The 57,671-nt window shown below is 51.3% G+C and carries 52 protein-coding genes, 1 tRNA gene, 2 rRNA genes and 1 riboswitch (1 of these 56 running past the window's edge); of the genes, 33 read left to right on the top strand and 22 right to left on the bottom strand.

The genetic code is table 11. The annotated features are described in order from the left end of the window. The 3 genes in view from L4D79_RS25665 to L4D79_RS25655 are tightly spaced (each overlapping or abutting the next) and all read right to left on the bottom strand, a layout consistent with a single transcriptional unit that may run on beyond the window. A protein-coding gene (locus L4D79_RS25665; protein WP_428655812.1) for an efflux RND transporter permease subunit crosses the window boundary here: on the bottom strand, window positions 1-715 show its start. It extends 2,396 nt beyond the left edge of the window; the window shows 715 of its 3,111 coding nt (coding positions 1-715); its start codon is at window positions 713-715; the stop codon falls past the left edge of the window. Continuing rightward, the gene (locus L4D79_RS25660) at window positions 712-2,058 is read right to left on the bottom strand and encodes an efflux RND transporter periplasmic adaptor subunit (RefSeq protein ID WP_428655810.1); all 1,347 of its coding nucleotides are present in this window, start codon (window positions 2,056-2,058) and stop codon (window positions 712-714) included. The genes L4D79_RS25665 and L4D79_RS25660 overlap by 4 nt, the downstream gene beginning before the upstream one ends. Next, entirely contained in the window at window positions 2,052-2,699 is a 648-nt protein-coding gene (locus tag L4D79_RS25655) for a TetR/AcrR family transcriptional regulator (RefSeq protein WP_428655808.1), read from the bottom strand. Before L4D79_RS25655 ends, L4D79_RS25660 begins: the two co-directional genes overlap by 7 nt. A 593-nt stretch (window positions 2,700-3,292) precedes the next feature. Here L4D79_RS25655 and leuA point away from each other — a divergent pair. The 8 genes from leuA to thiQ all read left to right on the top strand — a co-directional run bounded on the left by leuA (window position 3,293) and on the right by thiQ (window position 12,602). After that, on the top strand, window positions 3,293-4,843 hold the full coding sequence (gene leuA / locus L4D79_RS25650) for a 2-isopropylmalate synthase (RefSeq protein WP_428655806.1): 1,551 nt from the start codon (window positions 3,293-3,295) through the stop codon (window positions 4,841-4,843). 2 nt (window positions 4,844-4,845) lie between these two features. Further along, complete coding sequence (gene leuB / locus L4D79_RS25645) at window positions 4,846-5,934, top strand: 3-isopropylmalate dehydrogenase (protein WP_428655804.1); 1,089 nt, start codon at window positions 4,846-4,848, stop codon at window positions 5,932-5,934. Window positions 5,935-5,957: 23 nt separating this feature from the next. Beyond that, a complete protein-coding gene (leuC, locus tag L4D79_RS25640; protein WP_428655802.1) occupies window positions 5,958-7,391 on the top strand; it encodes a 3-isopropylmalate dehydratase large subunit in 1,434 nt (477 codons plus the stop codon). A 16-nt stretch (window positions 7,392-7,407) separates the two neighbouring features. Further along, window positions 7,408-8,010 carry a 3-isopropylmalate dehydratase small subunit gene (gene leuD, locus L4D79_RS25635; protein WP_428655799.1) on the top strand — a complete coding sequence of 201 codons (603 nt, stop codon included), beginning with the start codon at window positions 7,408-7,410 and terminating at the stop codon, window positions 8,008-8,010. Window positions 8,011-8,164: 154 nt separating this feature from the next. Next, complete coding sequence (locus L4D79_RS25630; protein WP_428655797.1) at window positions 8,165-8,947, top strand: DUF547 domain-containing protein; 783 nt, start codon at window positions 8,165-8,167, stop codon at window positions 8,945-8,947. Window positions 8,948-9,067: 120 nt separating this feature from the next. Then, window positions 9,068-9,188: riboswitch (TPP riboswitch) on the top strand. Between the two features lie 111 nt (window positions 9,189-9,299). Next, on the top strand, window positions 9,300-10,280 hold the full coding sequence (gene thiB / locus L4D79_RS25625; protein WP_428655795.1) for a thiamine ABC transporter substrate binding subunit: 981 nt from the start codon (window positions 9,300-9,302) through the stop codon (window positions 10,278-10,280). A gap of 37 nt (window positions 10,281-10,317) precedes the next feature. Further along, complete coding sequence (thiP, locus tag L4D79_RS25620) at window positions 10,318-11,889, top strand: thiamine/thiamine pyrophosphate ABC transporter permease ThiP (RefSeq protein WP_428655939.1); 1,572 nt, start codon at window positions 10,318-10,320, stop codon at window positions 11,887-11,889. Then, window positions 11,883-12,602 (top strand): thiamine ABC transporter ATP-binding protein, encoded by a 720-nt coding sequence (gene thiQ, locus L4D79_RS25615; protein ID WP_428655793.1) that lies wholly within the window; start codon window positions 11,883-11,885, stop codon window positions 12,600-12,602. The genes thiP and thiQ overlap by 7 nt, the downstream gene beginning before the upstream one ends. Window positions 12,603-12,686: 84 nt before the next feature. Here the strand turns inward: thiQ and L4D79_RS25610 are convergent, their stop codons facing one another. Continuing rightward, window positions 12,687-14,063: a PhoH family protein gene (locus L4D79_RS25610; RefSeq protein ID WP_428655791.1), complete on the bottom strand. Its 1,377-nt coding sequence runs from the start codon at window positions 14,061-14,063 to the stop codon at window positions 12,687-12,689. A 346-nt stretch (window positions 14,064-14,409) separates the two neighbouring features. On the opposite strand from L4D79_RS25610, the gene rapA reads away from it, so the two are divergent. From rapA to L4D79_RS25595, 3 genes are all read left to right on the top strand, one after another. Further along, complete coding sequence (gene rapA / locus L4D79_RS25605; protein WP_428655789.1) at window positions 14,410-17,328, top strand: RNA polymerase-associated protein RapA; 2,919 nt, start codon at window positions 14,410-14,412, stop codon at window positions 17,326-17,328. A gap of 156 nt (window positions 17,329-17,484) precedes the next feature. Next, entirely contained in the window at window positions 17,485-18,198 is a 714-nt protein-coding gene (gene rluA, locus L4D79_RS25600; protein ID WP_428655787.1) for a bifunctional tRNA pseudouridine(32) synthase/23S rRNA pseudouridine(746) synthase RluA, read from the top strand. A 71-nt stretch (window positions 18,199-18,269) separates the two neighbouring features. Then, entirely contained in the window at window positions 18,270-19,223 is a 954-nt protein-coding gene (locus tag L4D79_RS25595) for a D-2-hydroxyacid dehydrogenase (protein ID WP_428655785.1), read from the top strand. A gap of 74 nt (window positions 19,224-19,297) precedes the next feature. Here L4D79_RS25595 and djlA read toward each other — a convergent pair whose 3' ends face one another. Continuing rightward, on the bottom strand, window positions 19,298-20,134 hold the full coding sequence (gene djlA / locus L4D79_RS25590; RefSeq protein ID WP_428655782.1) for a co-chaperone DjlA: 837 nt from the start codon (window positions 20,132-20,134) through the stop codon (window positions 19,298-19,300). Window positions 20,135-20,334: 200 nt separating this feature from the next. Here djlA and lptD point away from each other — a divergent pair, with 200 nt between their 5' ends. The 6 genes from lptD to L4D79_RS25560 all read left to right on the top strand — a co-directional run bounded on the left by lptD (window position 20,335) and on the right by L4D79_RS25560 (window position 27,144). Next, window positions 20,335-22,695 carry an LPS assembly protein LptD gene (gene lptD, locus L4D79_RS25585; RefSeq protein ID WP_428655780.1) on the top strand — a complete coding sequence of 787 codons (2,361 nt, stop codon included), beginning with the start codon at window positions 20,335-20,337 and terminating at the stop codon, window positions 22,693-22,695. A 65-nt stretch (window positions 22,696-22,760) separates the two neighbouring features. Next, a complete protein-coding gene (gene surA, locus L4D79_RS25580; RefSeq protein WP_428655778.1) occupies window positions 22,761-24,065 on the top strand; it encodes a peptidylprolyl isomerase SurA in 1,305 nt (434 codons plus the stop codon). Next, on the top strand, window positions 24,052-25,044 hold the full coding sequence (pdxA, locus tag L4D79_RS25575; protein WP_428655776.1) for a 4-hydroxythreonine-4-phosphate dehydrogenase PdxA: 993 nt from the start codon (window positions 24,052-24,054) through the stop codon (window positions 25,042-25,044). The genes surA and pdxA overlap by 14 nt, the downstream gene beginning before the upstream one ends. After that, entirely contained in the window at window positions 25,041-25,853 is an 813-nt protein-coding gene (gene rsmA / locus L4D79_RS25570) for a 16S rRNA (adenine(1518)-N(6)/adenine(1519)-N(6))-dimethyltransferase RsmA (protein ID WP_428655772.1), read from the top strand. Before pdxA ends, rsmA begins: the two co-directional genes overlap by 4 nt. An 82-nt stretch (window positions 25,854-25,935) precedes the next feature. Continuing rightward, window positions 25,936-26,319, top strand: a complete 384-nt coding sequence (gene apaG / locus L4D79_RS25565) for a Co2+/Mg2+ efflux protein ApaG (protein ID WP_428655770.1) — start codon at window positions 25,936-25,938, stop codon at window positions 26,317-26,319. Window positions 26,320-26,328: 9 nt separating this feature from the next. Continuing rightward, window positions 26,329-27,144, top strand: a complete 816-nt coding sequence (locus L4D79_RS25560) for a symmetrical bis(5'-nucleosyl)-tetraphosphatase (RefSeq protein WP_428655768.1) — start codon at window positions 26,329-26,331, stop codon at window positions 27,142-27,144. Window positions 27,145-27,223: 79 nt separating this feature from the next. Here L4D79_RS25560 and folA read toward each other — a convergent pair whose 3' ends face one another. The 7 genes from folA to rplU all read right to left on the bottom strand — a co-directional run bounded on the left by folA (window position 27,224) and on the right by rplU (window position 32,024). Beyond that, the gene (gene folA, locus L4D79_RS25555) at window positions 27,224-27,703 is read right to left on the bottom strand and encodes a type 3 dihydrofolate reductase (protein ID WP_428655766.1); all 480 of its coding nucleotides are present in this window, start codon (window positions 27,701-27,703) and stop codon (window positions 27,224-27,226) included. 29 nt (window positions 27,704-27,732) lie between these two features. Further along, window positions 27,733-28,206: a threonine/serine exporter family protein gene (locus tag L4D79_RS25550; RefSeq protein ID WP_428655764.1), complete on the bottom strand. Its 474-nt coding sequence runs from the start codon at window positions 28,204-28,206 to the stop codon at window positions 27,733-27,735. Continuing rightward, the gene (locus L4D79_RS25545) at window positions 28,206-28,994 is read right to left on the bottom strand and encodes a threonine/serine exporter family protein (protein ID WP_428655762.1); all 789 of its coding nucleotides are present in this window, start codon (window positions 28,992-28,994) and stop codon (window positions 28,206-28,208) included. Before L4D79_RS25545 ends, L4D79_RS25550 begins: the two co-directional genes overlap by 1 nt. 128 nt (window positions 28,995-29,122) lie before the next feature. Continuing rightward, window positions 29,123-30,307, bottom strand: a complete 1,185-nt coding sequence (cgtA, locus tag L4D79_RS25540) for an Obg family GTPase CgtA (protein WP_428655760.1) — start codon at window positions 30,305-30,307, stop codon at window positions 29,123-29,125. Between the two features lie 140 nt (window positions 30,308-30,447). Continuing rightward, a complete protein-coding gene (locus tag L4D79_RS25535) occupies window positions 30,448-31,371 on the bottom strand; it encodes a DMT family transporter (RefSeq protein ID WP_428655758.1) in 924 nt (307 codons plus the stop codon). A gap of 65 nt (window positions 31,372-31,436) precedes the next feature. After that, window positions 31,437-31,694: a 50S ribosomal protein L27 gene (gene rpmA, locus L4D79_RS25530; protein ID WP_007467532.1), complete on the bottom strand. Its 258-nt coding sequence runs from the start codon at window positions 31,692-31,694 to the stop codon at window positions 31,437-31,439. A gap of 18 nt (window positions 31,695-31,712) precedes the next feature. After that, window positions 31,713-32,024 (bottom strand): 50S ribosomal protein L21, encoded by a 312-nt coding sequence (gene rplU, locus L4D79_RS25525; RefSeq protein WP_039456406.1) that lies wholly within the window; start codon window positions 32,022-32,024, stop codon window positions 31,713-31,715. Window positions 32,025-32,424: 400 nt separating this feature from the next. Between rplU and ispB the strand changes: the two genes are divergently transcribed. Continuing rightward, window positions 32,425-33,396, top strand: a complete 972-nt coding sequence (ispB, locus tag L4D79_RS25520) for an octaprenyl diphosphate synthase (RefSeq protein WP_428655756.1) — start codon at window positions 32,425-32,427, stop codon at window positions 33,394-33,396. A 149-nt stretch (window positions 33,397-33,545) separates the two neighbouring features. Then, complete coding sequence (locus L4D79_RS25515; RefSeq protein ID WP_428655754.1) at window positions 33,546-33,737, top strand: hypothetical protein; 192 nt, start codon at window positions 33,546-33,548, stop codon at window positions 33,735-33,737. Window positions 33,738-33,827: 90 nt separating this feature from the next. Here the strand turns inward: L4D79_RS25515 and mdh are convergent, their stop codons facing one another. Next, a complete protein-coding gene (mdh, locus tag L4D79_RS25510) occupies window positions 33,828-34,766 on the bottom strand; it encodes a malate dehydrogenase (protein ID WP_428655752.1) in 939 nt (312 codons plus the stop codon). 370 nt (window positions 34,767-35,136) lie between these two features. Here mdh and argR point away from each other — a divergent pair, with 370 nt between their 5' ends. The 4 genes from argR to L4D79_RS25490 all read left to right on the top strand — a co-directional run bounded on the left by argR (window position 35,137) and on the right by L4D79_RS25490 (window position 40,155). Beyond that, window positions 35,137-35,607: a transcriptional regulator ArgR gene (gene argR / locus L4D79_RS25505; protein ID WP_428655750.1), complete on the top strand. Its 471-nt coding sequence runs from the start codon at window positions 35,137-35,139 to the stop codon at window positions 35,605-35,607. Window positions 35,608-35,939: 332 nt separating this feature from the next. Continuing rightward, window positions 35,940-36,908, top strand: a complete 969-nt coding sequence (locus L4D79_RS25500) for a TAXI family TRAP transporter solute-binding subunit (protein WP_428655748.1) — start codon at window positions 35,940-35,942, stop codon at window positions 36,906-36,908. A gap of 113 nt (window positions 36,909-37,021) precedes the next feature. Continuing rightward, window positions 37,022-39,601: a TRAP transporter permease gene (locus L4D79_RS25495; RefSeq protein WP_428655746.1), complete on the top strand. Its 2,580-nt coding sequence runs from the start codon at window positions 37,022-37,024 to the stop codon at window positions 39,599-39,601. A gap of 92 nt (window positions 39,602-39,693) precedes the next feature. After that, complete coding sequence (locus L4D79_RS25490; protein ID WP_428655744.1) at window positions 39,694-40,155, top strand: universal stress protein; 462 nt, start codon at window positions 39,694-39,696, stop codon at window positions 40,153-40,155. Window positions 40,156-40,202: 47 nt separating this feature from the next. Here L4D79_RS25490 and L4D79_RS25485 read toward each other — a convergent pair whose 3' ends face one another. Together L4D79_RS25485 and mpl are read right to left on the bottom strand one after the other, a co-directional pair. Then, window positions 40,203-40,832 (bottom strand): flavin prenyltransferase UbiX, encoded by a 630-nt coding sequence (locus tag L4D79_RS25485; protein ID WP_428655742.1) that lies wholly within the window; start codon window positions 40,830-40,832, stop codon window positions 40,203-40,205. Further along, window positions 40,825-42,186: a UDP-N-acetylmuramate:L-alanyl-gamma-D-glutamyl-meso-diaminopimelate ligase gene (gene mpl, locus L4D79_RS25480; RefSeq protein WP_428655739.1), complete on the bottom strand. Its 1,362-nt coding sequence runs from the start codon at window positions 42,184-42,186 to the stop codon at window positions 40,825-40,827. The genes L4D79_RS25485 and mpl overlap by 8 nt, the downstream gene beginning before the upstream one ends. Window positions 42,187-42,393: 207 nt before the next feature. Between mpl and fbp the strand changes: the two genes are divergently transcribed. The 3 genes from fbp to L4D79_RS25465 all read left to right on the top strand — a co-directional run bounded on the left by fbp (window position 42,394) and on the right by L4D79_RS25465 (window position 44,538). Next, window positions 42,394-43,410, top strand: coding sequence for a class 1 fructose-bisphosphatase (fbp, locus tag L4D79_RS25475; RefSeq protein ID WP_428655736.1), 1,017 nt, complete (start codon window positions 42,394-42,396; stop codon window positions 43,408-43,410). Window positions 43,411-43,581: 171 nt separating this feature from the next. Then, entirely contained in the window at window positions 43,582-44,112 is a 531-nt protein-coding gene (ppa, locus tag L4D79_RS25470) for an inorganic diphosphatase (RefSeq protein ID WP_428655734.1), read from the top strand. A gap of 57 nt (window positions 44,113-44,169) precedes the next feature. Beyond that, a complete protein-coding gene (locus tag L4D79_RS25465; protein WP_428655732.1) occupies window positions 44,170-44,538 on the top strand; it encodes a rhodanese-like domain-containing protein in 369 nt (122 codons plus the stop codon). 16 nt (window positions 44,539-44,554) lie between these two features. Here the strand turns inward: L4D79_RS25465 and L4D79_RS25460 are convergent, their stop codons facing one another. The 3 genes from L4D79_RS25460 to tamA are packed head-to-tail and all read right to left on the bottom strand — an operon-like array spanning window position 44,555 to window position 50,408. Then, window positions 44,555-44,944 (bottom strand): gamma-glutamylcyclotransferase family protein, encoded by a 390-nt coding sequence (locus L4D79_RS25460; protein WP_428655730.1) that lies wholly within the window; start codon window positions 44,942-44,944, stop codon window positions 44,555-44,557. Then, on the bottom strand, window positions 44,944-48,696 hold the full coding sequence (tamB, locus tag L4D79_RS25455) for an autotransporter assembly complex protein TamB (RefSeq protein ID WP_428655728.1): 3,753 nt from the start codon (window positions 48,694-48,696) through the stop codon (window positions 44,944-44,946). The genes L4D79_RS25460 and tamB overlap by 1 nt, the downstream gene beginning before the upstream one ends. After that, on the bottom strand, window positions 48,693-50,408 hold the full coding sequence (gene tamA, locus L4D79_RS25450) for an autotransporter assembly complex protein TamA (protein ID WP_428655725.1): 1,716 nt from the start codon (window positions 50,406-50,408) through the stop codon (window positions 48,693-48,695). The genes tamB and tamA overlap by 4 nt, the downstream gene beginning before the upstream one ends. Before the next feature lie 172 nt (window positions 50,409-50,580). Here tamA and msrA point away from each other — a divergent pair, with 172 nt between their 5' ends. Beyond that, complete coding sequence (gene msrA, locus L4D79_RS25445; protein ID WP_428655723.1) at window positions 50,581-51,204, top strand: peptide-methionine (S)-S-oxide reductase MsrA; 624 nt, start codon at window positions 50,581-50,583, stop codon at window positions 51,202-51,204. Window positions 51,205-51,209: 5 nt separating this feature from the next. Here msrA and L4D79_RS25440 read toward each other — a convergent pair whose 3' ends face one another. Further along, window positions 51,210-51,419: a DUF1107 domain-containing protein gene (locus L4D79_RS25440; RefSeq protein ID WP_428655720.1), complete on the bottom strand. Its 210-nt coding sequence runs from the start codon at window positions 51,417-51,419 to the stop codon at window positions 51,210-51,212. Between the two features lie 262 nt (window positions 51,420-51,681). Here L4D79_RS25440 and L4D79_RS25435 point away from each other — a divergent pair, with 262 nt between their 5' ends. The 6 genes from L4D79_RS25435 (at window position 51,682) to L4D79_RS25410 (ending at window position 56,736) form a co-directional block, all read left to right on the top strand. Further along, the gene (locus tag L4D79_RS25435; RefSeq protein WP_428655717.1) at window positions 51,682-52,233 is read left to right on the top strand and encodes a YtfJ family protein; all 552 of its coding nucleotides are present in this window, start codon (window positions 51,682-51,684) and stop codon (window positions 52,231-52,233) included. Between the two features lie 443 nt (window positions 52,234-52,676). Next, window positions 52,677-53,342, top strand: coding sequence for a zinc uptake protein ZrgA (gene zrgA / locus L4D79_RS25430; RefSeq protein WP_428655715.1), 666 nt, complete (start codon window positions 52,677-52,679; stop codon window positions 53,340-53,342). Between the two features lie 49 nt (window positions 53,343-53,391). Further along, entirely contained in the window at window positions 53,392-54,081 is a 690-nt protein-coding gene (locus L4D79_RS25425) for an ATP-binding cassette domain-containing protein (RefSeq protein ID WP_428655713.1), read from the top strand. Further along, complete coding sequence (locus L4D79_RS25420) at window positions 54,081-55,340, top strand: ABC transporter permease (protein ID WP_428655710.1); 1,260 nt, start codon at window positions 54,081-54,083, stop codon at window positions 55,338-55,340. Before L4D79_RS25425 ends, L4D79_RS25420 begins: the two co-directional genes overlap by 1 nt. A gap of 4 nt (window positions 55,341-55,344) precedes the next feature. Then, window positions 55,345-55,827 carry a DUF3299 domain-containing protein gene (locus tag L4D79_RS25415; protein ID WP_428655708.1) on the top strand — a complete coding sequence of 161 codons (483 nt, stop codon included), beginning with the start codon at window positions 55,345-55,347 and terminating at the stop codon, window positions 55,825-55,827. Between the two features lie 57 nt (window positions 55,828-55,884). Next, window positions 55,885-56,736 carry a TIGR03899 family protein gene (locus L4D79_RS25410; RefSeq protein WP_428655706.1) on the top strand — a complete coding sequence of 284 codons (852 nt, stop codon included), beginning with the start codon at window positions 55,885-55,887 and terminating at the stop codon, window positions 56,734-56,736. A 344-nt stretch (window positions 56,737-57,080) separates the two neighbouring features. Here the strand turns inward: L4D79_RS25410 and L4D79_RS25405 are convergent. From L4D79_RS25405 to L4D79_RS25395, 3 genes are all read right to left on the bottom strand, one after another. Then, window positions 57,081-57,157: transfer RNA gene (locus L4D79_RS25405), tRNA-Asp, on the bottom strand. A gap of 66 nt (window positions 57,158-57,223) precedes the next feature. After that, window positions 57,224-57,339, bottom strand: a 5S ribosomal RNA gene (gene rrf, locus L4D79_RS25400). Between the two features lie 131 nt (window positions 57,340-57,470). Then, window positions 57,471-57,671, bottom strand: a 23S ribosomal RNA gene (locus L4D79_RS25395); the annotation flags it as partial.

Raw genomic sequence — 57,671 nt, 5'->3', positions numbered from 1 at the left:
CAACCGTCCGGGCAATGGTCTCCGGGGTAATTTTTTGTTCATCGAAGCGGATCAACAGATTACGGTCTGCCATCTCAATGTTACCGCTCGGCAGTTTGATATTCTGCCGGCTCAACTTGCTGGCAATATCACTGACGCTCAGGCCAAGCTGGCGTATCGCCACTTCATCGAGTTCGACCCTGAGCTGGTGATCGGAAAAGCCACTGACCTCGACCAGCGACACCCCATAATCAAGTTTGAGGATCCGTTTGAGTTGCTCGGCATAAGCCTTGAGGTGCGGCAGGCTAGTATCCGCTTTGATCGCCACATCGACCACCGGCTCGTTCCAGTCCAGCTCGCGGACTATCGGTGATTCAATTTCAGAGGGAAAATCATTGATCGCATTGATCTGGGTCTGCACATCCACCAGCATCCGCGATACCACGTCGCTGTTGGTGAGCTTGAGGATCAGCGATGCCGACCCCTCCACCGCTTCACAGCGGGTCTCGATGATATTGGCCAGACCGTCTACGGCATCTTCCATCCGCATACAGATACTCTCTTCCACTTCCTGTGGCGAGGCTCCCGGGTAGACCACCGAGGCAATAATATAAGGGGGCGCAAACTCCGGAAAGGTTTCACGCTTGATCTTGGGCAGGGACACCAACCCCAATATGATCAAGGCCAGCATCATCAGGTTGGCGGCGGTTGGGTGGCGGGAGAAATAACGGATCATGACGCCGGCTCCTGCTCTTGGTCTTGAACCTCTTTAACCGGGTAGCCATTCACGGTCACCACTTTCAACGCCATCCCTGCGACCGCAGGCAACAGATCATTGACCACCAACTGGGTACCCGACACCAGCTCACCGCTGATCGCCACTTGGCCATCACGGCGGAACAGTACTGTCACCGTCTGGATCGTCAAATTACTCTCACTGTCAACCAAGTACACTTTATTGCCATGCAAAGCCCGCTCAGGGATCACCCAATGGGGGTTGGGCTGACCCGATATCCGCGCTTCGACAAACATGCCATTGACCAAGGGCGGAGCGGTTTCCGGTGATAGCTGGCTGTAGTCCTGATCGACCTCAAGGATCACCCCGACGGTGGCCTGGTTGGCATTCACCGTATCACTGATCCGGGTGACTTTCGCCGGCCACTGCTGGATAAAACTGCCACTGGATAACTGGATACTGGCGCTGAGATCGAGCTGATCAGCCCGTGGCTTGCCATCGGCATGGGCGGTATACTGAGTCAGGCTGGCGGCCAGCACCTGCATATCATGCAGGGCGATTTGGGCGTCAATTTCCACCGTATCGATACCGTGCGCCACCACCATCACCTGCTGGGTATTCACCACCTGATCCTGCTCGATATCCACACTGGAGATCCGGGCATCGATCGGCAAGGTGATCACCGTTTTTTGCAAAGAGCGCTTGGCTTCGCTCACCTGCGACAAGTTCACTTCCAGCTGAGCCTGTGTGACCTTGCGTTCATTGGGTAATACGATGAGCTGGTTCTCAATTTCCTGGACCACTTTCTGGCTCGCCAACGTATTCTGCTGCTCCAGATCGACCGTCGATTGCGAGGTCAGTCCCTTGGTGCGAAGTTCCTGCTTGCGTGCCAGCTCTTTCTTGCTGATTGCCAACCGGTTTTTTTCTATCTTGAGGGTGGTTTTCAGGTTTTGCTCTTCCTGCACCAACTTGGCCAACTGTGCTTGGCTAGCACTGACATCGGCCTCGGCCTGTGCCAATCGCAACTCATAATCCAAGGGATCGATATTGAGCAAGATCGTACCCGCATCCAGTACCCGACCTTTGTTCAGATCAGGATGGCGGTATACCACCTTACCCGTCACTTCCGCGATGGCCTGCCACTCCACCTTCGGCGCCACCCGGCCAAAACCGGCCGCTTCTGGTGCCAGCTGTTGCTGCTCAAGGTTGATCACATCGACCCCCCGGGCACGCTCTATCGCCGGCTTTATATCCGGCGAAGGGCGCAAGTTAATCGCCAGTACCAATATCACCACGCCAGCTAGCACAGCAGGGAACAGGAGCAGTTTTCGATTCTTCAGCATGGTTTCGTTTCTTCCTTTGGCATCATCAATCCACGTACCAGCAAGTTGACATTGTGCTCGGCAAGTTCCGCTAAATACGTTTCATCCATTTCAATATTTTGCATCGTCAGCATTGAAGGTGGGATCAAAAAAGGAAATACCATCAAGCTGATAAAACTCATTCTGGCCTTATTCGGGCATACGTCAGCCCGCAACTCCCCCTGCGCCTGCAGTTGCTGGAACATAACGTCAATCGCCGGACGCGCCACTTCGTTAAAAATCTTTTCCATCGTTTGGCGCTGGAGATCGGCCGGCTCCATCATCATGGCGCGGGCAATCAACTTGGGCATATCGGGGTTAGGTGCCATGATCCGATAATAGGTACGCATCAAATCACCAATTGAGGCAAAATCCCCCTTGCTCAGGGCGATCTTCAACTGGGCATGAATAGGTTTCACGGTTTCCCTCAGCATGGCTTCATACAGACCGGCCTTGTTGGCAAAATAGTACCGGATCAACGCCACATTCACGTCGGCACGGTTGGCTATCATCCGCGTCGATACCTTGCTGTAAGGCAAGCTGACAAACAGCTTCCTCGCCTCGGCGATCAACCTCTCTCTGGCGTCAGACTCACCGACTGGACGCCCAGCTTTACCCACCATACAGCCTCTCCCGCCTTTGCAGTTTTGCCAACATTTCGCTTCTGCTTCACTCAATTAATCAGATGATTAATTTTAATTCCTCCCTTGCATACCGACAGGACAATAATTCCCCACAATTTAATCAATTGATTAATTTTACTATACGAGAAATTTCCTCACCTTGATGTGAACTCAACAAATAAATAACATTCCCATCATCACTATCCACCATGCCATCAGCCTCCCTCCCAGCCAAACAGGAACCGCCCCTCTGCATACAACTGGTCAGATTTGTTGTGGCAAACGTGGAATATCAATTGAATAACCATAAAAAGAAAATAAACATGCAATTAATGGTTGACGGTCCACCTGTCTATTTGGTATTCATTTGTTAACCAAGTTTGTGGATATATTTCAATTATGAAAATGCGTTTCTCATCTCTTCTCCTAAGCCTCCTCCTTATCGTGAATTAATCGCGCGGGTAGCTTATGAGTGGGAAACACCACTAAGAATTCTAAAAACCCGCGCAGTTAGCGCGGGTTTTTTCTTATACAGGCCAGCGCAAGCGGATGCAGACAATGCCAATACCGGCAGCCAATGAAAGGAAGTAGCAATGAAAGATCAGGTCATCATTTTCGATACCACGTTACGGGACGGTGAGCAGGCGCTATCCGCCAGCCTGACGGTGAAAGAAAAACTGCAGATCGCTTATGCCCTTGAACGCCTCGGGGTAGATGTCATCGAAGCTGGCTTCCCGATTTCATCTCCGGGTGACTTCGAATCAGTACAGACCATTGCCAAACACATCAAAAACAGCCGGGTCTGTGCCCTTTCCCGTGCGGTAGCGAAAGATATTGATGTTGCTGCTGAATCGCTAAAGGTTGCCGAAGCATTCCGTATCCATACCTTCATCTCGACTTCCACTGTCCATGTTCAGGACAAACTGCGCCGCAGCTACGATGACGTGATTGAAATGGGCGTGGCTGCCGTGAAGCGTGCCCGTAACTACACCGATGATGTCGAGTTCTCGTGTGAAGACGCAGGCCGAACTCCAATTGATAATCTATGCCGGATGGTGGAAGCAGCCATTAATGCCGGCGCTAACACCATCAATATTCCTGATACTGTCGGTTACACCCTACCGAGCGAATTTGGCGGCATCGTCAGCCAGCTGTTCGAGCGAGTCCCGAATATCGACAAGGCTATCATCTCGGTGCATTGCCACGATGATCTCGGCATGTCAGTGGCCAACTCAATGGCTGCAGTACAAGCTGGAGCTCGCCAGGTTGAGGGAACAATCAACGGGTTGGGTGAGCGGGCGGGTAACTGTTCGCTGGAAGAGATCGCCATGATCATCAAGACCCGCGCTGAGTTCCTGGGTGTCCATACCAACATCAAGCACGACGAAATCCACCGCACCAGCAAAATGGTCAGCCAGCTGTGTAACATGCCGGTACAAGCTAACAAGGCTATCGTCGGTGCCAATGCCTTCAGTCACTCGTCGGGTATCCATCAGGACGGCATGCTGAAGAACAAGAACACCTATGAGATCATGACTCCCGAGTCGATTGGCCTTAAGAACCAAGCGCTGAACCTAACGTCTCGCTCAGGCCGCGCCGCGGTGAAGAGCCACATGGATACACTGGGTTACACCGAAAACGAATACAACCTGGACGCTCTATACGCCGACTTCCTGAAGCTGGCCGACCGCAAAGGCCAAGTCTTCGATTACGACCTAGAAGCGCTGATGCATTTTGCCAACCTGCGTGAAGAAGATGACTTCTTCAAGCTGAACTACCTAAGCGTGCAGTCCGGTAGCGTAATGGCAACCACCAGCATCAAACTACAGTGTGGTGATGAGGAAAAATGCGAAGCCGCTGTCGGCAACGGTCCTGTCGATGCGCTATACCAGTGTATCTACCGCCTGACCGGTTATGAAATCGTGCTGGATAAGTTCGATCTTACCGCCAAGGGCGAAGGCGAAGATGGCCTGGGCCAAGCTGACATTATCGCCAACTACAAAGGCCGCAAGTACCACGGTACTGGCTTGGCCACCGACATTGTCGAAGCATCAGGACAAGCACTACTTCACGTGATCAACAGCATTCATCGCGCCGATCAAATTGCAGAAATTAAACAAAAATCCCAAATGGAGACAGTATAACCATGGCAGGTACATATAAAATTGCCGTTCTACCGGGTGACGGTATTGGCCCAGAAGTTATGCAGCAGGCCCACAAAGTATTGGCCGCTGTACAAGAGAAGTTCGGTTTCACCCTAGACTGCGAAGAGTATGATGTCGGTGGTATCGCCATCGACAACCATGGCTGTCCCCTTCCGGAAGCAACAATGAAGGGCTGTGAAGCCTCTGATGCGATTCTGTTTGGTTCGGTGGGCGGACCGAAATGGGAGCACCTGCCACCGAACGATCAGCCTGAGCGCGGCGCATTGCTGCCGTTGCGCAAGCACTTCCAGCTGTTCTGCAATCTGCGTCCGGCACAGATCCACAGTGGCCTTGAAGCCTTCTCGCCACTGCGTGCCGATATCTCCGAGCGCGGCTTCGACATTGTCGTAGTCCGTGAGCTAACCGGCGGTATCTACTTCGGCCAGCCGAAAGGCCGCGAAGGTGAAGGCCCGCAAGAGAAAGCTTACGATACCGAGATTTACCACCGCTACGAAATCGAACGCATTGCCCGTATTGCCTTTGAATCAGCCATGCTACGTAACAAAAACGTTTACTCCATCGATAAAGCCAACGTGCTGCAGAGCTCTATCCTGTGGCGTGAAGTGGTCGAGGAAATGGCCAAGGACTACCCGGAAGTCACGCTGAACCACATGTACATTGATAACGCGACCATGCAGCTGATCAAAGATCCGTCGCAGTTCGATGTCATGCTGTGTTCGAACATCTTCGGTGACATTATTTCGGATGAATGCGCAATGATCACCGGCTCTATGGGCATGCTGCCTTCTGCTAGCCTGAACCAGGATAAATTCGGTATGTACGAGCCAGCAGGCGGTTCGGCACCGGATATCGCAGGCAAGAACATTGCTAACCCGGTGGCACAAATCTTATCTGCAGCCCTAATGCTGCGCTACAGCTTGGGCGAAGAGCCAGCTGCACGCACTATCGAACAGGCCGTCTCACAAGCGCTGGAAGCCGGTGAGCTGACGGCAGATCTCGCGGGCAATAGTCCAGCACTGAGCACCAGCGAAATGGGCGACAAGATTGCCCAGTACATTCGCCAAGCCTAATCGCAGCAAGGAGCAAACGAGCAATGTCTACTACCAAAGCGCCTCAGACGCTATACGAAAAAATCTATGATGCCCATGTTGCGGTTGCCGCCGAAGGCGAAAACCCGATCCTGTACATCGACCGCCATCTGGTGCATGAAGTGACTTCACCGCAGGCCTTTGACGGTCTGCGTGAAAAAGGCCGCAAGGTACGCCAAATCGGCAAAACCTTCGCGACGATGGATCACAATGTCTCGACCCAGACCAAGGATATCAATGCCTCGGGCGAAATGGCTCGTATCCAGATGGAAACACTGGCCAAGAACTGCGAAGAGTTCGGTGTCACCTTGTACGATCTGAACCACAAATACCAAGGTATCGTCCATGTTATGGGCCCAGAGCTAGGTATCACCCTGCCGGGTATGACGATCGTATGTGGTGATTCGCACACCGCCACCCACGGTGCGTTCGGCTCACTAGCATTCGGGATCGGTACATCGGAAGTTGAACATGTACTGGCGACCCAGACCCTGAAGCAAGCCCGTGCCAAGACGATGAAAATCGAAGTCAAAGGCAAGGTTGCAGAAGGCATCACGGCAAAAGATATCGTACTGGCGATCATCGGCAAGACCACCGCAGCGGGGGGTACCGGCCATGTGGTTGAGTTCTGCGGTGAAGCCATCACCGACCTGACCATGGAAGGCCGCATGACGGTCTGTAACATGGCTATCGAGCTCGGTGCCAAAGCTGGCCTTATTGCCCCTGACCAAACCACATTCGACTACATCAAAGATCGTAAATTCTCGCCAGCTGGCGGCGATCTAGAAGCAGCTATCGAATATTGGAAGACCCTGAAAACCGACGCCGACGCCCAGTTCGATACCATCGTTACCCTTGAAGCCAAAGACATCAAACCACAGGTCACGTGGGGCACCAACCCTGGCCAGGTGATTGCTGTCGACCAGCTAATCCCGGGTCCTGCAGACTTTACCGATCCGGTTGAGCAAGCGTCAGCTGAAAAGGCGTTGGCTTACATGGGCTTGGAAGCGGGTAAGAAACTGTCTGATTTTGCTATCGATAAAGTCTTCATTGGCTCTTGTACTAACTCGCGTATCGAAGACATGCGTGCAGCAGCAGCTATCGCCAAAGGGCGCAAGGTTGCCGCCAACGTACAAGCACTGGTTGTTCCGGGCTCTGAGCAAGTTAAAGCACAAGCCGAAAAAGAAGGGCTGGATAAAATCTTCATCGAGGCCGGTTTTGAGTGGCGCCTACCGGGCTGTTCTATGTGTCTTGCCATGAACAACGATCGCCTAGGCCCGGGTGAGCGCTGCGCATCAACCAGTAACCGCAACTTCGAAGGCCGTCAGGGCCGCGACGGTCGTACCCACCTAGTCAGCCCTGCTATGGCGGCTGCGGCAGCTTGTGCGGGCCACTTTGTTGATATCCGCGAACTAGACAACGTTGCAGTGACGGCTTAAGAGAAGGAACGAAACAATGACAGGATTTAAACAACATACCGGATTGGTCGTTCCATTGGATGCAGCCAACGTCGATACCGATGCCATTATCCCTAAGCAGTTTTTGCAAAAGGTCACCCGTACCGGTTTCGGCAAGCACCTGTTCCATGACTGGCGCTTCCTTGACGATGCCGGCGAGCAGCCAAACCCAGAATTCATCATGAATGCCCCGCGCTACCAAGGCGCCAGCATCTTGCTGGCTCGTGAAAACTTCGGTTGTGGCTCGTCCCGCGAGCACGCACCATGGGCACTGGCCGATTACGGTATTCAGGTGATGATTGCGCCAAGTTTTGCCGATATCTTCTACGGCAACTCCATCAACAACCAGATGGTGCCGGTTCGCCTGACCGAGCAGGAAGTCGATGAAATCTTCCAGTACGTCGAAGCGAATGAAGGTGCTGAAGTCACCGTTGATCTGGAAGCGATGCAGGTGACTGCCAACGGCAAGCAGTACGGGTTTGAAATCGACGAGTTCCGTCGTCACTGCCTGCTAAACGGCCTTGATAATATCGGCCTGACCTTGCAGCACGAAGACAAAATTGCCGAGTACGAAAATAAGATCCCTGCTTTCTTGGCGTAACGTCATTACTGTTTTTGCTAAATACAGATAACATTAACGCCCCAGTTCACTATGACTGGGGCGTTTTTCTGTCTTTTATGCAATAAACCGAGCCACCAGCAGGTCGTCTAAGCTAAACCCTGTCGTCTCTTGGGACCAAGATTAAGGATGTTCTATGCGCTTTTTTGTCAGCCTGTTGTTTCTCTTGCTATCGGCCAGTACTTTTGCGGCCCCCAAGGCCGATCTCTGGCCCTATTGGCAGCAATACGCCACCAGCGACTCACAAACCGTTGATCACAGCCGCTGGCAACGGGTGCTCGATAAATACCTTGTTGTCCAGCCCAACCAAACCTTATTCCGCTACGGCCGGGTGACTGACAGTGACAAATACGAGCTGGACCGCTACCTGCGCGATCTCACCAAGCGAGATCCGCACCAACTGAGCCGCAACGAGCAATTTGCCTACTGGGTTAACCTCTATAACGCCCAAACGGTCAAGCTGATCCTCGATAGCTACCCCGTCTCTTCCATCACCAAACTGGGCGGTTTCTTCAGTTTTGGCCCATGGGATGAGCAAGTACTAACTATCAATGGCAAGACGCTCTCCCTCAATGATATCGAGCACCGCATATTGCGCCCGATCTGGCAGGACCCGCGTATCCACTATGTGGTCAACTGCGCCAGCCTAGGCTGCCCAGATCTCCAGCCAGAAGCATTCACTGCCACCAATAACGAGCGTCTGCTGGAGAAATCTGCCACCCGCTTTATCAACAGCGGTAAAGGTGTCAACCCGAAAAGCGGCAAAACCACACTTTCTTCGATTTATGACTGGTATGGCAGTGACTTTGGTAACCAATCCCAACTACAAAAGCACATCAACCAGTACCGGCACGGAAAGCCAATCACCCTCAATAACGTCAGTTATGATTACAACTGGTCACTTAATGACGCTCAGTAGTCAAACCCACTCTCTGGAGCCAACGAACACACCTGGCGGCACGCCGCCAATCCGATATCAGGATTAGCATAAAAGAGCGTTGCTGCTGGCAACCCGTACCTTGGCACATTACAATAACAGGCGTTCTCATTGGGGAGCGCCGCTTGCCTTGGTCATACTGCAAGCCGCTGAGATTGCTCCGGCAAAACCCACAGAACCTGATCCAGTTAATGCTGGCGTAGGAATTGAGTTCGATACGGTATGCCTTGTTATCCCGCCGGGCAGGCATGATGCCAGCCTTCTACTCAACCCTGTGCCGCTCTCATACGATTATTTTTCCTCTTGCCGGACGCAAGAGTATCAGGAGCGCATAGTGAAAAAATTACTTCCCCTTCTAACCTTGGCTGCCGCTCCGGCATTGGCCGCGGACAATACCCTTACGGTTTACACCTACAGCTCATTCGCCTCTGACTGGGGACCGGGGCCGGCGATCGAAAAAGCCTTTGAGGCACAGTGCGAGTGTAATTTGGAATTTGTCGCCCTGGATGACGGGGTGTCGATCCTCAACCGTGTCCGCCTTGAAGGCAAACGCACCAAAGCCGATGTATTGCTTGGCCTTGATAACAACCTGATTGCCGAAGCCAAGAAAACAGGGCTGCTGGCTGAACACCAAGTTGATACTAGCGAACTAGCCCTACCAAACGGATGGAATGACACCACCTTTGTTCCCTATGATTACGGCTACTTCGCCTTTGTCTATGACAGCAGCAAACTGGCGAACCCGCCCAAGAGTTTGGATGAGCTGGTCAACCGTGATGATTTAAGCATCATCTACCAAGATCCACGCACCTCGACCCCGGGCCAGGGCCTGATGCTGTGGATGAAATCGATATATGGCGATAAAGCCGCTGACGCTTGGCAGCAACTGGCACAGAAAACAGTCACGGTCACCAAAGGCTGGTCTGAAGCCTATAGCATGTTCCTCAAGGGCGAGTCCGATATGGTGCTCTCCTACACCACCTCTCCGGCCTATCACCTAATTGCCGAGCAGGATGACAAATACAAAGCCGCCGATTTCAGTGAGGGGCATTACATGCAGGTGGAAGTCGCCGCCAAGCTGAAAAGCAGCCCCAACCAAGCGCTGGCCGATCAGTTCCTGGCCTTTATCCTGACGCCAGAGTTCCAATCCGTGATCCCGACGGGTAACTGGATGTACCCGGTGACGAGTGTCGCACAGCCCGCTGAATTCAAAGCGCTAACCCTACCCGCTAAGGCGTTGGAGTTTTCAGCCCAAGACGTTGCGAAGCAGCGCAGAAGCTGGGTACGCGAGTGGCAACAAGCACTGACCAAGTAGCAGGCACTCACTTTTGAACACACGTACCACCCAACTGATGCCCGGTCTCATGACTGCCGGGCTCATTCTCTTTCTCGTGATCGGAGCCCTTGGCGCCTTGATCAATGAGGCCAGTGATCTCGATATTGCCTCGCTATGGCATGATCCGTATCTGCGGCATATTACCGGTTTCTCCTTCACTCAAGCCCTGCTCTCGACACTGCTGAGTACCCTGCCGGCGATTCCCGTTGCCTATGCCCTGTCGCGCCGGCAATTCCCCGGCAAAGCTCTACTGATGCGGATCTTTGCCATGACCTTGGTACTGCCGGTATTGGTCGCGGTCTTCGGCCTGTTGGCGATATACGGCAACAATGGGTTACTGGCTAGTGTCTTGGCTCAGCTCGGGTGGCAGAAGAGCTTCTCGCTCTATGGCCTGCAAGGGATCTTGCTGGCACATGTTTTTCTCAACCTGCCACTGGCGACTCGGTTATTTGTCCAAAGCCTGGAAGGGATCCCGTTTGAACAGCACCAGCTGGCCACCCATCTGGGCATGTCCAGTTGGCAAACCTTCCGTTTTGTCGCTTGGCCTAGGCTGCGCCAGCAGCTACCCCATGCTATCGGTCTGGTGTTCATGCTGTGCTTTACCAGTTTTGCCGTCATTATGGCGCTGGGTGGCGGCCCCAAGGCCACCACCATTGAGCTGGCTATTTACCAAGCCCTGCGCTATGACTTCGATTTGGCCGGCGGCGCTATACTGGCCCTGTGGCAAATGCTGCTGTGCTGCAGTTTGGTATTGCTGAGCCAACGTTTTGCCAAGCCCTTGGCAACATCAAACCAATCTGTCGCCAACCCGCGCCAGAGCCAATTCGACAGCCTGGCCAGCCGTTGCTGGGATGGATGCTGGATTGGTTTGGCCCTGCTGTTGGTATTGCCCCCGCTGTTGTCCGTGGTCCTTGCCGGGCTTAATAGCCAGACCCTCGACTCCCTGCGTAGCCCTGGTCTCTGGCAGGCGGTGCAACACTCACTGCAAATCGCCAGTATTGCCAGCGTGCTGGCTCTGATTGGAGGAACGGCCATTCTTCTAACCAGCCGGCAATGGCGGCTCCACCACCGCCGCTGGCAGGCTGACGGCCTGGATCTGATCGGCACCATTATCCTAGTTACGCCGGGGCTGGTATTAAGTACCGGGATTTTCCTGTTGCTGCGCCAGTTTACCGATGCCTTTGCCGCCGCATTTTGGGTTGTCATTGCCGTCAATGCCCTGATGGCACTGCCGTATGTGCTCAAGACCCTCAGCCAGCCAATGCTCCACGTTGCCCAGCAGTATGAACCACTGTGCCAGAGCTTGGGCATGAGTGGGCTGTCACGGCTAAAACTGGTGGAATGGCGAGCCTTGAAAAAGCCGTTTGCCCAATCGCTGGCGATTGGTTTTGTGTTATCTCTCGGCGATTTGGGCGCGATTGCCTTGTTCGGTAGCCAGGACTTCCAAACCCTGCCACTCTATCTATTCCAGCTACTCGGCAGTTATCAAATGGATGCGGCCGCCGTGGCGGCACTGCTCCTGCTCACCCTTAGCCTTGGTCTCTTCTCCTTGGTTGAAAAACTGATCATCCGGACTCCATCATGTTAACTTTGCAGCGCTTACAACATTGCTTCCACCATCCCAAGCAATCAGGCCAGTCCACCCAGCTCTGTTTCGACCTCAAAGTGGAAACCGGTGATATTGTTGCCTTGCTGGGCCCTAGCGGCGCAGGCAAAAGTACATTGCTTGCTATGGTGGCCGGTTTTCTTGCCCCTGATAGCGGTACGCTCACAGTCAACGACCACCCCATCGCCCAGTTGCATCCGGCCAAACGCCCACTCTCTATCTTGTTCCAAGAGCATAATTTGTTTCCCCACCTGAGCGTCTATGAAAATATTGGCCTCGGGTTGAGCCCAGCGCTCAAGCTGAGCAACGAACAAAAAGAAGAAATCGTGGTCGCGGCAGCGAAGGTGGGATTACAAGGCTACCTCGACCGCTTGCCGGAGCAGTTGTCCGGCGGTCAGCGCCAGCGGGTCGCTTTAGCACGCTGCCTGATCCGCCAGCGCCCATTACTGTTGCTCGACGAACCCTTCTCAGCGCTGGATCCAGCATTGCGCAAAGAAATGCTGGAACTGGTTAGAAAACTGGCCCGGGAGCAGGGCACGACCGTACTGATGGTTACCCACAGCCCAGAGGATGCACTGAAGATTGCCGACAAGTGCGCCTTTATCTATCAAGGAAAGGTGAAAGTGTTTGGCCCGAGCCAGGATGTCTTGGCGACGCCCAGTGATCCGGCCCTTACGCAATACCTCGGCCATTAGACCCCAGGCAAAAAACGGCCAGAAATGAAAAAGCGAGCCAAACGGCTCGCTTTTCTATTGGGTGAATGACCGGACCTGCAATCGCTACAGGTTCTCCTCGGCAAACTCAGCCAAGCGGCTGCGGACAACGCCATTGAGATAGATGTTGGCACTGCCTTCGAAATTCTTGAAACGCTCGACAATATAGGTCAAGCCCGACGTAACAGGAGAAAGGTAACTGGAGTCAATTTGGGCTAAGTTACCTGAACAAACCAATTTGGTGCCTTCCCCACAGCGGGTGATGATGGTTTTGATCTGTGAGGCGGTGAGATTCTGACACTCGTCCAGGAGTACAAAGGCATTCTGGATTGAGCGTCCCCGCATAAAGTTAATCGATTTAAATTGAATATTGGCCTTATCGAAGATGTACTTCATTGAACCGTCAGTACACACATCGTTTTTGTGCAAGGCCTCCATGGTATCGGTGACAGCGGCAAGCCAAGGCATCATTTTCTCTTCCTCGGTACCCGGCAGGAAACCGATAGACTCGGCAATTTCAGGGGTATTTCGGGTCACGATGATCTTGTCGTACATCCCTTTTTCAATCACCTGCTCCAGTGCAGCAGCCATGGCCAAGATGGTTTTACCACACCCGGCAGGGCCAGTCAGGATCACCAAATCAATCTTCGGATCCATCAAGGCATCAAATGCCATCCCCTGATAGATATTTTTCGGGTGGATTCCCCACGCCTGCCGGCTAAGCAAGCGCTCGTGGCCGATATCTTTCAGGGTCAGGGTTCCCGCGTCGATAGACTGGACCCGACCGGCAAAATCACTGTCCTCATCAATTAAGTACTGGTTGATAAACGGTGCTTCGAACAACTCCGACGGTAGGGTATGCACCGTCGAGCGGCCCTTATTCTCCGAATAACATTCACCGACCCGCTCCCAGAAGTTACCGCTGAACTGGTGGAACCCCTTGGTCAGCATCTTGACGTCATCAATCAGCTGATCGGTACGGTAGTCATCGACAAAATATACCCCGGCGCCTTTGGCACGCAGCCGCATATTGATGTCTTTGGTGATCAGTACCACTTCGCGTGGGTCGTAATGGGCCTGGAGAAACAGCACACCATTAAGAATACGGTTGTCCCCTGCTTTGTCGGCAAAGGCGTGGACCGTTTCGGTGACTTCGTAATCGGCAAAAATCGAGACCTTGCCAAGTCCGCCACCTTGGGGGCTAAGAGGGATCCCCTCGGCAATTTGCTCGGGAGTTGCGTCATGGAAGATATCTTCCAGGGCTCGAATGGCAACACGGGCATCACGGGACACATCCCGCTTACTGTCCTTGATGCGATCAAGCTCTTCAAGCACGGTCATCGGGATAACAACGTCATGCTCTTTGAAGGAATAAACTGCGAGGGGCTCATGAAGCAGAATATTGGTGTCTAGAACGAAAACTTTCCTACCAGCTTCATCCATAGGTACCTCCTTGGTAACAAAACGGTGGGTTTTCCACCAGAGTTTTCCTGTGCCCGTAAAAACGGGTTGTTACTATTAAAGACTGGAGATAATTAAATAAATGTGACAGTTACAGTTTGGTACTTTCTTATCACAATGACCGTGACCTTGCTCACGGGTTGCAGTAACATTACTCCCCTTTTTTACCGGTGCGGATTCTGGCTTACACTTATATACCAATACCCACTGCCAACAGCAGCTGATGGATACCATCGAGTACGGTATTACTTTGAGTGTAGTTCATAAATGCTGGCGCATCGGCTTCGCATTTTCCTTTATTTCAAATAATTAGAAGGTTTTAACCACTATGCCATTTGCTTTGGGTCAACGTTGGATCAGTGATACTGAAAGTGATCTGGGTCTAGGTACCGTCGTGGCTGCCGATGCCAGAACTGTGACTCTGATGTTCTCTGCCAGTGAAGAGAACCGCCTTTATGCTCGCAATGATGCACCTGTGACCCGTGTAATGTTCAATGTCGGTGATGTGGTTGAAAGCCATGACGGCTGGTCGCTCAACGTCGAGCAGGTCGATGAGACCGGCGGCGTCTTTACCTACATCGGTACCCGTACCGATACCGGCGAAGAAAACGTTGCCCTGCGTGAGATTTTCCTCAGCAACCAAATCCGCTTCAACAAGCCGCAGGACAAACTGTTCGCCGGCCAGATTGACCGTATGGATCGCTTCGCGTTGCGCTACCGCGCCCTAAAAAACCAATATGAGCAGCACAAAAGCCCACTACGTGGCCTTTGCGGCATGCGCGCCGGTTTGATCCCCCACCAGCTGTACATTGCCCATGAAGTGGGTCGTCGTTATGCCCCTCGTGTCTTGCTTGCTGACGAAGTGGGGCTGGGTAAAACTATCGAGGCCGGGATGATCATCCACCAGCAGGTACTGTCTGGCCGTGCCGAACGTATCCTCATCTTGGTGCCAGAGACGCTGCAGCACCAATGGCTGGTCGAAATGATGCGCCGCTTCAACCTGCATTTCTCGATTTTCGATGAAGATCGCTGTGTCGAAGCCTTTGCCGATTCCGCCAACCCATTCGATACTGCCCAGTACGTACTGTGCTCGCTGGACTTCCTGCGCAAGAGCCGCCGCCGCTTCGAACAAGCGCTGGATGCCGACTGGGATCTGCTGGTTGTCGATGAAGCCCATCACCTTGAGTGGAGCGAAGACAAACCGAGCCGTCAGTATCAGGTGGTAGAAGCACTAGCCGAAAAAACAGCGGGTGTATTGCTATTGACAGCAACCCCGGAGCAATTGGGCCATGAAAGCCACTTTGCCCGCCTGCGCCTGCTCGATCCTGACCGCTTCTACGACTATGAAGCTTTTGTCGAAGAAGAGCGCCAGTATGCACCGGTTGCCGATGCGGTGTCGCGACTGCTATCAGGCGAAAAACTGGACAACGAAGCCAAGAACACCTTGGTTGAACTGCTACCAGAGCAAGATATCGAGCCGATGCTTCGTATTATCGAAGCCGGTGATGCCGACGCAGAGCAACAACAAACCGTTCGCCATGAGCTGATCGACAACCTCATGGACCGCCACGGTACCGGTCGCGTGCTGTTCCGTAACACCCGTGCTGCTATCAAAGGCTTCCCGCAGCGCCACCTCAACATGTACCCGCTGGACTTGCCAACGCAATACCAGACAGCAATGCGTGTTGCCGCAATGATGGGTGGCAAGATGAGTGTCGAGCAAAAGGCGTTCAAGCTGCTGTACCCAGAAGATATCTATCAGGAGTTCGAAGGCGACTCGGCAACGTGGTGGCACTTCGATCCGCGCGTTAACTGGCTACTGGACATGCTTAAAGCCAACCGCCAGGAAAAAGTGCTGGTGATTTGCTCCCGTGCCCAAACCGCCCTGATCCTCGAGCAGGCACTGCGTGAACGCGAAGGGATCCGTGCCACCGTGTTCCACGAAGGCATGTCGATCATCGAGCGCGACAAGGCTGCCGCCTACTTCGCCCAAGAAGAAGATGGTGCGCAGGTACTGCTATGTTCTGAAATTGGCTCGGAAGGACGCAACTTCCAGTTTGCCAATCAGTTGGTGATGTTCGATCTGCCGAATAACCCTGATCTGCTTGAGCAACGTATCGGCCGCCTTGACCGCATTGGTCAAAAACGCGATATCGAGATCCATGTTCCGCACCTGCAAGGCACCTCGCAAGCCCTACTGGCCCGCTGGTACAACGAAGGCCTGAATGCCTTTGAAGAAACCTGTCCAACCGGCCGCGCCATCTATGATGCCTTCAGTGGCGATCTGCTTGAGCTGCTGGCCAGCGACAAACCCGATAGCAGCCTGTTGGATGCGCTGGTAGAAAAAAGTGCGGCGATGCATCTGGAGCTAAAAGGCAAGCTGGAACAAGGCCGTGACCGCCTACTGGAAATTCACTCCAACGGCGGTAATGACGCCCAGAAGCTGGTTGAAGAGATCAGCAGCAAAGATGGCGACACCAACTTGGTCAACTTTGCCCTCGGTCTATTCGACACTATCGGCCTGAATCAGGACGACAAAGGCGAAAACGCCATTGTCGTCACGCCTTCTGAACACATGATGGTCGCGAGCTATCCTGGCCTACCTTACGATGGCTGTACCATCACCTTTGAACGTGACACCGCCCTGTCGCGCGAAGATTTGCACTTCATCAGCTGGGAACACCCGATGATCCAAGGCGGTATCGACCTGCTGCTATCGGAAGGTGTCGGTACCACAGCAGTATCACTGTTGAAGAACAAGGCACTGCCAGCCGGTACCCTGCTGCTCGAATTGGTGTATGTTGTCGATGCGCAGGCACCGAAACAGTCTGGTATCGGCCGCTTCCTGCCGAAGACACCGATCCGTATCCTGCTCGATGCCAAAGGAAACAACTTATCGGCCAAAGTTGAGTTTGAAGGCTTCAACCGCCAGCTCAGCCCGGTTAACCGCCACCTTGGCAGCAAGCTGGTCAACTCGGTCCAAAAAGATATCCATACCCTGATCGAAAGCGCCGAGCAGGTGGTTGCCAGCGAGCTGGTCACTATCCGTGAATCTGCCCAGGCAGAGATGGAAGCGACACTGCGTGCCGAGCTGGATCGTCTTCAGGCCCTCAAAGCGGTGAACCCGAACATCCGTGATGACGAGCTGGAATTGATTGAAACCCAAATCCAAGAGCTCACAGGCTATATTACCAAAGCGCAAATCCAGCTGGATTCACTGCGCTTGATCGTCGTTAGCCACGGTTAATCCGCAAAGAGACCAGTCCCAAAGCCGCCTGCACAGGCGGCTTTTTTACATCCATAAATTGGGGTGAGAGCATTGCCTTCTTTGCGATTGTTGATATTATCGCCGCCTTCCAATATTACGGACCGTTTACCGGCCTTTTTAGCAGACCTAGCCCCCATGAGCACACTGCCCGAAATTGACTACAACCCACCCAAAACCCCTTGGTTGGATATCCTGTATCAGGACGACGATATTATTGCGGTAAACAAGCCTTCGGGCATGCTATCGAACCCCGGCCGCGATCCTGCCTTTTATGACAGTATCTATACCCGGGTGCAGGCTGGTTTTGCTGATTCGCACCTCATCCACCGTCTCGATATGGCCACCTCCGGTGTGATTGTCCTCGCGCTGAACAAAGCCGCCGAACGGAATATCAAAATCCAGTTCCAGGACCGCCGTACCGAAAAAGTGTATTACGCCCGTGCATTTGGCAGCATCGAGCAAGATAGCGGCACTATCGACTTACCGCTGATCTGTGACTGGCCGAACCGGCCAAAACAGAAGGTGTGCTTTGACGATGGCAAACCGTCGGTGACCCACTATCAGGTGCTCGAACGTAGCAATGACACCAGCTTGGTGCGCCTGCGCCCGATCACTGGCCGCTCACACCAACTGCGGGTTCACTTGCTCGCCTTGGGCCACCCTATCCTTGGTGATGGTTTTTATGCCGATCAGGACGCCAAAGCAATGGCCCCCCGCCTGCAGCTGCACGCCGCAGAGCTGAGTTTCTTCCACCCGCGTAGCGGTGAGCCAATGCATCTGTTTGCGCCATGTGAACTCTTTACCGAAGCACCGCAAAAGACCCTACCGGATCACTATTCCAAACCATAGGGCTTGAGTTGGCCGTCAAGGATAGTGTGTACTGAATTCATTATCCTTGACCCTTGAGCCTCGTTTTCGCCATGGAACAGATTGTTTTTCTCGACCGGAATACCATTCCGGCCCACATCGCCTTGCCATCCCCAGTCTTTGAGCACCAGTGGACACAACACCCAGCCACACGTCCCGATCAGGTTATTGAGCGCCTTGCTGATGCGACTATTGCCATCACCAACAAAGTCGTTCTGGATGCCGCTATTTTGGCCCAGCTCCCCAAACTCAAGATGATCGCCATTGCCGCCACCGGTACCAACAATGTCGACCTTGCTTATTGCCACGAGCACGGCATCACCGTGTGCAATATTCGTGGCTACGCCGTCGACTCAGTGCCTGAGCACGCCATTGCCATGATGTTCGCCCTGCGCCGCAATCTGCTGGGCTACCACCGGGATATCCAGCAAGGGGTATGGCAGGAGAAAAACCAGTTTTGTTTTTTCACCCATCCAATCAAAGATATTCGCGGGGCTACGCTGGGACTTATCGGCAGTGGAGGGCTCGGGCAAGCCATGGCAACGCTCGGACAAGCACTGGGCATGAACGTCATCTTTGCCGAGAGAAAGGAAGCACAAAGTTGCCGAGAGGGATATCAGCCTTTCCATGAGGTATTGGCACAAGCCGATGTGCTCAGCCTACACTGCCCGCTCAATAGCGAGACGCTCAACCTTATCGGCCATGATGAACTAAAGGCAATGAAGAGCAGCGCGGTTTTGCTCAATACCGGCCGTGGCGGATTGGTTGACGAGCAAGCCTTGGTTGATGCCTTGCTTACAGGAAGCATCGCGGGGGCCGGTTGCGATGTGTTTACCGAGGAGCCGGCTGACAATAGCAATCCGTTGATCGCCAACAGCCACTTACCGAACCTGCTGCTGACCCCGCATGTTGCCTGGGGATCGGATAGTGCGATTCAGACTTTGGCCAACCAACTTATCGACAACCTCAATGCGTTTTATGCCGGCACGCCGCAGAATCAGGTTTGAGGGTAAGCTCCCAGCCCTAGATAGCAAAAAGGCGAGATCGATGATCTCGCCTTCTAAGTTCTCGGGCCTAGAGTTTACTTAAACCCCTTCTCCTTGCGGATAAGATCATAGGCAGCCTGTAGCTCCTGGGTTTTCTGTTTGGCCAGCTCCATCATCTCCGGCGGTAGGCCTTTGGCAGCCAACTTATCCGGATGGTGCTCATTCATTTGTTTGCGGTATGCCCGCTTGAGCTCCTGGGAGGTGGCGGTATCTTTCACGCCAAGCACTTCATAGGCATCAGCAAGCTGATCCTTGGTCGGCGCTTGTTGGAAGCCACCCTGTTGCTGGTTGAAGCCACCTTGCTGGAAACGAAACGCCGCTTCTTGCATGTGCAGACGTTGCTCTAGCTGACGTTCAGAAAAGCCCAATGAGCGTGCAATAACATGTAACAGCTGGCGTTCACTCGGGTGCAAACTGCCATCAGCAAACGCAGCCTGAATTTGCAATTCAAGGAAGAACTGCAGTAAATCGGCCCGCCCCGCACAACCTACGCGTACTTTGCCAAGTATTTCTTGTAACGGGAAACCGTCCTCTTTGCCATCACGAAAGGCATTCTGAGCTTGACGGCGCGATTCGCCATGAAGCCCCATCCTGTCCATAATAGCGCTGGCAACTCGGATTTCATCCTCGGTCACTCGTCCCTTGGCTTTCGCCACATGCCCCATAACGGCAAAGCCGGCATGGAAAAATTCGGCTTGACGCTCAGCGCTAGATGCCTGATTTCCGCCAAATCCCGCAAAACTTCGCCTTCTGTAAACTATTGATCGCGCTTTATCGAACTTATGGCCCAAAAAGAGACCTAACAACAGACCAAACGGCCCGCCAAGGAGGAAGCCAAAAAATGCCCCAAGTATTTTGCCCCAAACCTGCATTCGCTACTCTCTGGTAATTTGCTAAATTTAGAAATAATTCTCATGCATTACACCCGATAGCAAAAGCCAAAAAATGAGCCAAAAGATGCCGTCGGATAGAATTTGCATTATCATAGCTGGCATTTACTGGGAAAGCTTGTCAAAACCCAGTTAACAATAACAAATGCGCTAAAAACTTTATTACAGGAACGTTTAGTTAGATGTCATCTACTTCCCGCAGCTTATTGGCGACCATGATCAGCCTGGCACTTTTCGGCCCGACGGTGGCTTACGCAAACCAAGCCGTCTCAGAGAATGCCAACGGCGGCTCTGCGGTCAGTGATGAAACTGACGAACTGGCGATGATCCGTGGTACGTGTATAGCCCCAGAGCAAATGCCTGCCGATCCCAACAATGAGCCAATCAAGGTCACCGCCGACCAAGCCGAAGCACTCAACAACAAGAGTGTCACCTACACCGGTGATGTCATCGTTCGTCAAGGTAACCGCACAGTGGTTGCTGATACCGCCAACCTACAACAACCCGAGAATGTTGTCACGGCCGAAGGAAATGTCTATTTCCATGACGGTACCATCGAGGTGTATTCGGATCGCATCCAAAGCAACCTCGATTCCGAAGATTCCCAGATGGACAACGCGGTCTACAACATGACCTGTGAAGCCGGCCGCGGCGAAGCCGAGCGTGTCACCAAAAACGGTATCTCGTACTACCGCCTGAAAAACGGTACTTACACCACCTGTCCGCCGGGAGACAAAAGCTGGCAGTTCTCGGCTACCAGCATCGAACGAGAAGCAGATTCACCCTTTGCCGATCTCTACAACGCCCGCTTCGAAGTGGCCGATGTCCCGGTATTCTACATGCCGTACCTGCGCGTCCCTGTCGGTGATGAACGCCTGACCGGTTTCCTCTACCCCTCGCTCAGCTACGGCTCCCGTGATGGTTTTGAACTGGAAACCCCGTTCTATTGGAACATCGCGCCCAACTATGACATGACCATCACGCCAAAATACATGAGTAACAGGGGCTTGCAGCTTAACTCCAAATTCCGTTATTTAACGGATTTAGGTGTTGGTAGCCTGTCTGGCGAGTACCTTGGCAGTGACCAAAAAGACTCGGACAAAGATCCGCGCTGGGGCTTTAACTGGTCCCACAATGGTATGTATAACCAACACTGGTTATTCGAAGTTGACTACAGCAAGGTCAGTGACCCAACGTACTTCTCCGATATCGACTCCAGTATCGGTGAACGAGAAGACAACAACCTGCTGCAAACCGCCGAGGTGTCCTATCGGGATCGTAATTGGGATTCGACTCTGCGAGTCAGGGACTTCCAGCCGTTGACACTAGGCGTATCATCAAGCTACCGCCTGATGCCGCAGGTGGAAGCGAACTACTACTACGAAGATATGCCATACGGGTTGGACTTTTCCCTCAATAGCCATGTCAGCCGGTTTGAGAATGACAACCCAGACAAGCCGACCGCGGATCGCGTTCATTTTGAGCCGACGCTAACGCTGCCTTATGCGACTCCTTGGTGGTCGGTGACCAGCGAGGCCAAGCTGATGTACACCTATTACAATCAGGATTTTGATCCCAACGCACAGGAAATCATTGATAAAGGCCTTGAACTTGAGGAAAGCGTCTCGCGTACCGTCCCGAGTATCCGTCTTCACAGTGGTTTATATCTCGAGCGGGACACGCTTCTCTGGGGCGACAGCTACACCCAGAGCCTTGAACCACAAGTCCAGTACCTGTATGTCAAAGATGTCGATCAGAAAGGCATTTACGATGCCTACGACACCACCCTGATGCAAACGGATTATTACGGACTGTTCCGTGACAAGCGCTACTCCAGCGTCGATCGTATTGCCGCAGCCAACCAGTTTACCGTCGGGGCAACGTCTCGCTACTTCGATAACCAATTCAAAGAGCGTTTCAATATTGCTGTAGGGCAAATATTCTACCTCAATGAGTCTGGCCGAAATCTGGATAGTAATAACGAAACTAGCCCCAATTACTCGGCAACAGCACTAGAATCTGACTTCAACTACGATGACTGGTTATTTTTCCATGGCGGTGTGCAGTATGACGCCAGCAAGAAAGATCTCCAGTTTGCCAACGGTGCGATTGAATACCGTGAGGGTGGTACCTTTAGCCAGCTGAATTACCGCTATATCTCCAAAGAGTATCTGCTGGATAACATCCTCGATGAAGATCAGCTAAACCGTTATACCGAAGACGGTATCTCGCAACTTGGTTTTTCGACCGGCTTCCCTATCTATGACGGGGTGTCACTGCGTGGTGATTACTACCACGATCTAACTGAAAACCAGATGCTGGAAGGGCAAATCAGTCTGAACTTCCGTACCGCCTGCTGGATGATCAGCCTTGGCTACAACGAATACCTTAAAACCCGCTCGAATGTATCCTCAAGTCCAGCTGAGTACGAACAGAACTTCAGTATCTCATTTAGCCTGATTGGGCTTGGGTTGGCACCAATAGGAACGACTAGCGATAGTAACTCTATTGGCTACGGCCGTCCTTTCTACCTCAATAATTAATAGATGGAAGGGGCAGCCCTTCCCATCAAGATTTAACGCGCCCCGGCGCCCGATGGAAACAAACTATGAAAAATTGGAAGTCTAGTCTGCTCGGTATTGCACTATTGGGCCTTTCTGCCGGCACCATTGCCGCGCCACAGCAACTTGATAGCATTGTCACGATCGTCAATGACAGCGTGATCCTGCAAAGCGATGTCGATGCCATGCTAAAAACCGTTCGCATGAATGCCGCCGGTCAGAACCAGCCGCTTCCGCCGGACGATGTGCTGGTTAACCAGATCATGGAAAAGCTGGTGATGGAAACCCTTCAACTCCAGCAGGCCGAGCAATTCGGGATCCGAATCGACGATAACCGCCTTGATCAGGCCATCAACCAAATGGCCGCCGAGCAACAAATGACAGTCGGCCAGTTGCAGCAAACATTGGCCGCCAATGGCATCAGCTACTCCATTTTCCGCGAGCAGATGCGCCGTGATATGACCGCCAGTGAAGCCCGTACTATTCAGGTGCGCCGCCGGATCAACATCCTACCGCAGGAAGTCGAAACCTTGGCTGGCCAACTCAGCCAGCAAGAGCAACAAGGCGTGCGCTACAACGTCAGCCATATCCAGCTTAGGGTCGAAGAAGGCGCTACCGCGGTTGAGCGTGATGAAGTGGCCAAAGAAGCCCAGCAGATCGTCAACCAGCTAAAAGATGGCGCTGATTTTGCCAACTTGGCTTACAGCTATTCCAAAGGCCCGAAAGCCCTTCAGGGCGGAGAGTGGGGCTGGATGCGCAAGGAAGAAATGCCGACCATTTTTGCTGATCAAATCCAATCTCAGGGCACGGGTGCCATTGTCGGGCCTTTCCGTAGCGGCGTCGGCTACCATATCCTGAAAATCAATCAGGTTGATGGTTTAGAGACCGTTTCGGTTACCGAGGTCAATGCCCGTCATATTCTGGTGAAGACATCGGTGATCCTCAGCGACGAAGGTGCACAAGAACAGCTTGAGCAAGCCCGTCGTTCCATCTTGGCTGGCGAGCGTAGCTTTGCCGATGCGGCCCAAGCCCTGAGTGCCGATCCAGGCTCTGCTGCCAACGGCGGTGAGCTAGGCTGGCAAACGCCTGACCTCTATGTCCCGGAGTTCAAGGATAAGGTGGAAACCCTGCCAGAAGGCATGATCAGCGAACCGTTCAAGACTGTTCACGGCTGGCACATTGTCGAAGTGCTTGACCGCCGCGATGTCGATCGCACCGATGCCGCCGTGAAGAACCGTGCCTACCGCATCTTGTTCAGCCGTAAATTCAACGAAGAAGCACAGGCTTGGCTGCAAGAACTGCGTGCTGGCGCTTTCATCGAACAACCGGAACGTGCTGATGACCAAGGTTAAACGTATTGCCATCACCCCGGGCGAACCCGCTGGGATCGGCCCCGATTTGGTGCTAGCCCTTGCCCAGCAAAACTGGCCGCACCAACTTGTCATTTGTGCTAACGCCCAGCTTATGGTAGAACGTGCAGCCCAGCTCGGTTTGCCATTGGCGATTAAGGCCTATGACTCAAGCCAAGCGGCCAAGCCTCACCAGGCTGGAACCTTGGTGGTTGCCGATCTGCCTCTGGCAGCGGCTGTCGAGGCTGGCACGCTAAACGAGCTAAATGGGCATTATGTGCTAAGCACCTTGGAACGTGCAGCACAGGGCTGTATGGACGGCGAATTTGCCGCTGTGATCACCGGTCCAGTGCACAAAGGGGTGATCAACCGAGCGGGCGTGTCGTTCAGTGGTCATACCGAGTTCTTTGCCCAGCAGTCCAATACCGCTCAGGTCGTGATGATGCTGGCAACCGAAGGACTACGAGTAGCACTGGTCACCACTCACATACCGCTGGCCAGTGTCTCCAAAGCCATTACCGAAGAGCGTTTACAGCAGGTTATCCGTATCCTGCATGCTGATCTTGTCAGCAAGTTCGGCATTGCCGAACCAAAAATTTATGTCTGTGGCTTAAACCCACATGCCGGCGAAGATGGCTGCCTAGGCTCCGAGGAGATCGATGTGATCAGCCCGGCGCTGGAGCAGCTCCGCCAACAGGAAGGTATGGATCTGATTGGCCCGCTGCCAGCAGATACCATCTTCCAGGAAAAATATCTGGCCGATGCCGACACGGTACTGGCCATGTATCACGATCAAGGGCTACCAGTGCTGAAATTCAAAGGCTTTGGTAAATCTGTCAACATTACGTTAGGCCTGCCCTTCATCAGAACCTCAGTAGATCATGGTACCGCACTGGAACTTGCCGGTACCGGACAGGCGGACACCGGTAGCCTTTGGACAGCGCTATCGCACGCCCTTGAATTGGTAGAAAAGCAAACATGAGCAGCGATCAGGTCCACCTAGGCCACCGCGCGCGTAAGCGCTTTGGTCAGAACTTCTTGAATGACCCATACATCATTGACGGTATTGTGTCGTCAATTAACCCTCGTCCAGGCCAGAACCTGGTAGAAATCGGCCCGGGTCTGGGTGCGATCACCGAGCCAGTCGGCAAAATGGTTGATAAGTTCACCGTTATCGAACTTGACCGTGATTTGGCCGAACGCCTGCGCAACCATCCGGATCTTGGTGACAAACTCACGATCCATGAAGGCGATGCCATGCGCTTCGACTTCACGCAGCTGATCAAGGAAAACAACAAGCTGCGTATTTTCGGCAACTTGCCATATAACATTTCAACACCGCTGATGTTCCACCTTTTCTCGTTCCATGAACATATTGAAGATATGCATTTCATGCTACAGAAAGAAGTGGTAAACCGCTTGGCTGCAGGCCCTGGTAGCAAAGCGTATGGCCGTTTGACTGTGATGGCCCAGTACTATTCTCGCGTAATGCCGGTACTGGAAGTACCGCCAGAGTCGTTTGTACCAGCACCAAAAGTTGACTCTGCCGTGGTGCGAATTACACCATATGAAACTCTGCCATATCCATGTACTAACCTTAAATGGTTGGATCGTGTTTGCCGCGAAGGTTTCAACCAGCGCCGCAAGACGATTCGTAACTGTTTCAAAGCACTGCTGACTGGCGAGCAGCTGGAAGCACTGGGGATCAACCCTGGTCTGCGCCCAGAAAACCTGACGCTTGAACAGTTTGTCGATATGGCAAACTGGCTGGATGCAAATCACAACAAATAGATGTGCAGGCGCCAGTGACATTGACCTCGCTACCGGGCTCTTGACATAGACCCGGTAGCTTGCCAAGAAAGGATGCATAACAATGACAACGAACATGACGCCAACCATCAGATGCCGAGTCGTAACGCACTACATCGAAGAGCAATCCGAACCGGACAACCAACGCTATGTCTTTTCCTACACCATCACCATTGCCAATTTAGGCGCCGGCGAAGCCCAGCTGCTCAGTAGACGCTGGCTGATCACCGATGCCAATGGCAAGAAGCTGGTGATTGAAGGGGAAGGTGTGGTCGGTGAGCAACCGACCATTGCGGCCCATGAAGAATACACCTACACCAGCGGCACGATCATAGAGACGCCACTCGGGGTTATGGAAGGGCATTACGTCATGGTCAATGAAAACGGTGACGAGTTTGTCGCAGAAATTTCACCTTTCCGCCTGTCGGTGCCTAATATTCTCCACTAAAGGATCACTATGTCGACCTACCTTGTTGGCGATATCCAGGGCTGCCTTGATGACTTGCGCCAACTTCTCGATACTGCCGGTTTTGATCCGCAACACGATGAGCTTTGGCTAACCGGCGATCTTGTCGCCCGCGGCCCCCTGTCGCTTGAAACACTCCGCTTTGTCAAAAGCCTCGGTCAGCAGGCAACAACGGTATTGGGTAACCACGACCTCCACCTGCTAGCTGTCGCCGAAGGGATTGCCAAGAGCAAAGCCAAAGACAAGCTTCAGCCTATCTTTGATGCACCAGACCGCGATGAATTGCTACACTGGCTTCGCCATCAGCCGTTACTGGCTGAACACCCGACGCTTCCCTTTGTCATGACCCATGCCGGCATCCCTGCCCACTGGAGCCTCCAGCAGGCCCGGGAGCAAGCCAGAGAGGTCGAGCAGGTACTGCAAGGGGATAACCACCTTTGGTTATTGAAGAACATGTATGGCAATGGCCCCGATAGCTGGTCTACGGACTTGCAAGGCATCGAGCGCTATCGCTACACCATCAATGTCTTTACCCGTATGCGATTTTGCTATCTGGATGGTCGGCTCGACATGGCGTGTAAAGTCTCCCCCAAAGAAGCGGCTAGCGACCAGCTAGTGCCATGGTTCACCCTCCCGCGCCCAGAAACGGGCAAGAAGATGATCTTCGGCCACTGGGCGGCATTGATGGGATATGAAGACGATCAGGTGATAGGCCTAGATACAGGCTGCGTATGGGGCAACAGCATGACTCTGCTGCGCTGGGAAGACGGCGCACGCTTCGAGCAAGCCTGCCCGGTACACGCCTGATAGGCACTCACCCTAACGTCAATAATAAAAAGGCTTGCCAACTGGCAAGCCTTTTTTAATCCGATTGCGGTTTGGTTGACTAGCGCTCCAAAATCACAAACCGCATATCATGGGCATTTTTCTCGTCTGCGGTATAGGATTCGCTATGCACTTCCTGCCAGCTCTCTCCCCAGTCAGGAAACTGGGTATCGCCCTCAACATCCAAATCAATGAAGGTCAGGTACAGACGGTCAGCATCGGCCAAACACGCGGCATAAATACTCCCGCCACCGATCACCATCAATTCGTCGACATCACCGGCAGCTCGTTTGGCCGCATCGATATCAGCCACCACAGTGATCCCTTCGGCATGGTAATCTGCATTGCGGCTGATCACGATATTGTGCCTGCCCGGCAAGGGACGGCCAATGGACTCAAAGGTTTTTCGTCCCATCACAACCGGTTTACCCATTGTCACTTTCTTGAACCAGGCAAAATCGGCAGGCAGGTGCCATGGCATGGCGTTGTCTTTACCGATGATCCGCGCCTTGGCCATCGCGGCAACCATACTGATCTTCATATTCTCTCCTCAATTCCTATCGGCAAGAGTTATACCACAGGACGGCGGCGATAAAACAGCAAGCCGGGCATCGCAAGGCCGATTGCGAGAGACGCCACGATAAATACCGCCTTGAGCATGTTTTCCACCAGCAATCCCAACAACTCGGGAGTAAATCCGCGGTGGTTGATTTCCACCAAGGCAATCATCGCTTTGAAGGCAAACACACCGGGAACCATAGGGATCATTGCGGCAACGGTAAACACCTTGGGGTGGGCCAGAAAGCGGTGCGACCAATGAACCCCGATCATCCCGACCAGCGTCGCTGCACACAAGGTTGCCCACTCAATCGACAAACCCCAGTGCATTAAGGCAAAACGACAACCATGACCCAGCGCACCGCCAATGGCACAATACTTCAATGCTTTCGGCGGCACATTAAACACCAGCGCAAAGCCGACTGCTGGGATCATGGCAAAAAACATATCATTGAGCAGAGCGAGTAAAAATGTGGTGGAAATCATCACAGCCACCCCCATACACCCAGTACATTCATTGCAGCGACTATCCCCATACTGGTCGACAAGGTCAGCAAACTGGCCATAGTCCAGCGGGCGATCCCCATATTGGAATACCCCTTTACCATGTCTGAAATTGCATTGATGAGCGGGAACCCCGGCACCAGCATCAATACCGATGAGGCCATAGCCAAAAACGGAGCTTCGCCAATTTGATACACTTGCCCGAATCCGGAAATCAGGGTGGTCACAAAAGCGGTAACACCGAAGTTGAGCAGAGGATTGAAATGGCAATGGGCGATCTCCTGGCGGACAAACATGCCCACAGCCGACGCCACGAAGGTCAAGGCAAACACCGGCCAATCACCGCCAGCCAGGCGGCTGAAAGAAGCACACGACAGGCCGATCATCACGATCACCAGATACCGGTTATAGCGCATAGGCTTGATCTGCTCGAGCCGTTTGTGTACCCCAGCGACATCCAACATCCCTCGCTCGGCCATGATGCACACTCGCTGGATTTCGGTCACCACCTGCATATTGATCCCACGATCTTGGCACCGGCGAGTGGTCGTAATACAACGCCCATGGCTGAGGGTTGTCAGCACCATTGAGCTGGCAGAGAGAGAAACCTCAACACTGTCGACCCCCAAGGCCAACCCTAAACGCCTGGCAACATCCATCACTAGGGTACTTTCCGCCCCATGCTGCAACAACCTCTGCCCTGCCAATACCGCAAGACGTGAAATCTCCCGCTGAACTGGCTCTGCCAATGCAACGCTTGGCTCCTCCATACTTGTCCCTTGCCTCAAATTTGTGAACTGAATGATGAATTATCATACAAATTGACAGATATCAGCTTGATTAGGCACAAAAAAACCGCCTTTGCAGGCGGTTTTTCATCGTACTGGGTTTGTCTTGGTTACGGCTTGTAGATGATCTCTACATCGTAGTCGTCTTCATTCCAATCATCCCAGTCATCATCATCGTCATCATCACTCTTCTCAGCATTTTTAATTTGCTGTTCGTGATAATCATCCCACTTGAACTCAACTTTCTTCTCTTCAGATTCTTCTTCATCATCTTCAAAGTCAACAGCAGGCATTGATTCGATCTGGCGCATAAGATCGTAGGTAAGCTCTTTGGTGCCCGTACGATTTAGTGCCGAGATACAGTAGTAATCGTCGTCCCATGCCAGAGCGTCTAAGATCGCTTCGATCTTCTCTTGCGCTTCTTCTTCTGGCATCAGGTCCGCTTTGTTAAATACCAGCCAACGCGGTTTATTCGTTAGCTTTTCACTGTACTGGTTAAGCTCATTGATGATTGTAAATGCATTTTCGATCGGATCCGAACCATCAGCAGGTAGCAAGTCGATCATGTGCAATAGCACACGACAACGCTCAAGGTGCTTCAAGAAACGAATACCCAAGCCGGCACCATCAGCAGCACCTTCAATCAAACCCGGAATATCGGCAACAACAAAGCTACGATCGCTATCAACGCGAACCACACCTAGGCTTGGCACGAGTGTGGTAAACGGATAATCGGCCACTTTTGGTTTGGCTGCTGATACAGAGCGGATGAATGTCGATTTACCCGCATTTGGCAAACCAAGCATACCCACATCGGCCAGTAGCAATAGCTCCAGTCGAAGGTGACGAACCTCACCTTTGGTACCCATTGTTTTCTTACGCGGAGCACGGTTTACAGAAGACTTAAAACGGGTGTTCCCCAAACCATGGAAACCACCTTTAGATACCATGATCTTCATGCCATGCTGCGTCAAGTCGGCAATCACCTCACCGGTCTCTTCATCGACAGCACGGGTACCAACAGGAACGCTTAAGACCTTGTCGGCACCACGTTTACCGGTACAGTTACCACCACGACCATTTTCGCCACGTTCAGCGGCATAGAATTTTACAAAGCGATAGTCGATCAACGTATTGAGGTTTTCATCGGCCAGTAGGTAAACATCACCACCGTCACCGCCGTCACCACCGTCAGGTCCGCCTTTTGGTACATACTTTTCAGTACGGAAACTAACGGTACCATTACCACCGTCACCAGCATCGGCTCGAATCACCGCTTCATCTACAAACTTCATCTCTTTCTCCGCACTGTGGCGTTAAAACTCTTCAACCCGGATCGCTCTGTCCAAGTAGCTATTAACCTATTGTACAACCAAATGTCGTGCTTATCTGACCTTTTGATGCGCACAACCGCGGGCAACGCTGGTGCCCAATATTACTTTCGCTTCAGCAAGCGATGACCGATAGCACTGAACATCGCACCACCGACTACGACCATAGCTCCGGCATAGCCCCATTGGTTTAGGGCGGCTGGCGCGACATAGTCAGGCCAGGCCAAGCTGGCCAGATCCACAAAAAGGATCGTGAACAGGGGTGCCAAAGTGATCACCGCACTGACCTGCGATGCCTGCCAGCGCGCCATCGCTTCGGCGAATGCCCCATATCCCACTAGCGTGTTGAGGCAGCAAAAGATCAGCATACCCAACTGGCGGGAATCCATTAGCTGGATCTGGCTTGGCGTGGCGACCGGCGTCAAGATCAAGGCGCAGATCACGTAGATCATCAACAAGATCTGCGGTGACGAAAACTGCCGTAACATCCGCTTTTGCGCCAAGGCATAAACCACCCACACCATCGCAGCAGCTACCGCCAGCAACACGCCAGTGGTATACGCTCCCATACTGGTAAACAGCTCAGCCAGGCGCTCGTTGAAAAACAACAGCAAACCGGTCAACAAGGCTATCACACCCACAACCTGATGCTTACCTAGCGTTTCTTTGAACAACCAGACGCTGGACAACAGCAGCATCATGGGTGCCAGCTGCATAATCACCTGAACGACAGCCGGGTTAAGGTATGACAGCGAGCTGTTGAACAGCACAAAGTTACCTGCAAGCCCCAAGCTTGCCAGCAACATAAGAATGGTTCCCTGACGTCCTAGCCTGCTTAGGCTTGGTAGATTACGTCGGTAGGCTAACCACAGGCCTAATCCAGTGGCCGCTGTCATGAATCGATACCAGACGATGGTAAAGGGATCCATCACCTCGACAGCCTGCTTCATTGCAATGGGTAGCGCTCCCCAAAATATGGCGGTCAGCAACGCCAGGGAGATCCCGACTAAGGGATTTTGCTGTGGCATAAAGCCCCCCATAAACAAAAAGCCCCGCCAGTAGGCAGGGCTTTATCATTCGTGTCGAGACTGAATTATTCAGCTTCGATAGAAACGAATTTACGGTTCTTAGGACCTTTAACTTCGAACTTCACTTTACCATCAGATAGAGCGAATAGAGTGTGGTCTTTACCTAGGCCTACGTTGTTACCTGCGTGGAACTTAGTACCACGCTGACGTACGATGATGTTACCTGCTAGTACAGATTCGCCACCGAAACGCTTAACACCAAGACGTTTACTTTCTGAATCGCGGCCGTTACGAGTAGAACCGCCAGCTTTTTTGTGTGCCATCTTTAAATTCTCCTGTTATTAAGCGCTGATGCCAGTAATTTTGACTTCAGTGAACCACTGACGGTGGCCCGCTTGCTTACGAGAGTGCTTACGACGACGGAACTTAACGATTTTTACTTTATCGCCACGACCGTGTGTAACTACTTCAGCAGTTACTTTACCGCCAGCTACAAAAGGTGCGCCTACAGTTACTTCTTCGCCGTTAGCAACTAGAAGTACTGAGTCGAATTCAATGCTAGCGCCAGTTTCAGCGTCTAGTTTTTCTAAGCGTAGGGTCTGGCCTTCGCTTACACGGTGTTGTTTACCACCACTTTGGAAAACAGCGTACATGTCTTACTCCGCTTGTCCGCATAGGCCATTTGCCACGTATAATTTGGGCAATGGGTATGCGCTTAATCTTGTCATCAATAGGGCGCGAATGTTACGCGAAATCAGGGCTACTGGCAAGCGCTTGTGCAAAGAAAATTGGCGAAAAGCTGGTCAGTAATAAAAGTCATTGATTTAAACGCAATCGAGGTTATGAAGATTGCTGTCTTTTAGTGTAATATTCGATAATTAATTTATATCGGTTGATGAACAAAACTTAACTATGCAACCCTTTTGTACCTGACTGTGAGCCACTTCCCATCTTAATTGGGCGGTTTTTTCAGCTTGGGTCAAACCAGTTAAGCTTCCAACCGACACGCATAACAATCCGCCGGGTGCGGCACATTATTTTGCTGGATGTACAATGGATTTCAAAGCTATCCAAGCGCTCACTGCCAATGATATGGCACAAGTCGACGCGAAGATACTGGCTCAACTGAACTCAGATGTAGCCCTCATTAATCAACTAGGTTTTTACATTGTCAGCGGCGGCGGCAAACGCATACGCCCGATGCTTGCTGTACTGGCAGCCCGTGCCCTTGGTTACCAGGGCGAACAACACACAACTGCTGCGGCATTTGTGGAGTTTATCCACACCGCGACCCTGCTGCATGACGACGTCGTCGATGAATCGGATATGCGACGTGGTAAAGCCACAGCCAATGCCATGTTCGGTAATGCGGCCAGCGTCTTGGTGGGCGATTACATCTACACTCGCTCGTTCCAGATGATGACCAGCCTACGATCCTTACGGATCCTCGATGTCATGAGCGAAGCGACCAATGTCATCGCCGAAGGGGAAGTACAGCAGTTAATGAACTGCAACGATCCCGACACCACCGAAGACAGCTATATGCAGGTGATCTACTCCAAGACCGCCCGCCTGTTTGAAGCTGCAACCCAGATCTCCGCCATCTTGGTAGAGGCGCCAGAAGAGGTTGAGCGTGCCCTACAAAACTACGGCCGCTACCTCGGCACCGCCTTCCAGCTGATTGACGATGTCTTGGACTATAACGCTGATGGTGAAGAGATGGGTAAAAATGTCGGTGATGATCTCGCTGAAGGCAAACCAACCCTTCCCCTGCTTCACGCGATGCAGCACGGGAATGCTGAACAATCAGCGATGATCCGTGAAGCGATTGAGAAAGGTAATGGCCTTGACAAGCTAGAACCAATCCTCACATGCATGAAGCAAGCCGGCTCGCTTGACTATACCCAGCAGCGCGCTGAGGAAGAGGCCGAGAAAGCCATCGCTAGCCTGGCTAAGATTGCCGATAGCGAATACAAAGACGCCTTGATTGCACTGGCCCACCTCGCGGTCCACCGCAACAAGTAACGTGATGACGACTTCGCCTGAAAGCCTGCCATTCGGCAGGCTTTTTTGATCTTATACCAGCTAAAGACCGTAACCATTCACTGCCATCACGATATTCTATAGTTATATCAATAAAGGCTGGATCATCGAGATCATGACAGGAGGCCACTATGCAAGCAAAAGAGCTCAAGCCTGGTATGTGGGTGGAGTACCAACACGGGGTTGCCGAAGTTATCAATGTAGATCAAGATCACAACACCGCGATCATCGAGAACATGGATGATCATCGCCGGATCAATATCAACTGCGATGATCTTGTCGAGCAGCCACAGCTCCACACAGGCTGTGATAATTACTACTAAATGATTGGTAGCAATCTTTCTGCCAATATCCAACACGCACAGATAAAAAAGAAGCGGCCAATTGGCCGCTTCTTTTAATTCGCTTACAGATTACTTCGCAGCAAACTCTTCGCCTTTGGCGATGTCGCCATGAAGTGTATCCATCATGCCTTCCAGTGCTTCTTGCTCAAATGCACTCAGCGTACCGTAATCCATCACTTCTTCGACGCCTTCTTTACCTAGCAAGATTGGCTGCGCGAAGAAACGAGCATGCTTACCGTCACCTTCGACATAAGCACACTCAACTTGGCCCGTCTCGCCTTGCAGCGCACGAACCAAAGAAAGACCAAAGCGACAAGCCGCCTGACCCATAGATAGCGTTGCAGAGCCGCCACCCGCTTTTGCCTCAACCACTTCAGTACCCGCATTCTGGATACGTGGTGTCAGCGCCTTGATTTCTTCCTCAGTGAACTCAACACCGTCTACCTGTGAAAGTAATGGCAAGATTGTCACACCAGAGTGACCGCCGATCACCGGTACACGGATCTCACCTGGGTCGACATTTTTTAGCTCGGCGACAAACGTCTCAGAGCGGATAACATCCAGTGTGGTCACACCAAATAGCTTACGCTTGTCGTAAACACCTGCTTTTTTCAACACATCAGCCGCAATAGCGACAGTGGTATTCACAGGATTAGTGATAATACCTACGCACGCTTTAGGGCAAACCACCGCAATTTTTTCAGCCAGGGACTTAACAATGCCGGCGTTCACATTGAACAAATCAGCACGATCCATTCCAGGTTTACGGGCAACACCCGCAGAAATAAGAACAACATCAGCACCTTCTAGCGCTGGCGTTGGATCCTCACCGGCATATCCCTTAATGGAAACAGGAGTTGGGATATGGCTCAGATCAGCCGCAACACCTGGTGTTACAGGGGCAATATCATACAAAGCCAGATCCGAACCTGCTGGCAGACGATTTTTAAGCAACAGGGCAAGAGCCTGACCGATACCACCGGCCGCACCAATTACAGCAACTTTCATGTTCGTTCTCCTTTACGATAGAAGTATATAATTTTCAGACCTAATCATATGAAATCACAGTTGATTTAAAACACTGATTTCATATCACAAACAGAACTGACGTTATAGTAACCTATAGAGAAATACAATCAGATGCCACCAGCTTTGCGATATCACGCATAGGCAAGAACAAAATGTGCTACATCCCTATAACATTCCCCCTTGCATGATTGACGATTGCATCGAGTAGAGCCTGCATATCCGTCAATATTTATTCACTTCTTACGGCTATAATGGTGATACATGCACCAGTTTACTTGAACACTGTTTGCTTGAATCCAAAAAGTTGTGCCAGAATACAGCACCTCGTCCCTGGACATGAAATTTACTTATGCGAAATTCAGATAAACAAGAACGCTTAGTCAAAGCATTCAAGGCAATTCTAAAAGAAGAGAAATTCAGCTCTCAAGGCGAAATCGTCGACGCATTGAAAGCTCAGGGGTTCGACAATATCAACCAATCCAAAGTCTCTCGCATGTTGACGAAATTCGGCGCAGTACGTACCCGTAATGCGAAGATGGAAATGGTCTACTGCCTGCCAATCGAGCTTGGCGTTCCGACAACAAGTAGTCCTCTCAAAGAGTTAGTAATGGAGATCGGCTATAACAGTGCCTTAGTCGTCATTCATACCGGCCCGGGTGCAGCCCAAGTTATTGCCCGTTTGCTAGACTCTCTTGGCAAGGCTGAAGGGATCCTGGGTGTGGTTGCCGGCGACGATACCATCTTTATCACCCCAACCAATACCATCTCAACAGAAGAGCTTTACGACTCAGTCTGCGACCTGTTCGACTACAGCAAGTAATTGCTTATCTATACCACTATACCAGGTAGCAAACGATACGTTTGACTGCCTGCTATAGTGAGAGTTATGTCACAATAAGACAAACTTTCACCGAATCTTCTCTCCTCATGCAAGCTATTGATTGCTTTAAATAATTATTCTATCTTCTGTTACTGTCAGTAACTATTTCCACGCTGTAACCACCCCATTCTCATTAACATAGTTTTAAACTTATTACTTTGTTTTGATATCATTAGCCAGATTCAGCGATGAATTACCCTCAGGTAGGCACGCCTTACCACAGATGGAAAAGGCTTTTCTCTGGAAATAACAACAATTAGGAAGGGACAAACATGGCATTAAAGCAATTCGTCAAAGTCAGTGCACTTGCTGCAGCAGTAATGACCACTGGCATGGCCAATGCCCAAAACTTCATCACTATCGGTACCGGCTCTGTAACCGGTGTTTACTACCCGACAGGTGGTGCGATTTGTAAGCTCGTCAACAAAGACCGTAAAGAACACAATGTTCGCTGTTCAGTCGAGTCTACCGGTGGTTCGATCTACAACGTCAATACTATGCGTGCAGGCGAACTGGACTTCGGTATCGTACAGTCTGACTGGCAGTACCATGGCTATAACGGCACCAGTAAGTTCGAAGAACAAGGCCCGTACAAGAAACTCCGCGCGGTGTTCTCGCTGCACACCGAACCGTTCAACATCATTGCCCGTACTGACGCTGGCATCAACGGTGTCGAAGATCTGAAAGGCAAGCGTGTGAACATCGGTAACCCAGGCTCAGGCGACCGCGCCACTATGGGTGTGGTAATGGACGCGATGGGCTGGACCAACAAAGACTTTAAACTGGCTTCAGAACTAAAAGGTTCCGAGCGCTCACAAGCTCTGTGCGACAACAAGATTGACGCCTTTGTTTATGTCGTCGGTCATCCAAACGGTTCAATCAAAGAAGCCACCACATCTTGTGATGCCAAGTTGATCCCAGCGACGGGTGCTAAGATTGACCAAATCGTGGCAGACAACCCGTACTATGCCAAAAGCACGGTACCGGGCGGCATGTACAAAGGGACAGACGGTGACGTCAATAGCTTTGGTGTTGCTGCAACACTGGTGTCTTCTACCGACGTCTCAGATGACGTTGTTTACGCTGTCGTGAAGTCAGTGTTCGAAAACTTCGATACCTTCAAACGTCTGCACCCGGCTTTTGCCAACCTCAAGCCTGAAGACATGGTCAAAGATGGCTTGTCTATCCCGCTCCACCCAGGTGCAGTGAAATACTACAAAGAAGCCGGTTACCTGAAGTAATCCCGCTGATAGGCAACACTGCCCAGCAAGCGCCGCATTATGGCGCTTGCTGTTTCTCGTATTCATCCCGATAAATTCTAATCACACCCTAGCCCATCGAAGAAGGATTATGCATGACGAAGACAACACAATCGTCGACAGATGTGCAAGATATGGTGGCTCAGGCGGATACCGGGGCACGGAGCCCGATTGGACTGGCTGGACGTATCCTGTGGTTTGTTCCACTCTGTTGGTCCCTGTTCCAACTTTGGTACGCCTCACCGTTACCGTTTATTTTTAATTTTGCCGTCCTGAACGACACCGAAGCCCGCTCGATTCACTTGGCTTTTGCCATCTTTCTGGCATTTACCGCCTACCCAGCACTCAAACGCTCGCCACGCGACCGGATCCCACTGGTCGACTGGATCCTTGCCCTTGCAGGGAGCTTTGCCGCTGCCTATATCTATTTGTTCTACACCCAGCTCGCCGGCCGTTCCGGTGCTCCTACCCAAATGGATATCGTGGTCGCGGTCATCGGTATGGTGCTACTGCTAGAAGCCACCCGACGCGCACTGGGGCCGCCTTTGATGGTCGTCGCAGCCGTCTTTTTGCTCTACACCTTCGGCGGCCCTCACATGCCGGATGTCATTGCCCATAAAGGTGCCAGCCTGAACAAAGCAATGTCGCACCTCTGGTTAACCACGGAAGGGGTATTCGGTATCGCAGTCGGCGTATCGACCTCGTTTGTCTTCCTCTTTGTTTTGTTCGGGGCCATGCTCGAACGTGCTGGTGCCGGAGCCTACTTTATCAAGGTGGCCTTTTCGCTACTGGGCCACATGCGGGGCGGTCCAGCCAAGGCGGCGGTTGTCGCCTCCGGGCTGTCTGGCTTGGTTTCTGGTTCATCGATTGCCAATGTGGTAACGACCGGGACATTCACGATCCCGCTAATGAAAAAAGTAGGCTTCCCGGGCACCAAGGCCGGTGCTGTCGAAGTCGCCGCGTCAACCAATGGCCAGTTGACTCCGCCGATCATGGGGGCTGCAGCCTTTCTGATGGTTGAATATGTGGGGATCTCCTATGTCGAGGTTATCAAGGCAGCCTTGCTACCGGCACTGATTTCCTACATTGCACTAATTTATATTGTCCACCTTGAAGCCTGTAAGGCCGGCATGTCTGGCTTAGAACGTCGCTACAAGCCGACCCTCGCCCAGAGCCTGCTGTCTTTCTGCGGTACGATTCTCGGCTTGATTGTTCTCAGTGCATTAGTCTATTACGGCGTCGGTTGGACCAAAGATGTATTTGGGGCAGCGGCCACACCGATGATCGCCGGGGTGGTCCTGATCGCTTATGTGGCACTGATCAAAGTCGCCGCGGATTACCAGGATCATACGCTAGAAGATCCAAACGCGGAGATCACCGAAGTACCGGATCCGGGACCGACGATGAAGTCCGGCCTTTACTTCCTGTTGCCTATTGTCGTCTTGGTATGGTGCCTGACGGTTGAGCGCTTCTCGCCGGGGCTTTCCGCTTTCTGGGCGACCGTGTTCATGATCTTTATTCTATTAACTCAACGTCCATTACTGGCGATGTTCAATAAGGAAAAGACGCTAGCTGAAGCCGGTAAGGAAGGGGTTGTCGACCTGTTGGAGAGCCTGGTATCCGGTGCCCGCAACATGATCGGTATTGGTGTGGCAACAGCCGCAGCCGGTATCGTCGTCGGCGTGGTCACCCTGACCGGAATCGGGCTGGTAATGACCGAGTTTGTTGAGTTCATCTCGGGTGGCAACATCATACTGATGCTGCTATTCACCGCGTTGATCAGCTTGATCCTCGGAATGGGACTGCCGACCACGGCTAACTATATCGTGGTATCAACCTTGATGGCACCGGTTATCGTTACCCTTGGGGCCCAGAACGGCCTGATCATCCCATTGATCGCTGTCCACTTGTTCGTGTTCTACTTCGGCATCCTTGCCGATGATACCCCTCCAGTAGGCTTGGCCGCCTTTGCTGCTGCCGCTATCGCCAAAAGCGATCCTATCCGGACCGGTATCCAAGGCTTTACCTACGATATCCGAACCGCCATCCTCCCGTTCATGTTTATCTTCAACACCCAGCTATTGATGATGAATATCGACTCTTGGTGGCACCTAATGCTGACGGTCATCTCGGCTATTATTGCTATGCTGACCTTCTCGGCTGCGACACAAGGATGGTGGTTTACCAAAACTAAATGGTGGGAGGTCGTCGCATTGCTTCTGATCACCTTCACTTTGTTCCGTCCGGGCTTCTGGTGGGATATGGTCTATCCGCCAAAACACGAAATGCCGGGTACCTTGATCGCTGATGCAGCGGACAAGCTCGCCATTGGCCAACCGTTAGAACTGCAAGTCAGCGGAGAAAATCTAGAAGGGAAGTTTGTCACCAAACACGTGCTACTACCGTTTGATGAAGAAGCGGTATCTCCCGATGATCGCATCGACTCCACCGGCCTGATGCTACGTAAGGATGGCGATAAAATGATCGTCGACATGGTTGAGTTTGGCAGCCCTGCCGAACAGGCGGGTATCGACTTCGACTGGGAGATCACCACCGTCAGCCTGCCTGCAGTCCGTCCGATGAAAGAGTGGGTCTTCATTCCGACTCTGCTCATACTAGGTACCCTTGGCTGGAACCAGCGCCGGCGGGCTAAAACTGTTGGCCACATCAAGTAAAACCGCCAATCTGGCCCTTTCATCACGAAAGGGTCAGTTCGGTTTGGTATACACTAAAGGTAGCCTCTCCCTTCGTGAACAAAGAGAAAAGTATGTATAAGCAAATCTTAGTTCCGGTCGACCTTAATGAAAAAGGGTTCGCAGACAAAGCGGTTGAATTGGCGGTATGGCATGCCAAGCACTCCAACGCCACTATCCACTTGCTGAATGTTCTTCCTGGCATCCACATGGCCATGGTATCCAGCTATTTCCCCAAGGATGCGGCCCGCAAAATGATGCAGGATACACAGCAGCAACTCAAAGCCTTTGCCGAAACCTATATTCCACCGGAAATTGTCCACCACCAGCATGTCTCGGAAGGGAAAACGTGGACGACCATTTTGGATCATGCTGAGCGGGTTGGGGCTGATTTGATCATCATGCCCAGCCACAAGCGCTCTGGGCTGGATAAAGTCATGCTGGGTTCGGTCGCCACCAAAGTGGTAGAAAACTCCCCGATCAATGTGCTGGTGCTCAAACCGCAGGCCCACCTGGCTGAGTCTGTGGGCAGTTAACAAGATCAAAAAAGCCCGCTTGAGCGGGCTTTTCCTTTTCTGTGTATTTACTTTCTTTGGTCGTAACCCCAACGAGGCACCAAACCTTGTTCAACCCCGAGGTGGTCCAATATACGTGCGACCATAAAATCCACCAGATCCTCGATACTCGTCGGTTGGTGATAAAACCCCGGAGCCGCAGGCATAATCGTTGCGCCCATCTGTGACAGCTTTAGCATGTTTTCCAAGTGAAGCGTCGAGAACGGTGTTTCCCGTACAACCATCAACAGCTGGCCACGCTCCTTGAGTACCACATCGGCCGCCCGCTCCAACAAGTTATCCGACAACCCGTGGGCCACCGAAGCCAAGGTTCCAGCCGAACACGGACAAACCACCATTTGCTTGGGTGCAGCCGAGCCTGAAGCGACCGGCGAGAACCAGTCTTCTTTTCCACACACCTCAAGACCATCAGGATCGCACCCCAAATGCTTCACTAACGCCACCTTGGCAGCATCAGGGCCAGAGGGTAACTTCAACCCGTGCTCGGTCGCCAAGACCACCCGCGCTGCCGAGGAAATCAGCAAGTAAACATGGTAATCCGCCGCCAACAAGCACTCCAGCAAGCGCAGTCCATATGGCGCACCCGACGCCCCTGTCCACGCGAGAGTAATACGTTTGTCCCGTTTACGCTCACTCACTCGCAGCCTCCAAGGCCGCAAGAAGCTTGCCGTGAATACCACCAAAACCACCGTTACTCATCACCAGAATGTTATCACCGGGACGGGCGCTCGCGACAACCTTGCTCACCAACGCGTCCAAATCACTATCAGTCTGGCTAGGCTGCTGGCAATGCTCGGCGATTTCATCCACCGACCATGGGATGTTATCAGGTTGATAAATAAAGACCTCATCGGCCGCTGCCAGCGCCGGGGCCAAATCCAGTTTATGTACGCCGAGTTTCATGGTGTTCGAGCGAGGCTCCAATACCGCCAGGATACGTTGCTGGGAAACTTTTGCTCGCAGGCCACCTAAAGTCAGCTCAACCGCCGTCGGATGGTGGGCAAAATCATCATAGACTTTTACCCCAGCCTGCTCGCCTTTGAGCTCCAAACGACGCTTGGTATTGATAAACTTGCCCAGCGCCTCGCACGCTAAATCCGCGGTGACACCGACATGACGGGCCGCTGCAATAGCCATCAGGGCATTGCTGACGTTATGGTCACCGATGAGATCCCAATCAACAGTCCCGACCTTACAACCATCGAGCAAGACATCAAAACGGCTACCGGCCGCATCAAGCTTGTTGGCTAACCAATGACCGTCTTCGCCAATATATTCCAGCTCGCTCCAACAGCCCATGCCCAGTGTTTCATCAATCGCTTGAACTCCTTTCGGCGCCAAGATCCGGCCATTGCCCGGGACGGTTCTCACCAAGTGGTGGAACTGGCGCTGGATAGCCTTTAGGTCATCGAAGATATCTGCGTGATCGAACTCTAAATTGTTCATTACCAAGGTGCGTGGTCGATAATGAACAAACTTAGAACGTTTATCGAAAAAAGCACTATCGTATTCGTCCGCTTCGACGACAAAGAACATGCTTTCGCCTAAACGCGCGGAAACTCCGAAGTTTCCAAGCACCCCTCCGACTAAAAAGCCCGGTTGATAACCACAGTCTTCCAGGATCCAAGCCAGCATACTGGCTGTCGTGGTCTTACCATGGGTGCCAGCAACAGCCAGTACCCAACGGTCATGCAACAGAATCTCCTGCAACCACTGCGGCCCCGAGGTATAACGCAGGTTATGGTTAAGCACATATTCCACACAAGGGTTGCCACGGCTCATCGCATTGCCAACCACCACCAAATCAGGTGCAGGGTTTAGCTGAGCTGGGTCATAACCTTGAATAATTTCAATACCTTGAGATTCAAGCAAGGTACTCATCGGCGGATAAACATTGGCATCGCAGCCGGTCACTTTATGGCCCAGCTGACGGGCAAGAATTGCCGCCCCGCCCATAAAAGTGCCACAAATTCCTAAAATATGGATGTGCATAACTGTCGGCTCACTCGGTAATTTTCACTAATTTCACGCTTATGCGTTACTTCGTTACCATAAAAAAGATCTTTATATACAATATTTTATACAAAATAGAGCACGCACTATAAAAGGCTAAATGCCAATATGGGTATAAAAATTGTCCGTTAGAGACATTGTACCTGACTTAACCGCCCCAATGACAACAAGATGCAAGGATTGTATATGTCCGATATTAGAACCCTTGGCGAGTTCATTGTCGAGAAACAGAACGACTTCCCCCACGCCAGCGGTGAGCTTTCCTCGCTGCTGAGCTCAATTAAACTGGCGGCGAAAATCGTCAACCGTGAAATCAACAAGGCCGGCCTAGCTGATATCACAGGTTCATTCGGCGACGAGAATGTCCAGGGTGAAGAGCAGCAGAAACTCGATGTTTATGCTAATGATAAGTTTAAAGCCGCTCTGGAAGCACGCGACCAGGTTTGTGGTGTAGCAAGTGAAGAAGAAGACGAAGCCGTTACTTTCAACCGCGAGTTGAACCGTAACGCCAAATACGTCGTGTTGATGGATCCACTAGATGGTTCTTCGAATATCGACGTAAACGTTTCCGTCGGTACTATCTTCTCCATTTACCGTAGGGTTTCACCTGTTGGCACCCCACCAACACAAGAAGACTTCCTGCAACCAGGTAACCAGCAAGTGGCTGCGGGCTATATTATCTATGGCTCTTCAACCATGTTGGTTTACACCACAGGTAACGGTGTGCATGGCTTTACCTACGATCCATCTCTGGGTCTGTTCTGCCTATCGCACGAAAATTTACAAACCCCTGAAGATGGGCGTATTTACTCAATTAACGAGGGTAACTACTTCCGCTTCCCAATGGGTGTGAAAAAGTACATTAAGTACTGCCAGGAAAATGTACCGGAAGACGACCGCCCATATACTTCACGTTACATCGGTTCACTGGTTTCAGACTTCCACCGTAACCTGTTGAAAGGGGGTATCTACTTGTACCCAAGCACAGCAACCCACCCAACTGGTAAGCTACGCCTACTATACGAGTGCAACCCGATGGCCTTCCTGATTGAACAGGCTGGCGGCAAGGCTTCGGATGGTGCAGGCCGAATCATGGATATCAAACCGACTGAACTCCACCAGCGCGTACCTTTCTTTGTCGGTTCAACCAACATGGTAGAGAAAGTCGAAGCTTTCTTGGCTGAGTTCCCTGAGCAAGACTAAGTAAACAAACAGGCTGAGTTCCTCAGCCTGTTTTCTTCCAGCAGTACTTCTTTCTCCCTCAAAGTGTTAACTACGCCGACAACTTATTGCTATTAGACAATAAAAGAAGGTTGTTGGTATTATAATTTCAACAACACCAACAATTGATTAACCAAGCAAAAGGAAGAGACGATGAGCCTGAATCAGGTCCCTGCTGGGAAGGACATACCCGAAGATATCTATGTTGTCATTGAAATCCCTGCCAATGCCGATCCAATCAAGTATGAGGTCGACAAAGACAGTGGTGCTGTTTTCGTAGACCGATTCATGTCTACACCGATGTTTTATCCTTGTAACTACGGCTATGTAAACCACACCCTATCACTTGATGGTGACCCGGTTGATGTACTGGTGCCAACACCTTTTCCTTTGGTTCCTGGCTCGGTGATCCGCTGTCGTCCTGTGGGTGTGCTAAAAATGTCTGATGAATCAGGCGAAGATGCCAAGGTTGTCGCAGTACCTCACAGCAAGCTAACCAAAGAGTACGAGCATATTCAGGATATTAATGACCTCCCTGAACTTTTAAAGGCCCAAATAACCCACTTCTTCGAGCGTTACAAAGAACTTGAGCCGGGTAAATGGGTGAAAGTAGAAGGCTGGGCAGACGCTACCGCCGCCAAGGAAGAGATCCTCGAGTCATTCAAGCGCGCCCAGGAAAAATAAACGCTAAGATCTATCATTCCCGGGCAATAAGCCCGGGAAAGTAACAGAGGTAATCCTATGCAAAGGCTGATGATAGCTGCTGCTTTTATGTTGAGCTTATGGGCCAACACATCATTCGCAGACGTCGTGACAGCAGAGGAATTTTGGCAGTCTTACCATGGTGGCCACTCCGGCAGGCCAATGATCATTGACGTCCGCAGCCATGAGGAGTTCATCAACGGCCATCTTCCGGGAGCCATCAATATTCCCTATGATCAAATTGATCAGCTAACAAGTTTTGCCCCAGACAAAAGTCAATCGCTGTTTATCTATTGCCGTTCAGGCCGCCGCTCAGGCATTGCAGAAGCAACCCTGACCGAACTTGGCTATACCAATATCTATAATGGTGAAAGCTACCAGGCATTGGCCGAAGCGATGCCCCAGTAAGCTAGGATAAAAGAAGCTAGAGAAAAGAGCTTGATACCGTGCCACCTCGTTGGCACCAATCTCCGTTTACGATCACAGGCAAACCATCCACAGAGTGGTTATACAGATATATCCATGCCTTACCGTAAGAGGTGTCAACCTCTACCCGATCATATTCAACCGGATATACTTCGAGCCAATCGAGCGCCCGTAAAGTACACTCATTGATTTGATAGACCTCCCCCCAGAGCTGTCCTCCTTTCGATGAGGCTACAGCCGCAGGGTAAGGACCTAAATCATAAAGAGTATAGCCTCCGTGCAGGCACTCCGAGCCTAACTTAACTGCATTTTTGAGGAGGCCGGCATTGGCCTCCCCCTCACGCAGGGAACCATAGACAAAGACTTTCACTCTTCCCTCTGGCTGCATTAATTAAACTCAAATTGGTATAGCAAGTCAGCCGCACTGTCTAGACCCGAGACCACTTCCACATAGAGATCTTTCATCAATCGGTAACGCACGGTGAATTCCGGAATAGAATTAAAAATACCCACTCCGTACTTCACCTGTAAACCCGGTGCAATATAGCCACTGATTGTCACTTGGGTATCATCACCTGAACCCGCTGTATCTAATGCCAAATCCTGAACACCAAATGCTTCCCCTACATTCCCCACAAGCTGGCCACTCTGTGCTAAGCCCATGGTAAGTAAGGTGGTTGCCATCGCATCATTGCTATCACCTGATTCACTGTCCAAGTCCCTTCCCCGTAGAATATAGGACAGGGCATTTTGCTGTGGCATCGCCGGATCAGAAAAAATATCCACCCTCGGTTCATCGGCAGGTCCTGTCACCCGCAGCCCGGCAATCACGTCATCTTCGATATTGTCAGGATCCCGGATTGCCTCAATCGACAAGTAAGGCTGATCGGCAGGCCCATTGAACAAGATCTGCCCTTTGCGGATCACCAACTCCTGAGCAAAAGAACGATAGGTACCGTTACGCAGATTGATTTCACCGTATACCAGCGGGCCTTTTTCATCTTGGCGGACATTCAGATCCCCCACCAGCCCGGCTTTAAGCCCGAATGCGGATAGCTTGACGTCGTTGCCAATTCTCACCAGGACATTGGTCTTAAGATTAAACGGGATCGGCTGTTCAGTATCGACGGGTTGCAGATCGGCATTAAGCAATATCTCATCATCCGACACCGAGACGGCAGACTCCGGTAGCTGATCGACCGTAATACGTCCCCATGGAATGGCGACACTGCCCGTTATCTCAGCTTGCCTCGGCGTTGCCTTTATCATCAAGTCCGGCGACACCTTCACCGCCAGCAATGGCGGTACTGTCACTTCAAGCTCCCGGCCGTTGACCCCGAGCTGGCCACGCCAATTAGCCAGATCCTGCCAGTTACCGTCACCGGTGATATTCAGCTTACCATCCGGTGTCACCACCTCACCGCTGAGCTGGGCCTGATAACCACTGAAGGTGGCCGTAATATCGGCTTTATCCACATCCAGCGGCACGGTCCGCCCCGAGGCTTTAACGTTACTGACCTTGAGCAAACCATTGACCGCAGGATGCATCACCGGCCCAGTTACCGAGAGGTCGGCATCAATCTGGCCATCGAAGCTGTGATAGTCCATCAATAAGGGTTTCAGGAAGCCAAGCATGAAGCGATCTAGCTTCAAGCGAGCATCCAGCTGTTGATCACCACTCAAAGGAGCGATCTTGGCTCGGCCGCTCAAATCACCGTTGTCACGAATCGCAAATAACCAATCGGCCATCAATGTATCTTGCTTAACTTCTGCATTGATCGTCACCTTATCCCAAGCGACAGTGACCGACTCCAAGTCAGGGTCTTGCTGCTGAGTCACGCTACCAGCCGGCAAATTGACACTGGCTTTAACATACGGTGCCGATTGCGGTGCCCATGCCACTTCAGCCTGCGCGCCAGCACTGCCTTTAAGCTCTAGCGTATCTGGTAGAAATGGCTCCAGCATCTCGAAGCTGACATTGCTCAGCGCCACATTAGCACGGCCACTCGCACCGGCTTCCATATTCTGGGTTAGGCACAGGGCAGCTTTACCTTGACCTTGTTCCCAGCAATGCGCCGCAACACTGGCTAATTGCTTATCAAACCGGTAACCCAACGCAGTGGAACGATCGAGCTTCCAAACACCTAGCTCGGTATCAATTTCTCCTTGCTGGAGTGCGCCACGCCAACCTTTATCTCGGTCGAGCTCCCCTTGCAGACGCAATACTGTGCTTACTGGTTCAGCATTCACATCCAGCACTAGCTGATGCTGCTTTTCACTTCCTTGGAACAACAGCGATAAATCTTTCAGGGTAAAGGTGTCATAACGGCCACCTGATGCGGTCAGGCTGATATCGGCGTCTAGTGCAGGCATCGGAGTGATTTGACCTTTCAGTGTCAATTTCTCAAGCGAGGCTAGCTCTTCCCAGCCCAAGGCCTCGCCAACCAAATCGACATCCAAATCCGGCTCAACCATTTTTCCTTTCAGTTGAATATTGCCCTTCACACTGCCACGCAAACCTGGCAGGGATTGGGATAGATCCGGTGCATTGATCTCAGCGGCCATATCCCAAGTTTTGGTCAGCCGACCTTTGGCTGAGAACCCGTTCGGTCCATGCTTCAACGCCAACCCCTGAGTATCCAGCTGAAGATCCCCTTTACCTGAGTTATCTTTAGCCGACAATTGCCCTACGAGATCGAGCTGTTGCTCCATCACCACACCATCAACAACCAATTCAGGCAACTCAACGAACCAGCCACCTTGTGAGGTAAGCCCACCGGATGTCCTCAACTTACCACTTAAATCCCCGGGTACATCCTGCCACTCCAACCCCGGCTGAATATGGCTAAAGGCCAGCTCACCTTGCCAGGTCACCAAGTCTTTCCAACTCGCCTTGGCATTACCGGAAATAGAGCCCCCTAAGGTATCAACCGCAAGACGACTCAATTCAATATCTTCAAGGCTACCCTTACCCACCAACTCGGCGCCGACAGCAGGCATCGGCTTACCATCAATCTGGCTTTTGAGTGTAAAACGGTAACCATCAAGGCTGCCTTTGGCCGTCAATTGTGTCTCTTTCACCTCAAAATCTGGCTTGCTATCAATAGGCCATTGCAGGTGCTGGCTCTCAAGGGAGATATCAAAAGGCAGCGCCGGATCCAGCGCGGATAAACGCCCTTTCAACCAAGCGTCCAGCGTCCCTTTGACACGGGCATCCAGAATCAAATTGGCCACACTGCCGTCAGCTTTGAGAACCAAGTCATGCTGTTTCAACGGGGCCATTTTGATAGCAACATCTGCCTTGAGCGCCAGCGGGTAATCACCTGTCAGTGCAATATTGGCCTCAGCCTTCAGATCGGCCTGCGGCGCTGAAACCTCCAACGCCTCAATCACCACCTCGCTGCCTTTCGCCTTAGCGATCAATTCTAGCTTCTCTACGGTCTGCGGCGTCTCACCGTGAAGCGTAAATGCCTCAACGGTAAAACGCTGGACATCAATCGAAAGTGGGATAAGGACTTCGGGTAACACGATAGGTTGCGGTGCTGCGGTCTCAGCTTTAGCGGCCTCTGCCGATTCAGCGCTAGCGGGTGCCAGGGTAAGATCAATATTCTTCCAGTCTGTCGGCTTGAGGGTCAGTGTATCCCCCTGCATATCCGCCGCACTAGAGAAGTGTTGCCAAGCGACTTTATTGCCGAGCACATCAAGTTCAATATCATCAAGAACCAGGCGTGAGAGGCTGATAGGAAGTGGTAAGTTTATCTCTGTCACAGGCTCAGAAGGTACTGCTTGCTCGGTATCTGCTGTTGCCGGAGGCAGCTCCGGCATCGAAAACCGTACTCCAGACAGCGCGAGCTCAGAAATACATACCGCAGGGGTCAGCAAACAGCTGTCTTCAATATCCAAGGCCAGCTGCGCGACAGATAAGTCGATACTGTCATCACTATAATCCACCTGCTGCAAAGAGAACCCGTTCAATAGGCTACCCTGACTGGCCCCTATACTCAGTGACGGCAAGACTTTCTGCGCCCCCCATACTGCAACTTTAATCCCGGCGGGGGTATACAACAGTGCTGCTATGGCAATCACCACCACCATCAAGAGTGCCAACAAGGCGATAGCCGAGCGCTTTACCCACATCATATTTCTGGCCCCAAAACAAAGTGGAGCTGGAATTTATCTTTTTCTTTATCCAGTCCCCAAGCAAAATCAACACGGATAGGTCCCACCGGCGATGCCCAACGGACACCTACCCCGGTACCGGCCAGCCATTCAGGGCTGTCGTTCCAGGCCGAGCCATAATCATAGAAAACAGCTCCCCACCAATTGCCATAGACTCGGTACTGATACTCAAGCGAGGAAGTAAGCATATACTTACCCCCTTCCCTAAGGCCTTCTTCATTACGTGGCGAAATTGATTCGTAACTGTAACCTCGCAGGCTATTGTCACCACCGATAAAAAAGCGCATTGAAGGAGGAATATCCGTCAGGTTATCGGCAATCACTGCCCCGCCATCCAAGCGGAACAGTCCTCGATGGTTCTCTCCCTCACTACGAATCCAAGCTGAACGTCCACGTAACCGTGTTAATCGGGTATCAGAACCTAACACGGGATCAGAGTACTCAATTGAGATCAGCTGCTTATCACCCCAAGTCGGCATCGCACCACCACGAAGGCGTGTTTTGTCATAACTGATCCCCGGGATCACCATAAACAAATTGCCACTTTCAATTTTACCCTGGGTATAGTCTTCGTAGAGCAAGCGCATTGACGCGATCCGCTTCCAACCCGACTCCAAACGCCAATGACGCTCAACGGCCAAATTGGTTTCTGTACTGACAGTATCGTGGTTATCAACATAGCGGATCCCACCCACAACTTGATAGTAATCATTCAGTACATCATCAAGCGGGATTTTATAGGTCGCTTCGATTTTAGGCTGGATCTCAGACAGCTCAGTTTTGATGCTCAAGCTATGCCCTTTGCTATTGAGCCACGGCTTGCGCCAGTTGAATTTCAGACGAGGGCCAACATCGGTCGAATAACCGATACCGGTTTCAACTTGGTTCTTAACTTGCGGTTTGACGACCACACTGACAGGGATCTCTTCGTCTTTGATGTCGGCAATCTCACCACCGACAAATATCGAAGAGAACCAGCCGACATTGGACAGGCGCTGGTTAAACTCACCCAATGTTGAAGCGAGGTATGGGTCACCTTCCTCGTAGGGCATCAATGACTCTAAGCGATCCAGATCGATCTGGCTGCCTTCGAAAACCGTTTCACCAAAGTTATAGCGCTGGCCCGAAGCGTACTCTATCGTGATGAACGCCTCGTTACGGCTCGGCGCAACTTCCAGACGGCTGACTTTCAACTCGCCATCAAAGTACCCTTTCCTCAGCGCCAAGCTGGTCAGAGACGACTTCAATGACTCGTACTTTCCATGGTTAAGCGTCTGACCCAACCCCAGCCCACTGGTGCGAATAAGAGCAAGAAAATCAGGATCTGTCTTTGCCATCCCGGTCAAAACAATGCTACTGCGGGCGATGGTTGTCTTTGGCCCCGCCGCAACCTGAACAACCAGTTCACTACCTTCTTCAGCTTCGGAAAACGTGATCGTGGGGTTATAGCGTCCTAACGCTTTGAGCGCATCGCGGATCTCTCCCTCAAGCTGCTCGCGAAAGCGTAAGGAAGTATTGTAATCATCTTCAGGGATTGCAGAGACATAAGCATCAACATTGTCCTTGAGGCTGCCTTTTAACCCTTTTATCTTCAAAGAGGTCGCGGCTGAAGCCGGTACAGCAACGGTAAGCGCAAGTGTTGCTAGGCCATAGCGCAAAAAAGGTATCTTCATTCTTATTTACTTCATCGGTTAGCGCATTATTTTTATGTTTGTGCATGCTTAATTCTGACAAAGCCCAGCCCTAACTGCCAATCTTTTGCTTCGAAAATCCGCCGAAGTTGAATGTATTCCCTGTTTCCTCTACTTTGAAGAAAGTCAGTGGCATCAAAATAAGGAAATATCCATGTCATCATCCAAACAAACCATGCCAACAGAAAGCCAAGCCCTGATTGGCCGGGCAACCCCAATTGTGCCTTCGTTACCCCATGCAGTGAATGGCACTCCCCTCAATGACGAGATCCCTCAAGGAATGGAAGTGCTTACTGTCGGGATGGGGTGCTTTTGGGGGGCGGAAAGACTATTTTGGCAACAAACAGGTATATACAGCACAGCTGTCGGATACAGTGGCGGACTCACCCCCAACCCAAGTTATAAAGAAGTATGCACCGGGCTGACAGGTCATAACGAAGTCGTCAGGGTTATTTTTAACCCGCAACAGATCAGTCTAGGCGCCTTGCTGACACTGTTTTGGGAAAGCCACGATCCCACCCAAGGCATGCGGCAAGGTAATGATGTGGGTACCCAATACCGCTCAGCAATCTACACCAATTCAGATCAGCAATATCAAGAAGCAATAGCCAGCAAAGCCCTTTACCAGCAAGCGCTGGCCGATGCTGTGATTACCACAGAAATCCTCCCGGTGGGCACGTTTTACTTTGCCGAAGATTACCACCAGCAATACCTTGCCAAGAATCCAGGTGGTTATTGCGGGCTAGGCGGAACTGGCATATGTATGCCTCCGAAATAACAATATTAGTAAGCTTCTGCACTAAGGAGCTGGATCTCACGGTTGACTTCGCTCAGCACATTCAGCGCCTTGGTGTCCTGCTTTTTGGGTGGCAATAAACGCCCGCAATCAAATTCAAAAGCCCCAACACCGATAATAAATAACCGGCCCCGAAAGTAGCTTTTCACATGCCGAGCAACTTGGTTTGGTCGATATTGTTTGAATACTCTTAACATGGTTCCCTCACAAAATTACTATCACTATAGACCTTGAAAACGCCCGGATGTTTCCTTTTTCCAAGACGAAAATAATCAAGCAAGTTACCTGCCAGTTAATCAATGTTTGGTAAGTTTATCGCTAATCCGTTGACCCACCCACCCAAATACGCACTTTGTTTTATATTTTCGTGATTAAGTTCAAGGCTTTACAAACTGGTTAAACCAGCTTGCTGACAGTAATCTAAGATAATGGCGCGTCTAATAAATAATGGAAATAATGATGAATAAGAAGCCTACTTTTGCCTTGATGGCTATGCTACTACCCGGCAGTGTGTTTGCCCACAATCTAAACGTCGGTGATGCACTGCCAAATGTTGTGGTTGCAGATAAGGGGGAAATTACCCTACAAGATGACAAAATTGTCTATCAAGATTGGAATAGCGAGCAGTTAGCTGGCAAAGTGCGGGTGATCCAAGCCATTGCTGGCCGTAGCTCAGCCAAGGCACTGAATGCCGATCTAATGAGTGCCATAACAGCAGCAGATTTTCCGAATGAACAATACCAAACTACGACCATCATCAATCAAGATGATGCGATCTGGGGAACCGGTAGCTTTGTGAAATCTTCCGCTGAGGATAGCAAACGCGACTTCTCTTGGTCTTCGATGGTGCTGGATGCCAATGGTACCGTCCATCAGTCGTGGCAGCTTGCTGCGGAAGATTCAGCCATTATTGTCCTTGATAAGAGTAGCCATGTACTGTTTGTAAAAGAAGGCAAACTGTCATCTCAAGAAATCGAACAGGCACTAGAGTTGGTAAAAAGTAACCTTTAGGACAACTTAATAAACCTCAATTAAAATCAAAATGATATGAAAGCCATGTTATGCCGAAAGTAGTAATGTTATATTATTACACCTCATGGATATGGTTTTCATTTTATCAAAGTGAATCTCGCACAATACTGGATACACAGACTTAGCCTAATACTGATCTGCCTGATCGTCATCATCGGGCCTGTCACCGTATTGCACCAACTAGAAGCGACTTCAGACCAACACCATGCGATCGACTGCTCCATCTGCCACGTCGTCCATGACAGCTTCCTCGTTCAGCACAGTTTGCTTCCTGAGACTCCGCCGCTCCACACGATAATCGTCAATACTGAGCCCCATCAAGGGTTTCAGCGATATCGCTCTCCAATAGCCCGTTCCCCACCCGTTACTCGTGATAGTTAACACTACGACTTTTTAATCACGAACAATTTATTGGGGTAACCATGCGTTTTAATCAATCACTATCACCAATCACGACTCTATTAGTAAGCATTGGTTTGGCTGTATCGAGCACAGCCTCTGCAGAAGAACACTTTCGCCAACATGATGCTCATGTCCATGGTGTCGTTGAAGTGAATATCGCTCAAGACGGGCAAGACTTGTTGATGGAAATACACGCGCCAGGCGCTGATGTCGTCGGCTTTGAACACGCACCACAGACTGCTGAGCAAAAGGCTGCGCTTGAAAACGCTATAAAAAAGTTAGCATCACCAGATTCAACCTGGATGCTGACATCGAGTGCGCAGTGCCAATTGGTAGATAGCCAAGTCACTGAAACGTTATCGGCTCAAGAAGGCAATGAGCACGGTCATGACAAACATGATCATGATGTCCACGGCCACGGGCATGACAAACACGATCATGATGACCACGGTCACGACCACGACCACGACCACGACCACGACCACGACCACGACCAGCATGGTGCGCACGGCGAGTTTTCGGCGCAATACACCTACAAGTGTGGCGATATTAATCAGCTCACTGATGTCAAAACCCAGTGGTTTACCCACTTCCCAACCACTGAGCGCATCACTGTCAATGCGATTACAGATAAAGGACAGAAAGCTGGGTCACTGACCTCAAACGCAGTCACTTTCCGCTTCTAATACTTATCCAACCAAAATGGGGAATTCATTCCCCATTTCAGGACAAACCATGAGCATTATTGAGATTCGCGAACTCACATTCCAATGGCCTCGCCAAACCAAACCGCTATTAGATATCCCGTCACTGGCTGTGAACAAAGGGGAAAAAGTCTTCATCAAGGGGCCTAGCGGCAGTGGAAAATCAAGCCTTTTGAGTTTACTGGCTGGGATTAACGAACCAACAACAGGCACCATCGAGCTACTTGGGCAGCCTTTCAGCACCCTGAAGCCAACCAGTAGAGACCGTTTTAGGGCCGACCATATTGGTTACATCTTCCAGATGTTCAACCTACTCCCTTACCTGTCTGTCATTGATAACGTACTCCTCCCTTGCCGTTTTTCGACATTACGCAAACAACACGTTAACGGCGGGATGTATGAACAGGCAAAGCAGTTACTCACCCAACTTCATTTACCAGCAGAATGCTTGGATAGTCCCATCAGCGAGCTCAGCATCGGTCAACAACAAAGAGTAGCCGCCGCAAGAGCCTTGATTGGTAAGCCCAAACTGCTTATTGCAGATGAACCTACCTCAGCGCTGGATCATAATAACCGCGAGGCCTTCATTAAATTGCTAATGGCTGAATGCGATAAATCAGATACCACGTTGCTGTTTGTAAGCCATGATGAAACGCTCGAGCCACTATTTGATCGCAGCATCAACCTTAACGCCATCAACCAAGCTGCAAAGGGGGAGTAATGGGAGCAATTCTTCGCCTTGCCTGGCAAAGCCTAGCTAATAGAAAAGCAACCGCAATACTGACACTATTGACGGTTGCAATCTCGGTGACCCTATTGCTTGGAGTTGAAAAGGTCAGGACACAGGCCAAATCCAGTTTTGCCAATACGATATCAGAAACAGACCTCATCGTCGGGTCTCGTTCCGGACAAGTTAACCTATTACTCTACTCTGTTTTTAGAATTGGTAATGCAACTAATAATATCGACTGGCAAAGCTTCCAAGAAATCAGCCAACACCGTTCAGTAAAATGGGCGATCCCAATTTCACTGGGCGACTCTCATCGTGGTTTCCGTGTTATAGGTACCAACGGTGATTACTTTAAACATTACCGTTACGGGCAGAAACAACCGCTTGAGTTAGCTCAGGGTAAGATCTTCGATAGCCTATTTGAAACGGTTATCGGTGCAGAGGTTGCTAAAAAGCTCGATTACAAAATTGATGACGAAATCATCATCGCCCATGGCATCAGTGATCAGTCCTTCAACCGTCATGACAACTTGCCCTTTAAAATCGTAGGTATACTTGAGCCTACCGGTACACCTGTCGATCGAAGCGTTCATGTCTCTTTGCCTGCTATTGAAGCTATTCATGTCGGATGGGAAAGTGGAGCCCGCTTAGGACCAACGCCAGATGCGGAGCTGCTGGCTACCCAGCAGTTCGCCCCCAAGCAGATCACAGCATTTATGCTGGGCCTCAATTCGAAAATCCAAACCTTTGCTCTGCAACGTTATATCAATACTTATACCAAAGAACCACTGAGTGCCATCATGCCAGGTATCGCCCTTCATGAACTGTGGGGCATGATGTCTATAGCAGAGCAAGCATTGCTGGTTGTCTCAGGCTTTGTCGTGATCGCGGGACTACTCGGTATGTTGACCAGCTTATTGACCAGCCTGAATGAAAGACGGCGGGAGATGGCAATCCTCAGGGCCATGGGGGCAAGACCCGGTCATATCTTCTTCCTGCTAACCAGTGAAGCAACCCTCCTGACCGCACTCGGAGTCACCCTCGGTACCTCTTTACTGTACTTGATCTTGCTGATCACTCAGCCAATTATCCAGACACAGTTTGGATTATTTATTCCGATCACAGCTCCTACAAACCATGAGCTGTTGTTGTTAGTACTCGTTCAGTTAGCTGGTATGCTAGTTGGTATCATTCCTGCTGTCCGCGCCTATCGACATTCGCTTTCGGACGGCATGACTATAAAGGTATAAACACATGAAAAGATGGCTACTCGCACTTTGCTGCTGGTTTCCACTTCTGAGCTCTGCAAATGAAGCTTTGACGCTGGACTGGATTGACTTAGTTCCAGAAAAAGAACGCACTCAGTTCAACGCAAACCAAATGCCGATCCTCAATCATGATGGAGAGGCCGCAAACCAATCAATGATTGGCAACGTCAGAGAAGAACTCAATGGCAGCACAGTCAAAATCCCAGGGTTTGTGATCCCTCTTGAGGGTGATGATAAAGCGGTTACCGAGTTTCTCTTAGTGCCATATTTTGGTGCATGTATCCACGTACCACCTCCGCCCCCCAATCAGATTGTGTACGTGAAATTTCCGAAAGGAGCGCCTATACAGCAGCTATGGGATGTGGTTTACGTCGTGGGAACATTGAAAACCCAGAGCGTGAGCCATGATCTTGCTGAAGTGGGCTACCTGCTCGAAGGCAGCGCCATCGAAGACTACGACGATATGTAATATCAATTTAGCCAGCTTCCCTTGAAGCTGGCCATCAAATATTTAAGGGTGATCACTATGGAAGGCGAGAGCAAAGTATCCCCGCCCCTAGAACCACAAACAACAGACAAAGAAAAGACCAAAAGCTACCCTCCCAATATCATTAGTACGATTGCTGAAGAGCTCGGTGTCAGCTACAAAATTACTAACGATGGGCCACATACCGTTTCAGAAAGGTGTGAAGGCCGATACAAAAAAGAGCAACATTTCCAACAAGAAAATCTTGAGAAAATATTCAAGCTAACCTTCGATACGACCCCTCTCGAGAAAGCCAAGAATATTGATCCTGATTGGCTTAACTACTTCACTTCAATCGCAAAAAAAATACGTAACAGTTCAATGCAGCAACTATGGAGCCGAATTCTCAGACAAGAATTTTTGTCCCCTGGCTCAGTATCATTAAAGACGCTTGATACGCTGCGTAATATGACCCACAAAGAAGCACAAGTTTTCCACCGCGCCTGTACACTGTCATGTCATTTTGGCAATGACAAAAGCAAAAAGCTCCTGACTGCTTTGAAAATAAAACACAAGTTCCTGCCCAGCTTGTTCGCCCCCTCCCTACATGCCGTTTCTTTAGGTAACTTTTCTCTACCTTACTCCGATCTTCTGATCTTATTAGATCTAGGGCTTATATTAAAAAGTGAACTAGAGTCGGGAGAGTTAGCATCAGGTATACCGCTTCCATTTAGCTACCAGAACCATACCTATCAGCTCACTCCACACCAGAGAGGTCTTAGTTTCACATATTACCGCTTATCACCAACAGGACAAGAAATTGCAGAGCTATTAGGCAGTAAGACGCACGAGCCCTTCCGAGAAACCATCCTTGAGCTACTGGCTCCACTCTTTGTCATTGAAAGCCAATAATAACATGGCCTTTCACTTCTAAAATTAACTCGCTCCCCCAGACGTTAAACGCAAAAAGCCTCGCCATTTCTGACGAGGCTTTCTAATTAAGTGGCGGAGCTGATGGGACTCAACGCGCACGGCCAGTGCCGCGACTAAAGTGCGCAGCACTTATAGGGCGCAGCACTTTTAGGGCGCACAGAATGCAAAAAAGCCTCGCTATTTCTAGCGAGGCTTCTTAATAAGTGGCGGAACGGCCGGGCTTGCGTACAAGTGGGACTCAAGCCGCAGGCTCGTGAGAGTCCTTTTTCAATGCTACAGATAGTAAAAAACCCCAGCCTTTCGACTGAGGTTTCTTTAATAAGTGGCGGAGCGGACGGGACTCGAACCCGCGACCCCCGGCGTGACAGGCCGGTATTCTAACCAACTGAACTACCGCTCCACACGGTGATAAACATGTTCATGTCTATCCGATACACGTTGTTCAATACGCATATCTAAATTGGGAGCCTGGCGATGACCTACTCTCACATGGGGAGACCCCACACTACCATCGGCGCTATTACGTTTCACTACTGAGTTCGGCATGGGATCAGGTGGGTCCATAATGCTATGGTCGCCAAGCAAATTCTGTTTATTCACCGCCCTTCGGGCAGCAAATAGCAATCTGGGAAAATCTGACTAGCTCTTACTAATTAAGCTCTCAACACTCATTCAAGTGCTCATGGAGTCCGCTAAAACCCCTTGGGTGTTGTATGGTTAAGCCTCACGGGCAATTAGTACAGGTTAGCTCAACGCCTCACAGCGCTTACACACTCTGCCTATCTACGTCGTAGTCTTCAACAACCCTTTAGGAACCTTATAGGTTCAGGGATGACTCATCTCGAGGCTCGCTTCCCGCTTAGATGCTTTCAGCGGTTATCGATTCCGAACTTAGCTACCGGGCAATGCGTCTG

Source organism: Photobacterium satsumensis, from assembly GCF_050336935.1.
GTDB classification, from domain to species: Bacteria; Pseudomonadota; Gammaproteobacteria; order Enterobacterales; family Vibrionaceae; genus Photobacterium; species Photobacterium satsumensis.
This window is presented reverse-complemented; position numbering and strand designations above follow the sequence as displayed.

Bases quoted from the DNA above. Each gene is read 5' to 3' on its own strand.
- L4D79_RS25535 (WP_428655758.1), bottom strand. From the start codon at position 31,371: ATGCCACAGCAAAATCCCTTAGTCGGGATCTCCCTGGCGTTGCTGACC.
- argR (WP_428655750.1), top strand. From the start codon at position 35,137: ATGCGAAATTCAGATAAACAAGAACGCTTAGTCAAAGCATTCAAGGCA.
- L4D79_RS25500 (WP_428655748.1), top strand. From the start codon at position 35,940: ATGGCATTAAAGCAATTCGTCAAAGTCAGTGCACTTGCTGCAGCAGTA.
- L4D79_RS25515 (WP_428655754.1), top strand. From the start codon at position 33,546: ATGCAAGCAAAAGAGCTCAAGCCTGGTATGTGGGTGGAGTACCAACAC.
- rsmA (WP_428655772.1), top strand. From the start codon at position 25,041: ATGAGCAGCGATCAGGTCCACCTAGGCCACCGCGCGCGTAAGCGCTTT.
- L4D79_RS25560 (WP_428655768.1), top strand. From the start codon at position 26,329: ATGTCGACCTACCTTGTTGGCGATATCCAGGGCTGCCTTGATGACTTG.
- L4D79_RS25490 (WP_428655744.1), top strand. From the start codon at position 39,694: ATGTATAAGCAAATCTTAGTTCCGGTCGACCTTAATGAAAAAGGGTTC.
- L4D79_RS25630 (WP_428655797.1), top strand. From the start codon at position 8,165: ATGCGCTTTTTTGTCAGCCTGTTGTTTCTCTTGCTATCGGCCAGTACT.
- mpl (WP_428655739.1), bottom strand. From the start codon at position 42,186: ATGCACATCCATATTTTAGGAATTTGTGGCACTTTTATGGGCGGGGCG.
- djlA (WP_428655782.1), bottom strand. From the start codon at position 20,134: ATGCAGGTTTGGGGCAAAATACTTGGGGCATTTTTTGGCTTCCTCCTT.
- L4D79_RS25435 (WP_428655717.1), top strand. From the start codon at position 51,682: ATGAATAAGAAGCCTACTTTTGCCTTGATGGCTATGCTACTACCCGGC.
- L4D79_RS25425 (WP_428655713.1), top strand. From the start codon at position 53,392: ATGAGCATTATTGAGATTCGCGAACTCACATTCCAATGGCCTCGCCAA.
- L4D79_RS25495 (WP_428655746.1), top strand. From the start codon at position 37,022: ATGACGAAGACAACACAATCGTCGACAGATGTGCAAGATATGGTGGCT.
- folA (WP_428655766.1), bottom strand. From the start codon at position 27,703: ATGAAGATCAGTATGGTTGCCGCGATGGCCAAGGCGCGGATCATCGGT.
- msrA (WP_428655723.1), top strand. From the start codon at position 50,581: ATGTCATCATCCAAACAAACCATGCCAACAGAAAGCCAAGCCCTGATT.
- rpmA (WP_007467532.1), bottom strand. From the start codon at position 31,694: ATGGCACACAAAAAAGCTGGCGGTTCTACTCGTAACGGCCGCGATTCA.
- leuB (WP_428655804.1), top strand. From the start codon at position 4,846: ATGGCAGGTACATATAAAATTGCCGTTCTACCGGGTGACGGTATTGGC.
- L4D79_RS25440 (WP_428655720.1), bottom strand. From the start codon at position 51,419: ATGTTAAGAGTATTCAAACAATATCGACCAAACCAAGTTGCTCGGCAT.
- ispB (WP_428655756.1), top strand. From the start codon at position 32,425: ATGGATTTCAAAGCTATCCAAGCGCTCACTGCCAATGATATGGCACAA.
- apaG (WP_428655770.1), top strand. From the start codon at position 25,936: ATGACAACGAACATGACGCCAACCATCAGATGCCGAGTCGTAACGCAC.
- tamA (WP_428655725.1), bottom strand. From the start codon at position 50,408: ATGAAGATACCTTTTTTGCGCTATGGCCTAGCAACACTTGCGCTTACC.
- rplU (WP_039456406.1), bottom strand. From the start codon at position 32,024: ATGTACGCTGTTTTCCAAAGTGGTGGTAAACAACACCGTGTAAGCGAA.
- rluA (WP_428655787.1), top strand. From the start codon at position 17,485: ATGAGCACACTGCCCGAAATTGACTACAACCCACCCAAAACCCCTTGG.
- L4D79_RS25595 (WP_428655785.1), top strand. From the start codon at position 18,270: ATGGAACAGATTGTTTTTCTCGACCGGAATACCATTCCGGCCCACATC.
- L4D79_RS25660 (WP_428655810.1), bottom strand. From the start codon at position 2,058: ATGCTGAAGAATCGAAAACTGCTCCTGTTCCCTGCTGTGCTAGCTGGC.
- ppa (WP_428655734.1), top strand. From the start codon at position 43,582: ATGAGCCTGAATCAGGTCCCTGCTGGGAAGGACATACCCGAAGATATC.
- rapA (WP_428655789.1), top strand. From the start codon at position 14,410: ATGCCATTTGCTTTGGGTCAACGTTGGATCAGTGATACTGAAAGTGAT.
- L4D79_RS25460 (WP_428655730.1), bottom strand. From the start codon at position 44,944: ATGCAGCCAGAGGGAAGAGTGAAAGTCTTTGTCTATGGTTCCCTGCGT.
- leuD (WP_428655799.1), top strand. From the start codon at position 7,408: ATGACAGGATTTAAACAACATACCGGATTGGTCGTTCCATTGGATGCA.
- L4D79_RS25410 (WP_428655706.1), top strand. From the start codon at position 55,885: ATGGAAGGCGAGAGCAAAGTATCCCCGCCCCTAGAACCACAAACAACA.
- fbp (WP_428655736.1), top strand. From the start codon at position 42,394: ATGTCCGATATTAGAACCCTTGGCGAGTTCATTGTCGAGAAACAGAAC.
- L4D79_RS25545 (WP_428655762.1), bottom strand. From the start codon at position 28,994: ATGGAGGAGCCAAGCGTTGCATTGGCAGAGCCAGTTCAGCGGGAGATT.
- L4D79_RS25610 (WP_428655791.1), bottom strand. From the start codon at position 14,063: ATGGATGAAGCTGGTAGGAAAGTTTTCGTTCTAGACACCAATATTCTG.
- leuA (WP_428655806.1), top strand. From the start codon at position 3,293: ATGAAAGATCAGGTCATCATTTTCGATACCACGTTACGGGACGGTGAG.
- leuC (WP_428655802.1), top strand. From the start codon at position 5,958: ATGTCTACTACCAAAGCGCCTCAGACGCTATACGAAAAAATCTATGAT.
- L4D79_RS25550 (WP_428655764.1), bottom strand. From the start codon at position 28,206: ATGATTTCCACCACATTTTTACTCGCTCTGCTCAATGATATGTTTTTT.
- thiP (WP_428655939.1), top strand. From the start codon at position 10,318: ATGCCCGGTCTCATGACTGCCGGGCTCATTCTCTTTCTCGTGATCGGA.
- pdxA (WP_428655776.1), top strand. From the start codon at position 24,052: ATGACCAAGGTTAAACGTATTGCCATCACCCCGGGCGAACCCGCTGGG.
- L4D79_RS25465 (WP_428655732.1), top strand. From the start codon at position 44,170: ATGCAAAGGCTGATGATAGCTGCTGCTTTTATGTTGAGCTTATGGGCC.
- tamB (WP_428655728.1), bottom strand. From the start codon at position 48,696: ATGATGTGGGTAAAGCGCTCGGCTATCGCCTTGTTGGCACTCTTGATG.
- thiQ (WP_428655793.1), top strand. From the start codon at position 11,883: ATGTTAACTTTGCAGCGCTTACAACATTGCTTCCACCATCCCAAGCAA.
- L4D79_RS25415 (WP_428655708.1), top strand. From the start codon at position 55,345: ATGAAAAGATGGCTACTCGCACTTTGCTGCTGGTTTCCACTTCTGAGC.
- L4D79_RS25420 (WP_428655710.1), top strand. From the start codon at position 54,081: ATGGGAGCAATTCTTCGCCTTGCCTGGCAAAGCCTAGCTAATAGAAAA.
- cgtA (WP_428655760.1), bottom strand. From the start codon at position 30,307: ATGAAGTTTGTAGATGAAGCGGTGATTCGAGCCGATGCTGGTGACGGT.
- L4D79_RS25655 (WP_428655808.1), bottom strand. From the start codon at position 2,699: ATGGTGGGTAAAGCTGGGCGTCCAGTCGGTGAGTCTGACGCCAGAGAG.
- lptD (WP_428655780.1), top strand. From the start codon at position 20,335: ATGTCATCTACTTCCCGCAGCTTATTGGCGACCATGATCAGCCTGGCA.
- mdh (WP_428655752.1), bottom strand. From the start codon at position 34,766: ATGAAAGTTGCTGTAATTGGTGCGGCCGGTGGTATCGGTCAGGCTCTT.
- surA (WP_428655778.1), top strand. From the start codon at position 22,761: ATGAAAAATTGGAAGTCTAGTCTGCTCGGTATTGCACTATTGGGCCTT.
- zrgA (WP_428655715.1), top strand. From the start codon at position 52,677: ATGCGTTTTAATCAATCACTATCACCAATCACGACTCTATTAGTAAGC.